Consider the following 57,671-nt stretch of genomic DNA (forward strand, 5'->3'; position numbering starts at 1 on the left):
TAAATTCGGTGAATAATTCAGGATAAATATAGATTTGAGAAATTCACTGGGTAACCCTATTATAGATTCTCGTTATAATATTGATATAAAAGTAGTTAAGAAGTAAAATTTTTAGATGTAATTTATATGATGGAGAGATTTATGGTGCAAATAAATTTACTAATAGTTAAAACTATAGTTAGTAATCTAAATTCAGACTTTAAAATAAGTTCTATATATATATCATATGATGAATTAATAGAAAGTCCCAATATTAATGACATCCATTTAAAAAGATACAATGGTATAACTTTTGAAGATTATAGCAACGGAACTGATAAATTCTACACTATACAAAATTCAACAACTACATCATGTGAAATAGCATTTAATTTAAGAAAAGAACTTAATATTTCCGATACTATTTCTATAATGTTAAATAAAAACCTTAAGAATAATCTTAGTGAGATCATAACGGATTATGGTACAATAACAACTTGTTTATTAACTGCATTTAATAATAGTGGGTGTAACAACAATATTATCCATTATCAAATTCCAAGCACTCCTGGAAATTATAGGATTCAATTATTAGAATTAAATGAAACTGATATTAGTAGCAATAATATTACATCCAATATAATTAAAGTAGTAAATCCAATACAGGAAGCTGAAGTTCCCGAACAACCTTATGTTGAAAATAGTTTATCACATCCATTAAGTTTTCAAATATTAAATGTAGTAGATTGTGACAATAATTTAATCACAGCAAATTTCATTACAGTTTTAAGAGTTAAAGTAATACAATAATTCTTTTATTTTTAAAAGCTATGAGGTGGTAAAGTGAGTGAATATAATGCTATTTATGTTAGAAAAGTTATTTATCTATCTAATAGTATTGTTATATATTTTAATACGCCTATGATGAGATTCCAAAAACACAGCTATCTCTTACCATCCAATTATTCCATTGTTGATAATTCAACTAGCGGTACTCAACAAAATATTTATATTTTAAACGAAAAAAGTACAAGGGTTGAAGAAATAAGTCAAGGCTTTGCAGTGAAATTTACTATATATAATAATAACGATGTGTTTATTAAAGGTAAAATTTTATGTGTTGGATTTATATTCTTAACCATAATTAGATATATAATATCTCAAGAAGGAAATATAAATAACTTTTGTTCTAAGATTACCTTAGGTGATTCATCAAAACCATTAGATATATCAAATGGTCATATTATATTAGATGAAGATAAACTAATTTATTCATATAATGGCAATAATGAATTTTCTCGCAAAATATATAATGAAGATTTTTATGTTCAAATAGGTGAGAATAAAATAATTCCTAAAAAAGTAATATTTAATTGTTTAGAAAATAATGAAGTATTTTTTTTCTTTAATCATGGCGAAATTCCTACTTCTAGGGAACTGTATTTCTATACTGTGAATAACCCCAAAACAAGAGATGCATTTAACCTCCCTATCTTAGGAAATAAAAGGTTACGTTTTGGAGAAAATGATACTATAATCTTACAACCCGGTGAACTAATTCCCTATACTAGTAAAGACATAAATAAAAACTTTATTATAAATGTTTCCAATGAAAATCCAAATCGCTTTTATGGATATAATGATAAGACTATAACTATAAATGGATGGGTAATAGTTAAAGGTGAAACCTTAAATCCGGGAGTACAGGTATCATTTACAAACATTAATATAAATGGGGATATGACTACTGAATTATGTAATGGAACTATGATATTATCAAATGTTCAAATAGATTCTCTTCTAGCAAATAAAATTTAAACTATATAATGATACTATGTAATTTAAATAAAGTTTAAAAATAAACCTATAGTATATGTAATAATATGAACATATACTATAGGTTATTTTATAAGATAATCTAAGATAATGTAACTTACTACTTAGAAATCCTTGCTACTCCCATTTCTCTTGCTATTCTCATAACTTCCTCTGCTACTTTGCCTGATACTCTCTTGTCTAAGGCATTTGGGATTATGTTTTCTTCATTTAATTCTTCTTCTGGAATTAGGTTTGCTAAAGCTCTTGCTGCAGCTAACTTCATTTCATCGTTTATTTCTGTTGCTCTAACTGTAAGAGCTCCCTTAAATATACCAGGGAATACTAGAACATTATTAATTTGATTAGCAAAATCTGAACGGCCTGTTGCTATTACTCTAGCCCCTCCTAATTTAGCTTCATCTGGCATTATTTCTGGAGTTGGATTAGCCATGGCAAAAATAATTGCATCTGAATTCATAGTCTTTACATCCTCTGCATTTATCATGTTAGGCCCAGATACTCCTATGAACACATCAGCTCCTACTAAAACTTCTTTTAATGAACCTGATTCTTTATTTTTATTAGTAACTTTTGCTATTTCCTCATGGGATTCAAATAAGCAGTTGCCTCCATCATAAATAGCACCCTTCTTATCACACATGATTATATTTTCTGCTCCCGCCTTTAAAAGCAATTTACAGATAGCAATTCCAGCAGAACCAGCACCGTTTATTATTATTTTAACATCTTTAATATTCTTCTTAGTTAACTTTAATGCATTATATAAACCTGATAATACAACTACTGCAGTTCCATGTTGGTCATCATGGAATACAGGAATATTTAATTCTCTTTTTAAAGTTTCTTCTATATAAAAACATTCAGGAGCCTTTATATCTTCAAGATTTATTCCTCCGAATACAGGACATATTAATTTTACAGTTTTTATTACTTCTTCTGGGTCTTCACTGTCAATACATATTGGAAAAGCATCTACTCCAGCAAATTCCTTAAATAATAATGCCTTTCCTTCCATTACTGGAATTGAGGCTTCTGCCCCTATATTTCCAAGTCCTAATACTGCTGTTCCATTTGAAACTATAGCTACAGTATTAGATTTTATTGTATAATCATAAACCTTATCTCTATCCTTAGATATTTCAATGCAAGGCTCTGCAACTCCAGGAGTATAAGCTATAGATAAGTCTTCTCTTGTATTAACAGGAATTTTACTTATAACCTCTAGTTTTCCCTTCTTCTCCTTGTGCATTTTTAAAGATTGTTCACCATATGACATAATTAAATCCTCCTAATTAAAATAATCTATTTTTTTGAAGATGCCTTATTTAAGTAATCACAATAAGGTGCTATAGGACACTGATGACACTTTGGCTTTCTAGCATCACATATTTTTCTTCCATGCCAAATAATATAATGATGTGCATCACTCCACATGTTCTTTGGTATGTACTTCATAAGTTTTTCTTCAACAATTTCTACATTATCTCCAGGTGCAAAACCTGTTCTATTAGAAATTCTAAACACATGGGTATCTACAGCTATAGCAGGCACTCCAAAAGCATTAGATAAAACCACATTAGCCGTTTTCCTACCTACTCCTGGAAGGGCTATAAGTTCTTCCATAGTTCTTGGAACTTGACCATTATGTTTTTCTACAATGGATTTACATGCCCCTAATATATTTTTACTTTTATTTTTATAGAATCCACAACTATGAATCTTTTTACCTAATTCTTCTTCACTTAAAGTTAGTATAGCCTGTGGAGTATTATACTCCTTATATAATTCCTTTGTAACTATGTTAACCCTCTCATCTGTACATTGAGCAGAAAGTATAGTTGATACTAAAAGTTCAAAGGGTGTTCTAAAATCTAACCCGCAGGCAGCTCCTCTATAGGTCTCTTCTAATATTTCTAAAATTTTCTTTCGTTTTTCTTTATTCATAAAATCACCTCAATAAATTTCAATGATTGTAGTATTCCTAGTTAGTTCACTTCTATTATATCAGATTTTTATTATTTTACTTAATTAAATAAGGGTTTAATTAATATGATTTTGTTTAAAAAGAATAATATTATTTTATAAACAAATACTATATAAAACTTAATACAATAAGGAGGATTATTAAATGGATAATGCAATGTTTTGTTATCAGTGTGAACAAACTGTAGGAGGAAAGGGATGTACTAAGTTAGGTGTTTGTGGTAAAACCCCTGAAATATCAAATTTACAAGACTTATTAATTTATCAGTTAAAAGGAATCAGTTGTTATGCTAAAGATTTACTTGATAATGAGCAAGTTATAGATAAATCAGTGGTTAGTTTTGTAGAAAATGCTCTGTTTACAACTTTAACTAATGTTAACTTTGATGCAGCAAGTCACCTAAACATGCTTAAAGAATCACAAAAGATTAAAGAAAGCCTAAGAAGTAAGGCATCTACCGATAAGACGTACCCTGATCAAGCAACCTATAATTTAAGTAAAACCAAAGAAGAAATGCTTAAGGATGCCGTTAAAGCTGGCATTATGTATGATGGAGATTTAGATGCTGATATACGTTCTTTAAGACAAACTATTGTTTATGGTCTAAAAGGTGTAAGTGCCTATGGACACCAAGCTAGGTTTCTAGGTTACTATGATGACCAAGTTGATAACTTCTATTTTTTAGGATTAGAATGTACAACTAATGATAACTTATCTGTGGAAGAGTTAATTAGAATGACTATGAGAACTGGTGATATAAGTGTAGCTGTTATGAAAAAACTTGATGAAGCTAATACTGAAAGTTATAAAAATCCAACTCCTCATCTAGTTAATGTTAAAGTAGAAAAAGGACCTTTTATAATTGTTTCTGGTCACGATTTAAAAGATTTAGAGATGCTATTAAAACAAACTGAAGGTATGGGAATAAATATATATACCCATGGTGAAATGCTTCCTGCTCATGGTTATCCTGAACTAAAAAAATACCCTCATCTAGTAGGAAACTATGGTAGTGCATGGCAAAACCAACAAACAGAATTTGATAACATCCCTGGCTGTATACTCATGACTACTAACTGTCTTATGAGACCTAGAGAAACCTATAAGGATAGAATATTTACAACTAACGTAGTTGGATGGGATGGAGTTAGACATGTCACTCTTAAAGAAGATGGAACAAAGGACTTCTCTGAAATCATAAATAAAGCTTTAGAATTAGGTGGATTTACTGCTTCTGAAGACAGAAAAGAAATTCTTGTAGGTTTCGGTCATAAGGCTACCTTAAGTAATGCTGGTAAAATTGTTGATGCAGTTAAAAAGGGTGAAGTGCGCCACTTCTTCTTAATAGGTGGTTGTGACGGTGCAAGACCTGGAAGAAACTACTATACAGATTTTGCAAAAATGGTTCCTGAGGATTGTATTATCCTTACTTTAGCTTGTGGAAAATATAGATTTAACAAACTTGAATTTGGTGAAGTAGCTGGACTACCAAGACTTCTTGATGTAGGTCAATGTAATGATGCTTATTCTGCAGTAAGAATTGCTACTGCTTTAGCGGATGCCTTTGAGACTGATGTGAATGGCTTACCATTATCCATTGTACTATCTTGGTATGAGCAAAAGGCTGTAGCTGATTTACTAGCTTTATTGTCCTTAGGAGTTAAAAATATATTCCTAGGACCTTCACTTCCTGCATTTATAAGTCCAAATGTACTTCAATACTTAGTAGATACCTTCCAATTAACTCCTATAAGTACACCAGAAGAGGACTTAAAAACTTGTCTTAAACAAAGAGTTAACTAATATATTAAATGGTAGCCCATAGGACTACCATTTATTTTTATATTTTTATATAGTTCACAAAAACTTACCCTTGTGCAATCAGCTTGTCTTTTTCAAGAATGTGACTTACTAACCACTGATTTACGAATTCTAATAAATCAAGAATATATTTATGTTGATTCTCATCAATTTTATTTAAATCTATTTCCTCTAATTTCTTTATAAAGTTATCGTGATCTATTTTTTGAGTAAACATTTTTTTATAATTTATACTCTCCATATAGGCTTCTTCATCTCTAAAGTGAAGAGCAGCATACCCTTTTAATTCTTCAATTAAATTTACTATTCTATCATATTTATCAATAATGAACTCATTATTTAATAACTCATAAATTTTATCAGCTATTTCAAAAAGCATTTTATGTTCATTATCAACAATCTCTATTCCTGTTTTAAATTCTTCCTTCATTTCGTACATTTAAATTACCCTCCAAGTTCTCTCAATAGCACTAGTAAAATGCGTTCAACATGAATTTATTGAACTATTTCACTCTAGGACTACATAATACCATATAAGCCAATATTATTCTATAACTTAAAGTAATAAAATGGTGTATAATCTCATAACTTAAACTTTTATTACTTATTATTTATTTTCATTATTATCTTATCTTGAGCCTGAAGTATTTCATCCAATTGAACACTTCCTAACTTTCTTCTAGCCTCTACAAAATCAATATCTGGAAATATATCTTGAATATAATAAATAACCCTTGGTGAAGCCCCTAATATAGCCTTACATAGAGTATCCATATCTAATTTACACAGAACTGTTTTCACTCTTTCCCTATCTATACTAATAATATCTTCAAAACTAAATAGTTTCGTAGATATTTTGTTAAATAAATATATGTCATTTTCTTGTATTGTCATCATTAATCTAGATTTTTCAACATCTTCAAGATTCTTTAGTAATTCTATTATCTGTTCTTCTACACTTAAGATTTCTTTGTATGTTTTTTCTAGATAGTAGGATATTTCCTTCCAAAGTTCTTCTGTTACTTGTCCATTTCTAATAATTTCTTCATAATATTTGGTCCTTAGCTCCTCTGACAGCAATGACACAAAAAAAGTTAAATTCATAAAAATTCCCCCATAAACCCAATTCATATAAATAAATATATAAGTATATACTCGTACCATTTTCCTAAAAATTAAATAATAACCTGTATTTGTTTCAAATAATTAACAATTATCACTGAACTACTTTGTGTATGCAGACAAAAACCTACAAGAGGAATTAAATTTAGTTCTCTTTTAAATATTAAATAAAAATATGGCATGGTAGTCACATGATGACCTCCATTCCTTTACAAATTTAAGTACCTTCATTATCATAACTCTTTTAAATTCAGCAAGGTGAAGTAGATTAGTTCTTATTAAATGAGGTATAATATATTTAAAAAATATAGGAGGCAATATGTTTTGGCACATTACGGGAATCTTCAAAAAATAAGGGATGGTAAAAGAAAATATGGTATAACACCTCATATTCCTGGAGGTTTTATAACTCCAGAAAACCTTGAAAAAATAGCTAAGGTAGCTAAGAAGTATAATGGAGTTATAAAAATAACATCTGGACAAAGAATCTTAATAACTAATTTAGAGGAAAATGATCTACCTCAAATATGGGAGGAACTACATATGGAGCCCGCTGTTAAAACTCAAAATTCCGTTAAAAATGTAGAGATGTGTCCAGCAGGATATTGTAAAAGATCAAAATTTAATACAATTGGTATAGGTATGAAATTATCTAAAAAATATCAATGGATGGATATGCCTTGTAGAACTAAAATAGGTGTAGCGGGATGCAGAAATGCTTGTGGAAGTGTTTATAGTAAAGATGTGGGTGTTATAGCAGATATTAATGGTGAACTCATGGTAACAGCAGGTGGTTCAGCTGGATATAACCCTAGGATTGCAGATATTATAGCTAATGATTTATCAGAAGAGGACACTTTAAAATTAGTAGATGCTATATTTGATTTTTATAAAGAAAATGCTCATGATGGAGAAAAATTAAGTTTTTTTATTGAAAGAATTTCAATAGAAAACTTTAAAAAAGAAGTTCTAAGTAGGTTTTAGAAATTTTTTATGATTTTAGTAAATGATGAAGAAAAGATTAACCATGTATTATAAATAAGCTAATTAAAGGCAAATAACAGGAGTTTTTATTAACTCCTGTTATCTTTTCCCTTTATTATTTACTCACTTCTTCTAGTTTACCCATAAATAGTATGGTTCCACTTTCTTCATCTTCTATAATAAATACAAAAGGTCTATCAGCTATAAACTCTTTAGGGTCATCAATTATTGGCATTGCAGTTTCCCTAACTTCAACTATAGTAGCTGCAGCTGCTTCACTTCCCTTTTCATTTACTTCTATCTTTCCTTGATGTAAAACGCTACTAACACAAATCTCTTCCCTTATTCCACTAAGATTAGCTCTATCACTAAAAATATCCTTCATTCCTAGGGCCACTAGAGGTCCTTTTAATTCTTTAGTTCCATATTCCATTTCAAACTTCGGAAAGCTTACATTAACAGCTTCCTGCTCTTTTCCAATGGATTTTTTTATAGAATTCCACTTATTCATATCTAAATTATTTATAAAATTATCTATATTTAAACCTTCCTTTGGTAGTACTGTATACATAGATACTTTTCCACTATCATAAGGCATTTTTATAGCTTTAAAATCATCCTTTTCTCCATAAAAGGTTTTATCATTAGCCGCAACCTTCCTCATAAAATCTATCTCTGATTTTTCTCCCTTTGAATTTGTAAACTCACCTATAATATTATTATTTGTATCAAAGGGTTCTTGCCATTGTCCCTTGAAATATATAGCATTAATTAAATACATAATAACATCACCATCAATAGGACCTTTTAGCATATCTTTAATCATGTTATTAGTAGATTTTTCAATCCAATTATTAATTTTATCCACAGATGAGGATTTAGAGAAGTCCAAGTTATCCACTTTTGCACCAAAGATATCCTTATTAATGTTTATAAATTCTTTATTTATATTCTGACCTTCTCTTATCCATATAGAGTTACTTAGATTTAGCTTTACATTTTCATCTATATTCTCCAAGTAACTATGAAGAATTTTATAACTATTATTTATCTTATCATCAGACATCCCTTCATAGCCTAGTACCTTATTCATCTCTGCCTTTGTATTCTCTTTAGCTCCATTATAGGTCATAGTAAGTGCCATGGAAATGCTCAAAGGAGATATAAACACATTCTTATTATTTTCATCCTTTGAGATTTCTTTGAATATATTAAATGCAAATTTATTATTGCCATCAACCACTTCTTTATCCACCTCTTTATCTGGAATTTCTTCTCTATTTTTACCAGAAAATTTCTCACATCCAATTAAAGAAGTAGCTATTATAGCTATAAGCATTAAAGAAATTATCTTTTTTATTTTCATAACCTCACCTCTAAATTTAGTTTCACTTTATATACGCTGTTAAAGTGTTATAGTGCTATTTTTTATATTATTATAAATCTAATATTTTATAAATAAATAAATAATATAAACCTCTTACAGATTACTCCTTTAAGTATCTATAAGAGGTTTTTATATAATATTTTAAATTTATAAACTAACAGTAGTTTCTTTTTCAATAGATATATTTACTTTATTTGCTGCTTTAAACATTATAAGTCCAAAAATAAACATTACCACAATTCCTGCTACCCCAGCCTTAGAGCTTCCTGTTATATGGGTTGCTATACTCATAAGCATAGTTCCCATGAAAGCAGCCCCTTTGCCAAATATATCATATAGTCCAAAGTATTCACTGGATTTCTCCTTAGGAATAATTTTTGAGAAATAAGATCTTGATAGTGCTTGAATTGCCCCTTGAAATACTGCAACACATACTGCAAGAATCCAGAATTCCCATGCTTTATCTAGCTGTAATGCAAATATGGTTATTGCTATATACCCCATAATTGAAGCTGCTATTAACTTATCACTTTTAAATTTTTTAGATAATCTTCCAAATAAAATAGCACAAGGAAAGGCAACTATTTGAGTTAAAAGTAATGCTAATAGTAAATTACTATCTGTAATTCCAACATCTTTTCCATAGGATGTGGACATGCTTATAATTGTATGAACTCCATCTATATAGAAGAAAAATGCAAGGAGGAATAAGAAAATCTTCTTGTTTTTTCTAATGTTTAAAAGAACCTTACCTAGCCTCTTAAAACTTTCTGCCACTGGCTTATTTCCTTTTTCAACATAATACTTTTGTTTATAGTTCTTTAGTAGGGGCATTGTTATTAGTAACCACCATAGAGCAGTTAATAAAAAGGCTGTCCCCGTTGCCATTGCAGTTGTAAGTCTAATTTTATCTGCAAAAAGTACAAGGAGTAAACTTACTGTAAAAGGAATACAACTTCCGATATACCCCCAAGCATATCCATGAGATGATATCTCATCCATTCTATCATCAGTAGTTATGTCATTGAGCATGGCATCATAAAAAATAAGACTTCCTGAAAACCCAACCTTTCCTATGACAAATATAGCTAGAAATATAATCCATGGTACCGGAAGAGCTAAAGCTGCACAGCCTAACACTCCAAACATCATGAATAATGAAAATAGTGGTTTTTTATAACCTTTAGTATCTGCTACGGTTCCAAGAATAGGTCCAAGTATCGCTACAATAATTGTAGATAAGGATACAGCATAACCCCAGTAAGCTGTTGAATCTGATGGTGAAATTCCTGATAAACTTGCAACATTTTTAAAGTAAATAGGAATTATAGTAGACACCAACATGGTGAAAGCTGAGTTTCCTACATCATATAGAATCCACTGCTTTTCTAACTTAGTAAATTTACTCATTTTACCCCTCCTATAGAAAATTTCTATTGAAGAATTCCCCTAGGTTGTCATTACTTTTTATAGCACTATAGTACTCTTCAACTCTATGTACTGCCTCATCTATAGCCTCTTCATAAAGGTTTAAAAGCTTTTTATTTATTTCTATACACTTTATATTTGGTTCTACATTAATTATCATACGGCTAAAGCCTTCTCCACCTTTAATTAAGCCTAATAAGCCTTTTATAATCTTTCTTTTCAAATTGTTTTCACATAATAGTAGTTTATTATAAAACCTTACAGACTTAAGGCATTTATATATTTCTTTTCCACTAACATTATCATAAATGCTAGCAATATGTGCTGCTATAATCTTATTAGGAATAATATGAGCTCCTGCACTATGCCTTTGTGGACTTAAATTATTTCTCCTCATTAATGCTCCATCTAACTCTGCTTCTATTTCAGCATGAGACATATTACTTTCCTTCATAGCTTCTGCAATAAAAGGATGACAACTACTATCAAGGACAAAGTGGCATACAAATCCTAAAATATAAGAGAGACAAATCTCATCCTTACTTTCTTTAATATACTTTTTCGACCTTTCTAAAAATCCATAGGCCTTTTCATCATGTAATCTATGTCCATACTTAATTATTTCATTCTTAAATAAGGGCTTATAATAAAAAAGTATATCTGGACCATTAAGCCCTATATAATATGCTTCTTTATTTTGGGTTATAATATCTTTTATCCCATGGGGCAGTTTTTCTAAGACAGTATGTCCAAAACTATAGTGAGTATAACTTGCGGGCATATAAATCCACCTTTCAAATTTCATAAATATTCTGACTTCTATTATAATTATATATTTTTTATGTTTTAAGTGAGTTATATTAAGGTAAAATTCTTGTAAATCCTTATACTATTAATATTCCTAATTTAATTATAAAAGCACCAGCTAATTAAAGCTAGTGCTTTTATAATTTATTCCACTATGAACTGCCAATTACCCTCTTGATGAACTAAAATATTATTTACCTCCATATATATTTTTCTTAAAAATCTTTCTGTAATACTTAAATCTTCATTATCTAGGTATACCTCACCTTGCTGATTTTCCATATCACCCATGGCACCACCAGTTCTAAAATTTTCTCTTACCATAAATATTGTTCTGCTTTCATCATAATTATTACTAAAGTCAAAGTGTATAGTATACTCTCCACCTTTATTTGTGATAGAAGCAGCTTTAATACTATCTTGAAGCCCTTTAAGTTTAAAGTCTTCATTTATTTCAGAAGTTTCACCCTTCTTAGGAATTTTTATAGCTAATTTACCTCCTTCGTTTAAAACATAATTTATATCTATATCCTTTATTTTTATATCTAATTTGCCTTTGTAAGGATCTAGTATTTTAAAAGCTCTCCCAGTTCCATCATTAGCATTTTCTATAGATAGTAAAGTACCTTCTTCATCTCTAACTTCAACTTTTCCAATGGTATCTAAACTAATGGTGTAATCTTCACGCTGTTTATAATCTATATTACTCCATATTTTAAAGTATCTTTCTCCTTCTTCATAATAACTAGTTGCCCCTAAAAGAACTTCTTTATCTATGGCATTTCCACCAATTTCATCATAACTATTTTTAAAATCTACCTTTTTTAAATTAAACTCACCTATATCTTTATCCTTATAGTGCAACTTAAAATCTGTTATTAAACCCTCACCCTGCTGAAAAGTAAATCCTGCATATCCTCCACTTGCAAAGCTAGTTAATCCTACATTATACATATTTCCATCACTAGTCTTTAATTTTAAGTTGTTTATTATTTCTCTTTGATCCCCTATGCCTTCAGCTTCTGCATCCTGGTTAAACCACATTTCAACATATATATTCTCACCATCATTTGTAATACTTTTTACTAATGCAGAACTATCATCAATATTAATTCTTACTGGTTCTTCTAGCATATATAGCTCTTTATCAGCTTGCTGTTTTATAATACCTTGGGAAGGAGTAAATATTAGTTTTTCAGCTATCTGTGCAATGACTTCCTTGCCTAAAGGGGACATGCCTATTAATAGGGCTAATATAGCTACCACCGCAGCCACTTTATACTTCTTCCTAGATCTTTGCATTTTCCCGTTTTTCTCTTGATTTAGCTGTATTTTTTCTTCCTTACTTTTTTCTTTATTTACTTCTGTTAAATCAATACTATCATTGCTTTCATAATTATCTATATTTACTAATTTCTCTTTCAAGGATTTCTTTAATCTCTGTTTTTCAACTTCATCCATAGGAATTTCTTCAAACTCACTTATATCAAAATCAATCTCATTAAATTTATCATATATATCCTTATTCTCCATAACTATACCCCCTCCCTAGCTTCCTTATAATACTCTCTTCTTATCTTTTCTCTGCCTCTACTAATTCTAGTATTTATATTACTTACAGAAAGCTTTAATGCTTCACTAATGCTTTTACTCTTCTCTCCAAGTAAAAATTTCATTATAAATATAGTTTTATCTGGTTCCTCCATACTTTCTATAATACTTACTAACCTGCTATTTTCTATATCATCAAGATAATGATCTTCTGCACTTTTACCATCAGTAATGGCTTCATCCATAAGCTGGTTATTTTCTTTTTTACCATACTTTCTGAAGTAATCAATTGCTTTAAATTTTGTGATAGCCCCTATCCAACTTTTAAACTTAGAACTATCCCCAGTAAACTTATACCCATTAACCCAAATTGCCATAAATACATCTGACATACATTCCTCAATTAAACCTTTATCCTCTACAGAACATAAGGTTTTAGATATAATTCCTTTTATTAAGGGCCCATATATATCAATGATATAATCAAGAGCTTTAGGATTTTTTCTTTTTAATTCTGCAATAAAATTGTCTTTATCCACCCTCATTAAATCTCCTCCAAATTTCCTTCTTCACCCTATATATCGAAAGCAATATAGCTTTTCTTACAAAATTATAAAATTAAATATAAAAAGTGTCTTAAAATATACTATACTTTAGTTTTTACTAAAATATAATTCAATATTTTAAGACACTCTTAAATTAAACATTATTTAATTATTTATTTCTCTAATTATTTACTTATCTAATCTAATCTACAGAATCTGTTTCCTCTAGTGGTTTAAAGAAACTTTTATCCCTTTTACAAACAGGACATCTCCAGTCTTCTTTTAATTCTGCAAAAGGTACCTCTTCTTGGCTTTCATCATACAAGTAGCCACATACACTACATTTATAAATTTTCATATCAATTCCTCCTCAATATAAAATTATATTAATAAACTCCTTATGTTAGCTAAATTACCAACTCAGGATTATTAATCTCTTACCCTTTGATGTAGCTTTAGTCATCCTATTTAAATTGTAAATCTCCTGAAAGTCCCATGAATAAAACAACTATTTAACTAGTTATATATATTCCTAGTTGTAAAGTTTTATATTTTTATATTTAGATGGTTATATACTTACCTTTTCAAATTTCTATGGCTCTACCTGTATAAAAGTATTTCCTCCAGAGGACTCCAACTTATTAAGTGTACCATTATTATTAATTGACGTCATAGGGTAATATTTATATTTAAATCCATAGGTGTCTTGAACCTCAACTAACACATCAAGCATATCTCCATTTTTTAATTTATATTTTCCTTTAAGAGTTCCAGTATAATTACCAACTTCACTTGAAGGTTCATTACTTTTTTCTAATTTAATTTCATCTATAACTTCCTCATTTATTCTTATCTTACATGAAGCTTCTTCTACAGAATTTCCTTTTATAGAACTTGGATAAATGACACTTTCAATCCATCCATCAATTATAACTTCATCACCCTTTGTTTCATATTTTCCTCTAAAACCTTGAGGCATAATTTGAAGTTGATACTCCATTTGATCTATAAATTCATCTTCCCATGTTTCTTTTTTCACTTCTTCTCCATAGTCTAACGTAAATCCAAATTTAACAGTACTTCTTATGGGAACTGCTATCTTTGCACTATAGTTTAAAGCTTTATCTAATTTACCTTCAACACTCTTACTATCTCCATCGCTACAGTCATAGTTAAAATAAAACTTTAATCCTTCTTTATATACCTTAGGAGTTCCTTTAAGATTAATATTAACAGTTTTGTTTTCTGCATCTAGACCTTCTACTGAGTAACTAAAGTCACTTAAAATACTCCCTTGCTTTTTTAGGGTTTCTTCTACGGTGTTGCTAGTGCTACTTAAGGATGTCCTAATATCATTATACTGATTATAAATATCACTTCGTAAGCTATCTAGGTCTTGTCTAAGAGAATTAACCTTTAACAAACCCCACAGATTAAGCAATGTCAAAACTATAAATCCTATAATAACTCTTCTTTTTACTTTTTTATTTTTCTCTAATAACTTATTATCTTCCACTTCAATCCCCTTTCATAACTATATTCTTATCCATCTATCTTCTAATGCTTTATTAACCATATCTCCATCACATAAATATTCTCTTAATATATCTCTTATGTATCTATCATCATATTTATGATTAGAATTATTCTTTAAATCTTTATATCCAGAACCTCTATGAAGATAATCAGAGCTACTTACCCTATAAACTTTATCTTCCTTAAGCGGTTGTCCATTTATAATAACTTCTAACACTTCTCTTTCCCTATATTTAATCATTACATTTCTAGAAAAATGAAGTCTTCCTACATATTTCCCTCTAAAACCTGGTCCCCTACCATCAGCTAAAACTATGTCCCCATCTAAACTTTCCTTAATAGCTTCTAATATATATTTTCCTTCAATTTCAAAGTATGTAGGATTTAATGGAGATGGCTCTATTTGTAATAGCTTAAGATTAGTTACTGCACCTTTTTTTATTCCTCCATTTAATACTCCACTATTTATGAAAGCAAAATCACAATTATAAACTTTAGATAGTCCATCTGCTAATAAGTTAGTAATAGGATTTTCTTCTATTACATCATGCCATAAATTTTCTTTAACTTCATATAGTGGTATAGAAAGATTATTTAAAGCTATCTCTTTATTCTTCTTTAATACTTTAATTATACCTTTATCCATATCTAAGCCTTCTATATTTATATTTTCGCCTTTTACTAAACTTACTTTATTATCTTTTATAGATAGTTTTAATACTCCCAAGTGTTCTCCAAACTGTCCTGAGGTATGGATTATGGTATTCTTTATGATCTTAGGTTCATCCATAAGAATATGAAAATGTCCTCCTATTATTACATCTACCTCTGAAATTTTTGTTGCAATCTCTTCATCCTTATCCATACCTAAATGGGATAGAACTATACATATATCATATTTACCCTTATTATTATTTATCTCCTTATTTATTCCCTGAAGATAATCTAAAATATCTAATCCACAGCTTGTACTAAACTCATTTAAATTTGGAGAAGCACCTATAATTAATATTCTTAATCCAGCTTTATTAATTATTATACTTTTGTTTAGCCCTTCTATTTCCTCACCATTGAGTTTTCTTATATGACAACTCAAAAAAGGTATCCTTCCATCAGAGGTTAATCCTTCTAAAGTATGAATTCCATCAAAGGTCTCATTATTTCCAATGGAAATAGCATCATATTCAGCTTCCTGAAGTAAATCTATTGCAACCTTCCCCTTAGTTCCATTAACTTCTACTCTTTTAAAATCTGCTAGATCCCCTGCATCTAATACAATTGTATCATCATTTTTTAACTCATTAATTTTTGTAGTTATTCTTGCTAAATTTTCAAAATTGCTATGTATATCGTTAGTATGTAATATTTGTAATTCCATAATACATCTCCTTTGTATATGTTAATAAATCATTATAAAGTTTAAATAAAAATATTTTTAGCTAAGTCAACAAACATTATATATATCCATATATATAAATATTTTACAACATCTTATGGAATATTCATATGAAAATTTAGTTGAAATTGAAATTTATTTTCACAAATTTCACACATATAACATAACATACTATTAGGTAGAAATTAATTCAAGGAGAAAACAAATGAGCAATTATAATGATTACTCACATAGAAAAATGGAATACGCTTGTGCTTTTGTATTACCTCAAGCATATGAAAATTTATTTTTAGTTAAGGATGCTCTATCAAAGGGCACAATATTTAAGGATTTATATAAACCTTACAACGAGAAGAAAAACTCAAGATGGGAATAGAGGGGTGAGATATTATGTATGATCAAGAATTATTAAATAATATAAGAAAACTTCAATTTTATTGCATAGATTTAAATCTATATCTAGATAACTTCCCTGATAACGAGGAAGCTACTAAGGATCTACAAGCCGTATCTCATAAGCTCGGAATATTAGTACGTCAATATGAAGAAAAATATGGCCCACTTACTAATTTCGGCTCAGCCTCTGTTGAAAGTCCAATGTGTTGGACTTCATTACCATGGCCTTGGGAAAATTATTAACACAGGAGGATTATAATATGTGGTATTATACAAAAATGTTAGAATATCCAATAAATCTTAAATCTAAAGATCTTAGAATGGCAAAATTTCTAGTAGCTCAATATGGTGGCCCAGATGGAGAATTAAGTGCAGCACTTAGATATTTGAATCAACGTTACACTATGCCTACTGGAAAATCTAAAGCACTACTTACTGATATAGGTACTGAAGAGATGGCTCACGTTGAAATGATAGCTACTATGATTTATCAACTTATGAGCAATGCTACCCTAGAAGAGCTTGAAGAAGTAGGCCTTGGTGGTCACTATACTAATCATGGAAGAGCTTTATTCTACACAGACCCTGAAGGAGTACCTTGGACAGCAGCTTATATCCAAGCTAAAGATGATGTAGTTGCAGATCTTCATGAAGATTTAGCTGCAGAAGAAAAAGCAAGGGCAACCTATGAGTGGTTAATAAATCAAAGTGATGATTATCAAATTAAAGAAATTTTGAAATTCTTAAGGGAAAGAGAAGTTGTTCACTTCCAAAGATTTGGTGAGGCTCTAGATGACGTGCAAGACTGTTTTAAAAGAAAACCATTACTAGATCCATTGAATAGATAAATTAAAAATTTATATTCTAAGTGAATATACTTATATAAATAAGGGGCTTTGCAAAATAAACTAATTTTATATATTTTGCTAAGATCCCTTATTTTAATTTTACTAGATAACCTTGTTATAATTACCATAAAACTTTATATAATATATTATTTGTCAATATTTTTAAATTCCACTCTTAAAAGTCTGGTCTTACTTACGAATCCACTACTTTCTAAAGTTTTTTTAGAATTTGTATTATAGTACCAACATCCGCAAATTGGAATTTCTCCTTGCTTATAGCAAAGTTTCTTTAGCTCTGCTATAATAGTCCTTCCAATACCCTTTTGTCTATATTCTTCTCTAGTAAACATACCTATACTAGTATATCCTTTTAGTACTTCTCCTTTTTCTTGTATACCAAAACCTAACACGTTAGTACCCTCTTCAAAAATGTATAATTCTCCATCTTTAACCTGTTTGTATACGTCTTCAAAGAAGTCACCGCTGAATTCCTTTATCACATCAATATCTTTATCCTCTGCTTTTCTTAGCTTACCATTTTTATAATACCTTATTTTCTCTGGGTTACCTTTATGATCCTGGAAAAAATAAGCTTGATTTTTTACTTCTTTATTTTCTATATCACATATACAACTTAAATATAACTCGTCTCCTGTAAATACATAGGCTGATTTTGGTTTAAACTTTTTTAATATAGCATTAAAATACTTTTGAGCGTATTTTATATATTTACACTTGATATAAAACAGTGTTAATAATTCATCATCATATATAGCAAAATATCCTATATACTTTGAATTCATAACTATTCTATAAAACTTAGATTTAATTATATGGTCCTCTAAATATGAATCAAAGGGTGAAGACAGGGTTTTTATATAATCTTTTAAAAACTTACTTATATCATCACAATTAGTTAATTCGAAGCTTATACTTGTTTTCATATATTTCCTATAATCTCCAATAAATTAAACCCCTGTGCCCTTATTAAAATACCTTCTTTCATGCTACAACTTATCTGTCGCATAAATAATCTTTCTTTAATAATTTTACTCATTTTTATCTAGTAAGTACCTGTTAATGGTACCACTAAATTCCCCCCTTTTTTACTTTATTTACCCCAGTTATTTTCTTTACTTAGTAGCTTGTCTTTTTTATTGCAATAAAAGTTCCCCCCCTAGTAATTTTTGGGGCTTCTAATTTACTATTTAATTTTAAACTTAGTTACCCCTATTATTAGCAGTACACATTTCACAGTCTATAGCTAAAACTATAGCTAAGCATAATATTTCATCAACCTGATCAGATATATTTAGTACATAGCTATCTCCCCAAGTAAACCATTCCTTGCTCACCGTCATAACAGCATATTCACCTTGATATAATGTATAATCATGGGCCCAAAAATCACCTGTTAACCTTAAGTCAGTTCCATCTAGATAATAATTTTGATTAATAAAAGTAAATTTTTTTATCAAATCTCCAATTACCATGCCATTTATGATAATTTCAAACTTAGGCATAAAGGTAAAGAGTTTCTGCCTTATATAGCCCACTTCCCTATGACTTTTATCATAAATATGAAGTTTATGACCCATGGAAAACATTTCACCTTCAACGAAATATTTATCTTCCTCTTTTTCATCTTTAACTATAAATCTATCAGTAAATGAAAATACTTTTTGCTTAATATATAATTTCATAGCTTCCTCCGTCATATATACTCATTATTAATATTATCTCATAAATTTTAGAACATTAATACAAATTTATGTAATTATATATCCAATTATTTTAATATGTTATTACTAATAAAATTATTTAGATTATATTTATAGATAAATGTTCAATAATATTTAATAATTTCTATAATATTTTAAAAATAATTCGATTAATAAGAAAATATTTTATTTTAAATGTAAAAAGAATGTTTCCCATGATATAATAATATCGTAATTTAATATAGGAGGGAAATTTATGTCTGAAAAAAAGGATAAACAAATTCTTTGGTACACCTTAGCTTTTATGGCATTCTCAACAGTATGGGGTTTTGGTAATGTTATTAACGGCTTCTCTGAGTACAATGGACTTAAAGCAATTGTATCTTGGGTATTAATTTTTACTATTTATTTTGTACCTTATGCACTTATGGTAGGTGAATTAGGCTCTGCATTTAAAAACTCTGGTGGTGGAGTTAGTTCTTGGATTCATGAAACCATAGGACCAAGAATTGCATACTATGCTGGATGGACATACTGGGTAGTTCATATGCCTTATATTTCACAAAAACCATCTGGTTTTATGATTTCAGCTAGCTGGGCAATTTTCCAAGATAAACGAATCAGTAGTATGAATACAACTCTATTACAATTATCTTGCTTAGTAGTATTTTTAATTGCATTATATATTGCATCAAAGGGATTAAATCCATTAAAAAAGATAGCTACCTTTGCAGGAACATCTATGTTCGTAATGTCTATTCTATTTATCATCTTAATGTTAGCAGCTCCAGCAATTACAGATGCTAATCTAAATGCTATAGATTGGTCATTTAAAACTTTTATGCCTACATTTGATGTTAAATTCTTTACCAGCTTATCAATCTTAGTCTTTGCTGTTGGTGGATGTGAGAAAATATCACCTTATGTTAACCAAGTTAAAGACCCTGAAACTGGTTTTTCAAAAGGTATGATTGCATTAGCAATTATGGTTGCAGTATGTGCAATTTTAGGAACTATATCATTAGGTATGATGTTTGATTCAAATAATGTTCCTAAAGACTTAATGACTAATGGTGCATATTATGCTTTCCAGAAGTTAGGCCAATACTATCACATAGGAAATACTTTCGTAATTATTTATGCTATTACAAATCTAATTGGACAATTTGCAGTACTTATAATATCAATCGATGCACCTTTACGTATGTTACTTAATAGTGCTGACAGAGAATTCATACCTGAAAAAATGTTTGTACAAAACAAATATGGTGCTTATACAAACGGACATAAACTTATATTAGTTATTGTTTCAATTTTAATAATTCTACCTGCTTTTGGTATAGGAAGTGTAGATGAATTAGTAAAATGGTTAGTAAAACTAAATGCTATATGTATGCCTCTACGTTATTTATGGGTATTTGTTGCATATATAGCTTTAAAGAAGGCAGGAGAAAAATTCAATCCTGAATACAAATTTGTGAAAAATAAAACACTAGGTATTATTATCGGAGCATGGTGTTTTGCATTTACCGCTTTCGCATGTATTGGTGGTATATACTCTACAGATCCATTCCAATTAGTACTTAATATTGTTACGCCATTCTTCTTAATAGGTTTAGGATTAATTCTTCCATATATTGCGAAGAAAACTAATCATTAATTTTATGGTTAAATAGTACAAGCATATAAAAATAGGACTGAATAAAGATATTTTATCTTCATTCAGTCCTTTATTTTTATCTCTATTTTATGCCTTTAGCTTTTAATTTTTCAAGCATATCTGCTGTCATCTTAGCTAAGTCATATTCAGCTTTAAAGCCCCACTCTTCTTTAGCAGCAGATGGGTCTATTGAATCTGGCCAAGTGTTTGCAATTCCTTGTCTTACTGGGTCTACATCATAAGACATTTCAAATTCTGGAATATGCTTTCTAATTTCTGCAGCTATTTGCTCTGGTTCAAAGCTCATTGCAGTTATATTAAATGCATTTCTGTGCTTTAATTTACTTGGATCAGCTTCCATTAAAGTGATTATTGCATTTATAGCATCTGGCATATACATCATATCCATGTAAGTTCCTTTACCTATGAAAGAAGTATACTTACCAGCTTTTAATGCTTCATAATAAATATCAACTGCATAATCTGTAGTTCCACCGCCTGGTAATGCTACATAAGAAATAAGCCCTGGGAATCTTACACCTCTTGTATCTACACCATACTTAGAGTGGTAGTAATCACATAATAACTCTCCAGAAACCTTAGTTACACCATACATAGTGTTTGGTCTTTGAATAGTATCTTGTGGAGTATTTACCTTAGGTGTAGATGGTCCAAATGCACCTATTGAACTTGGAGTAAAGAATTTACAATTTAATTCTCTAGCAACTTCTAAAGCGTTTACAAGACCACCCATGTTAATAGTCCATGCAAGTTGTGGTTTTGCTTCTGCAACTGCTGATAAAAGTGCTGCAAGGTGAATAATAGTATCTACTTCATGTTTTTTAGCTATTGATAAGAATTCGTCATAGTTTGTTACGTCTAAAGTTTCAAAAATTCCACCTTCAACGATTGGATTTCCTTCTGGTTTTCTTACATCCGTAGCTACTACATTATCTACTCCGTAAACTTCTCTTAATTTCGTTACTAATTCCGTACCAATTTGACCTAAGCATCCGCTAACTAATATTCTTTTCATATTGATTCTCCCTATCTAATGTTATTTAAATTTTATTTAAATGTTTTTTAGTTAAAATCTATAACCTTTAGAGGAGGGTATTCCTCCTCTACTTTTAATACAAATATTATTTTATTAAGCCCATTTCTCTTCCAACTTTTGCATATTTAGCAATAGCTTCATCTAACATTTCTTTTGTGTGAGCAGCTGATGGCATGTTTCTTACTCTAGCTGTTCCAAGTGGTACTGTTGGGAATACTATTGATTTAGCATATACACCCTCTTCATATAATCTTCTACTGAATTCTTGAGCCTCAGCAGCCTCTCCAATTATGCATGGAGTTATAGGTGTTTCACTATGTCCAATATCAAATCCTAATTCTTTTAAGCCCTTTTTAAGGTAATTTCCATTTTCCCATAATCTATCATGAAGTTCCGTACTTTCAGTTAATATATTTACAGCCTCTATACAAGCTCCTGCTGCTGCTGGAGTTAATGATGTAGAGAATAGGAATGGTCTACCTCTAACTTTTAACCAGTCGATAAGGTCTTTAGATCCTGCTACATATCCTCCAACTACACCGATAGCTTTAGAAAGTGTTCCTATTTGGAAATCTATTTTGTCTGATAATCCAAAGTGGTGAACTGTTCCAGCACCTTTTCCTAGTACCCCAGAACCGTGAGCATCATCAACGTAAGTGATTAAATCAAACTCTTCTGCAATCTCAACAATTTCAGGAAGTTTTGCAACATCTCCATCCATTGAGAATACACCATCAGTGATTACCATTATTTTTTCATATAATCCTGATTCTTTTGCTTCTTTAGCCTTTGCTCTTAAATCATCCATATCAGAGTGTTCAACTCTTATGATTTTAGCTCCTGATAATCTACATCCATCTATAATTGAAGCATGATTTAATGCATCTGAAAGTATTGCATCTTTTTTGTTCATTACAGCAGATATTGCTGCCATATTACAGTTAAATCCTGATTGGAAAGCTATTGCAGCTTCAGTGTGCTTAAATGCTGCTAACTTCTTCTCTAATTCTATATGTATGTCTAATGTTCCATTTATTGTTCTAACAGCACCAGCACCTACACCGTACTTTTCTGTAGCTTTGATTGAAGCATCAATCATTCTCTTGTTAGTGGCAAGTCCTAGATAGTTGTTTGAAGATAGATTTATTAGCTTCTTTCCTTCTATTTCTATCACAGGTCCATTTTGTCCTGTAATAACATTAATTTCATTATAAAGCCCTTTACTTTTAAGGTCCTCTAAATTAGTTTTAAGGAAATTGTTTAAAGATTTGCTTCCCATTTGATTACCTCCATTTAAATTATATTAAATAAAATTTACTATACATGCTAATATATTAATAACACATATAAGTATATTTATACTCCATAATAATATTTTTTAACACTTACCTTTATAAATCAGCTACTTATACTTTCCCTTTACATAATTAGAATATCATCTACTATAAGTTTTTCAATGAATCCTTATTTATATACACCTCTATATTTTTCTGGTAAAAGAGCAGCTATAGATTTCATAACTTCCAACATAGCTCTTTCATTATATTCATTCTTATCTTCTTCTTTAAGTTTTTCAGGTAAATATATAGGTTCTCCAAACCTTACAGTAACTTGAGCTGTTTGGAAGTTTTCTTCTCCCATATCACCATCATTTATAGGTAAAAATTCTTCTGTGCCTGCTAAACCAATTGGAATTATCTTAGCCTTAGATAACTTAGCCATTAGAAGAAATCCCTTCTTACCTTCTATCATTGAACCACTTCTACTTCTTGTTCCCTCTGGAAATATCATAATATTTTCTCCAGCTCTAAGTTTCTTTACAATTTTACTAATGGCATCCTTATCTGCAGAATTAGGTTTAATTGCTATGGTCTTTATAAACTTAAATCCATTCTTAGTAAAATCGTTATTGGAAAGCTTTACTCCCGCAATGAATGTGGGGTCAAAGTCTTTTAATAGTTCGTTAAGTATTAGCCCATCAGCATTACTTAAGTGGTTACATATAAATATTATTGGGCCCTTTATACCTTTAATTTTTTCGTAGCCTTCAACTTTCATATTAGCATACTTTTTTATTGATGTCTTTACATAACTTCTTGCTAGTTTTCCAGAAAGACTCTCCGGTAATTTATTTAAAATTTTTGTTAATATATCTCTTTTCATAGAAATCTCCTTTATACCTAAGACTTACCTCCATACTACTTCTTGAATAATCTGTTATAATACTCCTTTATGTATGGTGAGTTAATACTCTCTTCTATATTATCTCTATCTTCATTATACCTCAAATAATAATTGATAAGCCCATTTCTTATTAATAAATTCTTTCCACGCCATCCACAAGAATGCATGATATACTTTTCTTTAAAGTTTTTATTATCAAGATTTATAAGCTCTAATAAATCAACCTTTTCCATATACTCCTTAGGTAGAAATTCTTTAATAGGTGAAACTTCCACATTTAAATTATGTGGACATACTTTTTGACAATTGTCACACCCAAAAATCTTGCCTTTAACCATATTTAATTCTTCATTATTTAAGTGCTTTTTTTGAGTTAAATAAGAAACACATTGTGAAGAATTAAACTTTTTAACATCTTCTATTATAACATTTGTTGGGCATTTTTCCACACATAAATTGCACCCTTTACAGCCATATTTTTTTGATTTATCCCCTTGTAGCTTAAGATTTGTTATTATTTCTCCTAAAAATACATAGGAGCCATACTTTTCCGTAATAAGAGTATTATTCTTCCCTATAAATCCAACTCCACTTATAGCTGCGATATATCTCTCTGGTAATGGGTTACTATCTACAAACCATTTAGCCTCTCCTCCTAAGGATTCTATATAATCACATATTTCCTTTAAATATTTTTCTACTACCCTGTGATAATCTAGTCCCCTTGTATATAGAGAAAATTTATCTCCTTCTCCTTTATCATGATGATAATAAGGAAAAGCTATTGATATAATAGTTTCTCCATTTTCCATTAAAAGCTTTGGATTAATCTTTTTTTCTATCTCTTCCTCTTCAAACTCATTAAAAAGATTATTTTCTTTTCTATCTATGAAAAATTCCTCTAGTTCATTAAATCTTCTACACTCTGTAAACCCAATAGTATCTAAAGAAAGTTTCTTTGCATAGTTTATTATTTTCTGTTTTTTATCTATATATTCTTCCATTGATTTATATATTTCCTACTTTCTCTTTTACATATATCCTATTCATACATTAGTTTCACCTTTCGATGATGTAGAGGTTACTTTTTTCTCTTTTACATATATCCTATCCATATCCTGAGCTCATTATTAGTTTACCCTTGCTCTATTGTACTCCACACAAATACTCTGCTACGTACTTAGCTGCTAATTTTCCTTGATTCATAACCTTCTCCACATTAGTATACCCATCAACCACTGCACCACAAGCAAATATTCCTTTCATTGAGGTCTCCATTTTATCCGAAATAAATATACCACCCTTTTCTTTCTCTATATCTATTCCCATTTTTTCTGCTATTGCAGTATCTGGTTTTAAGTTCATACATAGCACTAAAGTATCACAATCCACATATTTACTAGTTCCTTCAATAACATTATATTCTTCATCTAGATGTACGATATCTACACCAGTAACTCTATGGGTACCATATATCTTTACTACTCTATGGTTAAAGAGTACAGGAATATTAAAGTCTTCAACATATTCCTTAGCTTTATTACTTACAGCTCTAATAGCTCCACTGGTTTCTATCATACTTATTACATTGGCTCCCTCTAAAACTAAAGTTCTCGCTGCAAGTATTCCTATATCATCTGAGCCTAATACAATGCATCTTTTTCCTGGTAATACACCTTTTCTATTAATATACTTTAGCGTTGAGCAAGCTGTGGTAATTCCGGCCAACCCATAACCCAATATGTTTTTATAACCAAAGGGTCTCTCCCTTGAGCCCATGGCAAGAATGATAGACTTAGCTTTTATAGTCTTTATTCCTTCCTTACTATTTACCATAACAACTTCTTTATTGTTTTTTATTTCCAAAACTGTAGTATCACACTTAATAATTATGCCTAAATTTAAGGCATCCTTTACTAATCCTGATATTAATTCAGGGGCAGCTAAATTTTCTTTTATACTCTTATAATAAAAACCTGCCTGAACACATGAAAGCATAGCTCCACCAGGTTCTATATCCCTATCTATTACAATAACCCTATTTACCCCTCTAGATTTGGCCTCTACCGCAGCCATAACTCCACTTACTCCTGCACCTATAACTATTAGGTCAAAAGCTTCCATGAAATCCCCTCCTATTCCCAAAGCGCTATAAAATCTACCTAGATTATTATACTATTATTCTTAGTATTTATCATTATTTTCTAAGTTTCTTCCATCTATTCAACCAAAATACCATAATAAAACTAAATACAATTACAATTGCTACCAGCACATTTCCCTGAGTTCTATTTCCACTTTCCATAGCAAAATATATTGCTATGGGTATAGTTTGAGTTTTTCCTGGTATATTACCGGCAACCATAAGGCTAGCTCCAAATTCACCTAAAGCTCTAGTGAATGCTAAAATAACTCCACTGATAATACTGTCAAAAGCCATAGGTAATACTATATGAAAAAATATATAGCTATCACTGGCACCAAATATTCTAGCTGCCTCTATACATGTAATATCTACGTTTAAAAAACCAGCCTTAGCACTTTCATACATTAATGGCAATGCCACAATTGCAGCTCCAATGGCAGCACCTTGCCACGTAAATACTAAAGTACCTCCAAATACAGCTTCAGTAAGCTTTCCTAAAGGACCATTTTTACCCATGACTATTAACATTCCATACCCTACTACTGTAGGCGGAAGACACATAGGCAATAGTATTATTGTTTCTAATACTGACTTCCCCTTAAAACTATATCTACAAAATATCCATGCTAATGCTATACCAAAAATAATAACTATCCCTGTGGCAACAAAAGCTACTTTAAGCGAAATTATCACTGGTGTTAATATGGACTCCATCATATATTTATCATCCTCATCTTATATTGTTTAGAATATATACTATAGGAATTCTATTTTGTATAACATGTATAATTTATAAGCTTCATCAGGCAATTGTTTCCTATGAAGCTTATAAATTATCCTTATTTAATGATTAATTAACCTTAAAACCATATCTTTCCAGTATTTTCTTACTTTCACTAGTAGCTAAGAAATCAAAAAAACTTTTAGCCTCATCTTTAACTTCAGAAGTTTTTATTACCCCTCCTGGGTATATGATCTTTTTATGACTTGATGTATCAAAAGTAGTGACCACAACAGAATTTTTTATATTAACTGTATCAGATTTATAAACAATACCACAAGCTGCTTCACCACTTTCTACATAACTAACAACTTGTTTAACATCCTTGGCAAAAACAATGTTATTCTCTATGACATCCCACTTATTATAGTGAATTAAAGCTTCCTCAGCATATTGTCCTGCGGGTACAGAGCCTATTTCGCCTAAAGCTATATGTCCATCTATGTTATCTAAATCATCTAGCTCTTTTATTTTATCTTTATACTCATTATTAACAATTAAAACAAGTTCATTTTCTACTATGTCTTTCTTACTTCCACTTTCTATAAGTTTCTTATCCTCTAGAGCTTTAAATTGCTTTTCTCCTGCAGACATAAATATATCTACCGGTGCCCCTTCCTCAATTTGTTTTTGAAGTGCTCCTGATGCCCCAAAGTTAAAAGTTAAAGTTATATTATGTTTTTCTTCATAGACCTTTTTAATTTCCTCCATGGATTCTTTAAGACTTGCCGCTGCTGAGATTATTATTTCTTTTTTTTCTCCCCTATTATTAGTTTCTTCCTTATTAGCTTGTCCATTTGAACATCCAACAATGGTCATAGCTAAAATTGTAATTACTATTATACTTCTTAACTTTTTCAAACCACTCCCACCTTTTTCCATAATTATGTATTAATTATACATCTTATTGTGTAGCTTTAAAATACATTTTAACCATTTTATTACTATTGTTAAAAGTTCTTTTATACTCATATAGAATAGTCTGATTTTTTAAGATTGAGTTTAAAGTCATATATTATACATAAAAAGAACATTCATAAACCGTTTTCTCAGCCTTGAATGTTCTTTTCTTATTTAAAACTTATATATTTTATACTATTAATTTAATTTGAATCTAATCTGAATTGTAAAGACTTCATCCTCTAAACTAGCAGAAACCTCATGTCCCATACTTTCTGTAAGTTTCTTTACAATAGTTAATCCAAGACCTGTATTTTGTCCTGTCCTCATTCTGTCTGCAGTAAAAAATCTATCAAAAACATGTTCTAAATCTTCCTGTGTAAAGTTTTCTACCCTATTACTAAAAGTAGAAATAATTACTCCATCTACTTGCCTTTGGCATATAGACATAGTTTTATTACCATGCTTTAAAGCGTTTTGAAATATGTTGGTAAAAATTCTAATTACAGCATTTTCATCAGCAATTATAGCTGGTAATTTTTCTTGTAGATCAACTTCTACTTCAAAGTCTTTATCAACAAAATCATTATAAAAAGCTGCTACAATTTCACGCAATAAACTTTCAACATTAACCTTTTTAAATTCTAGGTCATATTCATTAGCTTCTAATCTAGATAAATCATAAAAGCTAGTAATAAGATTTTGCAACACCTTAGAGCGTTTTTCTATAATATCTAAGTACTCCTGTTTTTCTTCTTCACTAGTAGACTCATCCCTAATTAGCTGTACATAGCCTAGAATAGATGTAAGAGGAGTTCTTAAATCATGAGATATATTAGCAATTTGCTTTCTTAATTCACTTTCACTCTTTTCATGGGCAATTCTATCATTTTGACTTTTTTCTAATATAAAATTAATTTCACCTATCATCTCTTCAATATTTTTATTAGGGGCTGCTAATTTTAATTGTTCATTGGTTTTTATATTCTTAAGCTTCTTCAATTCCTTATTTATATTGTTTATATTATAGCGATTTAGTAAAAAGAGCACTATAAATAATGCTGCTATACCACCAAATAAAATAGTTATATATATCATTTAATGCTCCTCCCAAGACTTACGCCCTAAATATATTTCTTCAAATAACGAAACCCTCTTAACCCCCATAAACAGAACAAATAGTTAACTATTTTATCTCTCTTCTTCTAAAGGAAATAATTCCTATAACAGTTATTAAAGTGATGTATACTATACCTAGCACATAAAATTTTGTAATATCATCAGAAAGAATCCTGTCTTGACCTACTATGAGTTTAATGTTGTAAGAAACTAAATATGATTGTATTTTTGCAAATATAGGTTTATAGTAACCTAGAAGCTTAATTATTCCTGGAAATATAGCTACTACCCCTAGATAAGCAAAGGCAAATATATTATTATTCTTAATATTAAAAGCAAGTAAATTTGCAATAGCAATTCCTGTTAACCAAAGTGGGAATACAGCAATGAGTTTGTTACCAAAATTACCAAGTGTTTCTGCCATAGATGCTCCACCTAAACCAAGACATATATAAGAACTTAATATTAACACAGTAGCAACTATAATTAAAGATACTGTGGCTACAATCACTTCTACAACAAATTTTCCTAAATATATTTTTGTTCTATTAATCCCAAAGGATACTGTATTTTTTAAAGTTTGATGCTTATGCTCATCTGAAAATACAATATCTACAATCATAATTACAGAATAATAAATTAGTGTAAAAAGACCTGTTGAAATCATTAGCATATCTGGCATTGTTATTCTGTTAACTGCTGCTTGGTCTTTCATAAACCATAATGCTAATACATTAACTAGAATACATATCAATGAAGAAGTTCCAACTAAAACATAAGGATATTTACGATGAGTAGTTCTATATAATTCACTTTTTATATAATTAAGCATTGATAACACCTCCAACTAATGAAACAAAGTATTCTTCTAAATTGGTTCCCTTTATATTCATAGAATTTAACTCTACCCCATTTTTAACAATTGTACTGCTTACCTTAGAAGGTGTATCTTTAAATTTATAAATTCGAATTATGTTATTAGGTAATACCTCATATTCATGACAATTTAGTTTATCCTCTAACAGTACTGCTGCCTTCTCAGCATTATCTACTGATATCTCTAAACATTCCTTACACTTCTCCTTAAGTTCTTCTGCAGAAATCTGTTCTACCATCTTCCCTCTCTCAATAAAGCCATACTCCGTTGCTATACTAGCTAATTCACTTAGTATATGACTAGAAATTATTATGGTAATATTCTTCTCTTCATTTAGTTTTAAAAGAAGATTACGAATTTCAACAATCCCCATTGGATCAAGTCCATTTATTGGTTCATCTAAAACTAAAAAGTCCGGATTATTCATCATTGCAAGAGCTAACCCTAATCTCTGTTTCATACCTAAAGAAAAACTCTTAAATTTTTTCTTTTTAGTATCTTCAAGTCCTACATCTTTAAGTAATTGTTTTATGCATTCTGAACCAGCTATTCCTCTTTGAACTCTATAATACTCAAGATTTTCCTCCGCCGTTAAATATGGAAAAAAACTTGGAGTTTCAATCATTGCTCCTATTCTTTTTCTTGAAATCTCTAAACCTTTTTCCGTAGTTTCTGAGAATAATTGTATCTCACCACTAGTTATCATAGTTTGGCCTGCAATCATCCTTAATAAAGTAGTTTTACCAGCACCATTTTTTCCTACCAATCCATATATTGAGCCTTTTTTTATATTTATATTAGTATCCTTTACTGCCTCAAATTTTCCGTAGGATTTACTTAAATTTCTCGTAATCAATATACTTTCTTCCATAAATCTCACCCTTCCCTTTTCTCATTGTCTTTATTATAAAATTCAAAACTCAATAAACACTTAAGAAAAGTTAAAGAAATCATAAAGTTTATTCAGCCATAGTAAACCCTATACCCCAAATAGTTTTTATATACTCTGTATCCTTATCTAATTTTGATATCTTAGATCTAATATTGCTAATATGAACATTTACAGTATTATCTTCTCCATAGAACTCTTCATTCCATATATTCTTATACAAGTTTTCTCTAGTAAATACTTTTTTAGGATGAGTTAGTAAAAGCTCTAGTATAGAAAACTCTCTTACCGTTAGTGTAAGGTCATTTCCATTCACTGTGACCTTCATAGCTTCCTTATCCAGCTGTAAATTCTTATAAGCTAAGACCTGCCCCTTATCCTCTGAACTACTAAATCTTTTATATCTTCTTAGTTGGGCTTCTACTCTTGCAGTAACTTCACTTATCTCAAAGGGTTTAGTAATATAGTCATCTGCCCCTAATTTCAGCAGCTTTACCTTATCTGAAATCTCAGTTTTTGCAGAGATAATAATAATTGGCATAGTTTTTGATTTTCTGATTTCTCCTATCAACTCTTCTCCAGTTAATCCTGGTAACATTAAATCTAAAAGAATCAAATCATAATTATACATGTTAATGCACATTCTAGCTTCACTACCTGAATATGCACTGCTCACTTCATAATCTTGCTTTTTAAGAATTTTGCATAGTAATCCATTTATATCTACATCATCTTCTACTACTAAAATAGATATTCTTTCTTCCATATATAACACCCCTCTTTATTAGTATCGTAATGGAACTTACATATATATTCTCTATATACTTTATATCACATAATTAACTATAGATAAACAGAGTAAAAAAGAACCTATCCTGTTTCAGATAGATTCTTTCTATTTATTCACATTCATATACAAGAATGCTTTCGTTACCCTGAATTTTAAATATCTTTTCAATATCTTCAGTTATCATATTGTTTATATCTCTGTCTGTAATAAATTTAACCCCAATTCCACAGTTAGAGCTAAGTCTTCTTGGAACTGGCATAGTTTCATTAGTAATTTCAATACTATCTAAATATCTGTGATATTTTATAGCACCTGAATGGGTGAAAAAAACTCCAATATACTGCATTCTATTTAACTGCCTTTATTAGAAAATCTTCTTCTACTTCTGTAACTACAGCATTTAAACCTGCATTTTTAATAAACCTTGAAACATTTTCCTTAGCCACATTATTATCAACTAATATTTCAAATCCATCTTTGTTTGCACTTAATGCTTTTTTAGCCATTAAAACTGGTTGAGGACAACTCATTCCCCTTGCATCTACCTTAACCAATAGAAACACCACCTTTGCTATCAGCTTTACTCTTACTTATGTTAAATGATTTATTCATACAGAAATAAGAAATCCCTAATAATATTGCTATTCCTATAAATATTGCAATCTTTCCATTGCCAGTAGGACCTTCTCCTGAAGATGCTAATTTGAAGTTATGAGCAAAAGCTGCTCCAACAATCATTCCCATTACTGTGATTGCAGAATCTGCATTTCCTTCCCCAGCAAGTATTAATTGTCTTAATGGGCATCCTCCTAAAAGTACTGAACCCCAACCTGCAACTAACATACCCATAAAGTTCCATAGTGCATCATTATGAGCTATAGGTTGTTCAACAAAGCCTAGTTTGAAATCTCCTAGAACTAAGTTTCCTATTAATGTTACTACAAATATTGATACAAATCCCCACATTAAATAACTATCTTTAAACATGATTAAATCCCTAATTCCACCTACCATGCAAAGTCTTGTTCTTTGTGCTACAATTCCTATAATAAGTCCTGCTGCTAAAGCGAACCATATAGGTGCATGCATAGAACCTGGACCCTTTGCACTAAAGAATATAAATGCTGGAGCAGATATTAATAATATTAATAGCATTATTGCTATCACTGGCATTGCATACCCTTCAGCTGTAGTTAAATTATAATTTCTCTTTAAAGTAAAGCCTCTGTTTAAAAATTGAATTCCAACAAATATCCCTGCTGCAAATCCAAGTAAGCCCACTATAGCATTTAAGTCTCCACCAGCAATTCTAAGTACCATTCTAAGTGGACATCCTAAGAATACTAGAGCACCAATCATAACTATAGCACCAAGAATAAATCTTAAGAATGGTGAAGAACCACCCTTTACTTTGAATTCCTTTGTAAATAGTGCAATTATAAATGCCCCCAAAACTATACCAATTACTTCTGGTCTTATATACTGTACAACTTCAGCTCTATGTAGTCCTACAGCACCTGCTATGTCTCTTAAGAAACATGCTATACAAGCACCCATGTTTTTAGGATTCCCTAAATACACCAAAGCTACAGATAATAGACCAATGATTCCACCAGCAAAAATTATACCTCTTTTTTCTTTCACCGTTTATCCCCCCATATATTTGATAAATATAATAAATTTTGATAATACTTCATCCAAAGTAAATTTTAACATATATTTATATTTTTATTAAATTTTTATTACGAATAGATGAACGACCATCTATTGGTTTTTTTAATGCTTATGTAACCCTAGTATATAAAATCTTTATATTTAATTCTCTATGATATAATAATCTAGGAAAAAATGTTTATTTTAAAACTTTAATTAGATATAAGATATAGATTTTAGGAGGTAATTATGAGAAAAGTATATTTAGATAATGGTGCTACATCCTTTCCTAAGCCTAATTCTGTAGCTGAAGCTATGACAAATTATATTGTTAATGTAGGTGGAAATGTAAATAGGGGTAGTTATGATAGCTCCTTTAATGCAGAAAACATAGTCTATGAAACTAGAGAACTACTCTGTGAACTATTTAATTTTTCAAAACCTGAAAATGTAATTTTTACTAGCAATATAACTCATAGTCTTAATGTTATTTTAAAAGGATTTTTAAAGGCTGGTGACCATGTGATTACTTCTTCTATGGAACATAATGCAGTACTTCGCCCTTTAAACGCCTTACAAAGTAAAGGTATAGAGCACTCTGTAGTACCTTGTAATTCCCTAGGACAGTTAAATCCATCTGATTTACATAAATATCTTAAGCCTAATACTAAAGCTGTAGTAATGACTCATAGCTCTAATGTATGTGGAACTATTATGCCCTTTGAAGAAATAGGACAGTTCTGCAAGGCAAACAATATTTGCTTCATTGCAGACACAGCACAAACAGCTGGATCAATTCCAATAGATATGAAGAAAATGAATATAGACGTTTTATGTTTTACTGGTCATAAGGGACTTCTTGGACCTCAAGGTATAGGTGGGTTTTTGATAAAAGATGAATTAGCTAAAATAACTACTCCTCTTATAGAAGGTGGTACTGGTAGCTTCTCTGAATATGAAATTCAACCTGATTACATGCCTGATAAATTTGAAGGTGGTACTCCAAATATACCTGGAATATTTGGCTTAAATGCAGCCTTAAAATATCTAAAGGAAAAAGGACTTAGTAGTATAAAAGACCATGAAATGAAATTAACTAAACTATTTTTAGATAACATTAAGGATATAAAAGAAATTAAAATTCTGGGACTACCCTCTGCTGAAAATAGGACTTCTGTAGTATCCATTGATTTTCCTAAGGGTGATAATGGTCAAATATCCCATATGCTATCCAAAAACCACGGCATATCTGTGAGATGTGGGCTTCATTGTGCACCATCAGCTCATAAGACCTTAGGCACTTTTCCTAACGGAACAGTAAGATTCGCCTTTGGCTCCTTTAACACTGAAACTGATGTATCATATGCTGTTAATGCTATTAAAGAAGTAATTGCTTCATCAGATAATAACACTCTATGTTTTTAACAAACCAGATAAGTTATACAAAAGTATAAAACAAGTTATCATGTATATCCATAGTGCAATAATAATATATATTATTATGGTTAACCTAAATTTAACTTAACTCATCTTTAAATTTACAAGTGTTAGACATATAATTTATTTATTTAGTATATGTAATAAAACATAGATATTTGAGGTGCCTATATGGATTTTGTAAATGATTTTTTAAATACAATAATAACTACTATACAAGGATTTGGATATCCTGGTGTATTCCTAGCAGTATTTTTAGAATATTCCTGTTTCCCATTGCCTAGTGAAGTACTGTTACCTTTTATAGGTCTTTTAGCTTCTTATGGTAACTTTAGCTTTATTGGAGTTATTCTTCTTAGTACTGGGGCAGGATTAATTGGTTCAACTCTTTGCTATACCATTGGATACTTTGGAGGTTCTCCTATAATAAATTGGCTTTGTAGTAAATCATCTGGTGCAAAAAAGAGTTTCAATAAGTTAGATTTATTCATTGATAAGTATGGAAAACCTGCTGTGTTTCTAAGTAGATTATTCCCTTTAACTAGAACTTATATATCTCTAGCTGTAGGAGCTGTAAAAATGAGTTATTCTCAATTTATATTATACTCCCTTGGAGGTATAACTATTTGGAACATAATTCTTATATCTTTAGGATATTTTTTAGGTGAAAATACTGACCTAATTCAAAAGATTTTAAAAGATTATTCTATTGTAGCTATAGCTATTCTAGTAATTTGTTTTGGATTCTTAGCTTATAAATTTATGAAAAAAAGAAAGAATTCCTTGGAGTAATTTTAAAGAGGCTATGTGAAAATAATTATTCTCATAGCCTCTTTTTAGATTAATTAATAATTTTTAATACTTAATTCCATCCCAATACATGGTTTCTTGAACAACAGTTTTATCAGAAAGCTTAACTCCCTCCATTGCCCACTTTTTAAATTCTGGGAAGCCTGTTCTATCTACAATATATCCTATATGTTCCTTACCACCTGGTGCATCCTTATCTATATACTCCTTAACATAGCTGTAGGTGTTACAGATTATTTTTATTATACTCTCTTCGTCTACCCAAGCTATAAAATCCTTAGCTAAACGTGGATTTTTCTTTCCTGTTCTACCTAAAAGTACAAGCTTATAATATTTTTCTCTGCTTCTAGTCCATGCATCAGTTGGACATGCTATTACACACTCTCCACACCCTATACACTTCTTATGATCACGCTGGATTTTGTAGTTATTCATGGTTAATGCTCCAGTGGACTTCTTTGTACATGCTCTTACACAAGCTCCACAGGATACACATTTATTCATATCATATTGAGGTTCCGTCATCCCTATTATTCCAAAATCATTTAGTCTAACTTTTCCACAGTCATTAGAACATCCTGTTAAAGCTACTTTGAAGTGTAAATCATTGGGGAAGATGGCCTTTTCTATCTTCTTTGCAAATTCCGTTGTATTGTAATTAGCATATGGACAGATATTGTTTCCTACACAGGCAGATATATTTCTAGTTCCAGCTGCAGAGTAACCCTTTCCTTCATCTCTTTGATTAATTTCTAATCCTTCAATGATTGGTTGCAATAATTCATTTACTTTATCCATATCTTCAAAGCTAATACCTGGTACTTCAAAGCCTTGCCTCATAGTAATGTTTACAGTTCCATCACCGTATTTTTCTGCAATCTCTTGAATCATGGCTAAATATTTAGCATCCATCTTTCCCCCTGGAACACGAATTCTTGATGCTGTATATCCCCTTCTTTTTGTAACCCTAAATGCATTCTTTTTTAGGTTTTTAGTATTTATATCCATGTAATTCACCTCCAATTAATCTATTAACTCTTTGCCCTTTGTATAGTTAAACACAGGTCCATCTAGGCATATATACGTATCATCTATCTTACAATGTCCACATTTTCCAATACCACAGCACATTTTTATCTCTTGAGAAATCCAAATATTTTTTTCTGGAATTCCTCTTTTTAAGAATTCTGCCACAGTAAATTTCATCATAATTGGTGGTCCTACTACAACTACTTGTACATCATTAATATCATCTATCTTCATATCTGGAATGTACTTAGTCACCATTCCAACATTTCCTCCGTAGCTCTCCTCTGCCTTATCTACAGTAAGAATTAATTCCATGGTGTTATCCCATCTCTTAATATCTTCTTTAAATAAAACATCTTCAGGAGATTTAAATCCACAAATTAGAGAAAACTTTTTAGCATCCTGTGGATTATTACCAAAATAGTCCACAATTCCTCTTACTGGAGAAAGTCCTGTACCTCCAGCTACTACAATAACTTCATGCCCTTTATAATTATCTATATCGAAACCATTTCCATAGGGTCCTCTTAAAAATAATTTATCACCTACATAGTTACTAAATATTTCATCAGTAACCTTTCCTACCTTACGTATTGTTAAATCAACAGTTCCTTCTCCAATACCACTTACTGATATAGGTGCTTCTCCATATTTAGGTATTGATACTTCAAAGAACTGTCCTGGTTTCACATCACCAATATAGCTCATTCTAAAGGTATACTCAATTTCTGTATGCTTTATTACTTCCTTTATTTCTGAAATAAAAGGTATATATTCATTCTTATTCATCTATTTCACCTCATCACATGCTGATTGCAATTTATTAATACAGTTACTAAATGAAATGTATTCTGGGCATATATCATCACATCTACCACAGCCTACACACATATGGTAACCCCATTTTTTCTTGTAATCATATACTTTGTGTAGCACCTTAAAACGCATTCTTTGACCCTTATTTTGTCTGAAGCTATGTCCTCCAGCCATATCAGTAAATCCATCAACTTGACAGGAAGACCATACTCTTCTACGTTCTCCTACATTTTTATTATCTTGATAGAAAATATCTTGCATAGTGAAGCAAGTACATGTAGGACAGACAAAATTACAACGACCACAAGCAATGCATCTTTGATTATATTCCTCCCACATGGTGGATTTCATAACATCTAGACTAAGTTCTTCTGGAATGTTAACGGTAACATTATTTTCAGAAATAAATTTAGGTTCTACCTCTAAAGTCTCAGCCTCTTTTTTCTCTAATAAAATGTCAAAAGTTTCACATTTACTATCAAAGTAAACTTCATGATTTTCTAACCTAATGTATCCATCATAATTATTTGATTTATTAGTTCCCATATCTACACAGAAACAATTTTCAAAGGTTCTTTCACACCCCATCAATATGAATTTTGTATTCTCTCTAAGTCTTTTGTAATAGTAATCTTCAAAGCCATTTCTTAAGTATATATCATCCATTCTTTTTACAGCATGTAAGTCGCAACTTCTTAAAAACACTATTGACCCTTTAGATTTAGGGGCTGCTTCCCTTACTTCATCTTCAGTGAAATAAAGTAGAGTTTCAGATTGTGGTAATAACACTTCCTTAAAGGAAAAATGAGATTTTTCATCAAATACTATATCTTCAACCTTTGATATTTGCCCATATCTAACTCTGTCTGTATCGGAAAAGTTTGCACCACCTTTAATTAGTATAGGAGCATATATTATATACTCTGATGAAAGCTCTTTTAAAATTTCATTGAATTTTTCTAAATATAATTTGTAACCCATAATTCACCTCTAATTTACTTTTTTTCTTGATATAATGTAGTATGGAAGAGCTACGAAGAAAATACCTCCAACCATATTACCAAGTGTTACAACTAAAATATTATATATATATCCACCTATGGTGACATAAGCATCAAAAGGTGATAATAAACCTATTGTTAATACTGTCATATTAGCGATACTGTGCTCAAATCCTACTGTAATAAAAATAAATAAGCACCAAAATATCATAATTAATTTTGCTACTTCTTCTTTGCATTTAAATCCACACCAAACTGCTAAACACACTAATATATTGCAAAATACTCCACGGAAAAATAATGGTATAAGTGGTATTGTCATTTTTATTTCTGATGCCTTTGCAATGTATTCACCGACACTACCTGTAGCCAAACCTGATAATTTAAACATTACTCCTGCTATAATTGAACCTAGTAGATTTCCTAAAAAACATACTAACCATAGCTTCATAGTACCCTTCCATGGTACATCCTTATTTAAGGATGCTGATGCTAGTACAAAGTTATTTCCTGTAAATAATTCTCCCCCTGCCATTATAACTAGACTCAATGCTCCACCAAAAGCTAATCCCATAACAATTTTTACAGCACCTGAACCTGCTGATGTCAGTTGACCTCCTATGGTAAAGATAAGAATAGAACCTAATCCTATAAATAATCCTGCCAACATAGAAGAAATAAAATATCCTATAGGGTTTTCATTTAACAATTGCATCTTTGTTTTACCAGCTGCACATACTTTGTTAAAATCTCCACAAACCATAATAAATCCCTTCCCTCTTTTATAATTATAGCTTCATTATAGGCTTATAAAATTTAAAGCACCGTGATAAAAATCACGGTGCTTTAAAATATTCTAAAAGTTTTTCTTTATTTTTTATTATAAATTTTTTATTATTGTATTCAATTAACCCCAATTCACTAAGTTCTTTACATGCCCTTGATATGGTCTCCCTTTGTGCTCCAAATAAGTCTGCTAGATAGGTTATACTAATCTCCATGTCTATTAATATACCATTGTCATTAGCTACTCCATAATCCCTACCTAGTTTCCAAAGCTTTGATGCAACTCTCTTTCCCATATTTAAAACTCCAGTAGTATTTTTAAATTGTCTATACATTCTTCTTACTTTTAAAGATAAAGATGACAGTACCATTTTTGTAAACTCAAAGTCTGATTCCATGACTTGTAAAAGCTCCACGGTGTTACAATACATTATTTGAGAGTCCTCTATGGTCTCACAATTTATAGATGCAGTAGAACTTTGTAATATAACTTCATTTATAAGCTCACCTGGCCCCAATATAAATATAACCTTTTTTTGACCCTTTTCATTGAACTTATATAATGATACCTTTCCCTTTAATACTATGTAGATATTATCTACAATATCCTTATCTCTAAATAATACCTTTCCCTTTTCATACCTAGTAACTCTAGTAATATTAGATAACTTTCTTAAAGTATTTTCATCTATGTTATTAAACCCTGGGAGCTCTTTTAAATCTTCTAAATTAACGTATCTCATTTTCTAAATTACCCCAATCATTTTTTTAATTAATTTCCTTCTATTTACTTCAGAAGGATTTTCCCTATTTTTTGTCCTTTTAAGTTCTATACTTTAATTTATATTTTTAACAGCCTCTATTATATAGTATATATCTTTAACCATATAAACTACAAAATTCTATATTAAATTAAGAAAGTTATCTAAAAAAATAAAAAGTATACCCAGCTTCTAAAGACACTTAGGTATACTCACCAAAATAATAAGAAATGTAATATATCCTACTATTATAACTATTCTTTTATATGACAAATGGAATTCTTCAAAGCCATAATAAATATTTCCTCTATAGCCTCTACTATTAATTCCATCCTTAATTTCTTTCCAACGTTTTAAAGTATTAATAAAAAGTAAAGCAGCAAGACTTCCTGAATCCTTAACCTTATTCTTAAAACCACCAAAGGCGCCTCTACATAACATACTCTTCCGTAATGTTTGAAATTCATCATCTATAAGTATTAAAAATCTCTCCATAGATTTTCCTATATCACAAATATCTCTAAGCCAACTTATCTTAGAGAATATATAAAATACATGATCTGTAGGTGTAGTTAAAGTTAAAAAACTAACGGATATCCCCCCAGACACCGCCTTTAATATAAGTATTAAAGTACTATACCATCCATAATCAAATACAAAGGTTATAGAAGAAACTAAAGCAAATAAAAAAGTTGCCTCTACAAAGTGCTTTACTATATGCATAGGATTCTTATAAACAATGTGAAGTACAAGAAAAAATATTATATTTATAACCAAAGGATAGCACCTAGTAGTAAAACTAAGTGCTATTATTGGTAATATACATAAAATTATTTTCTCTATAGGATGAATATTTGCTAATTTACTTAGCTTTGAATATGAAAGTACTGTCCTTAACATTCTTTCACTTTTCCACCTACATTAGTCTTAGCTCCCTTATTCTTTGAAGCTCCTTTTTTAACACCAATGTAATATCCTATGAATCCAGCCCCAATTGCTGCTTGTAAACAGAAAAGGAAGCTTTCAATTTCTCCTGATGGTGGTTCCCACATAGGCGCTGCCCAAGGCTCATAATCTCCATTTAATTCTTGGATTTTAACCTCAATTTCTCCATCGGCACCATTAAATTCACCATTTCTACCTAAGAATAAAGATCCTACCACAATTGCTATACATAATAAAATTAATCCTATATTTTTTTTCATATTATCTTACACCTCCAACTTCTAATAACTCCTCAGAGGCATGTTTTTCTATAAAGTCAAATATCATAACAGTTATTATTCCTTCTACTATAGCAAGTGGAACTTGAGTTATAGCAAATATTGATACAAACTTTATAAATGCCGCTGCAAATCCACCTGTAGTAGCTGGGAATGCAAGTCCAAGTTGAATGGATGTAACTAGGTATGTTGCTAAGTCCCCTAAAGTTGCTCCAAGGAATATTGCTAATTTTTTATTTTTATTTTTAAATACTTTATAAATTGCAAAGGCTACTATCGGTCCTGCAATACCCATTGATAAAACGTTAGCTCCTAAAGTTGTTAATCCTCCATGCGCTAGGAAAAGTGCTTGGAATAAAAGAACTACTATAGAAACCACAGACATAGCAAATGGTCCAAATATCATTGCTCCAAGACCTGTACCTGTTGGATGTGATGAACTTCCTGTAACAGAAGGTAATTTCATTGCTGATAATACAAAAGCAAAAGCCCCAATCAATGCTAATAGCATTTTTAAATCCTTGCTACTCATTGTTTTTTTTCTTATATCTCTAATTCCTAATGCTACAAATGGAATGCATGCTACAAAATAAAAAGCACACCAAGCCATTGGTAAAAACCCTTCTGCAATATGCATACCATAAGCTAATTTAGGCACTGTAAAGAATAGTGCTAATGCCCATATAAATACAAATGATTTTTTAGTAATACTTGATTTATTCATAATTTTTCCCCCTTATATTTAGTAAAAATGATTTAATTTAAATATAATACCGCTAGCAATGCTTATATTTAAATTTATATATACTTAACTGTAGCTAAATAATGTGATTATAAAGAATATACTTAACGTGCACTTTAAATATATTAGTATACAATCTATAACATAACTTTTTGTTTTGTATAATAAAAGTTACTCCCACCGTCACCCGAGTCTTTTATTACACTTTGAAATGTTACTAATAGTTTTTTTAGGCATCTAAAAATAAATAATAAGTCAAAGATGGGAAGTATATTTTGAGTTAGACAAGGAAACAGGTTCCGCAGATAGTAACACTATCTAAGGGTTCTGTTGACGCAGTATAACACAAAATAGACGAGCATTCTGACTTATTTATTTTTTGAAGATGCCTTATTGCTACAGATATAGTGACTTAATTTTTCTTCATCATTAAAGACAATGCCGTAATCCATGGTCTTTCTTTCTACTACAAAAACTTTAATTCCCATGTCTATGGCAGCCTTTATTTTTTCATAAGTTCCACCTTGTGGACCACTGTCCTTTGTTATTAAAGCCTTGCCATCATATTCTTTTATAAAGGCTTTATTTAGTTCATAGCCTATAGGTCCTTTTATGAATATCAAATCCTCTACTCTAACACCTAACGCAAATACTTCCTCCATAACTTTTAAAGAAGGTAGCACTCTATGAACTATTCTATTCTTAAGTTTTAACTCTAGTATCTTATCTATATTTCTACTTCCTGTAGTATTTAAAATACATCCATCTATATCTTTTAGGGCTTCTCCTAATTCTTCATAGGTTGGCACCTCTATTATCAAATCATTTTTAGGTAACGTATCTAAAGTACTTTGTCTTTCATACCTTACATACTCAATTCCCATATCCTTTGCTATCTTCATAGCTGTTCCACTTATTTGAACTGCATAGGGATGAGATGCATCTACAATTACCCTTACACCACTTTTCATAAATAATGTTTTTAACTCTTCATAAACTAAAGGTTTATCATTTAATATTTTATATTTATAATCCACTAAAAGCTCTCCACCATAGGTTGTAGCTGTGGATACTAAAATGTTATCTGTATATTTATTTAGATGGGAAAGAATTACCTTTCCCTCTGATGTACCTACTATTAAAGCTATCATTGTAATTCTCCCCCTTAATGTCTACTTGTTTTCTAATTTATATCCTCTTGGAGTTATAAATAATCCATCTTTTATATAACTCTTAGTGTTTCCTATAATAACCATAGTCATCATATCTACTATAGAATCATCAAAGGTTCCTATAGTGCAAACTGTAGCTTCTTGACCTTCTCTTAAAGCATGCTTAACAATAGCAACTGGTGTATCTTCATTTCTATATTCCTTTATTATATCTATGGCTTCTCTTAAGTAATGAGGTCTTCCCTTACTCTTTGGATTATAAAGAGATATTATAAAATCCCCTTCAGCTGCAAGCTTAACTCTCTTCTTTATATCTTCATATGGAGTCATTAAATCACTTAAGCTTATGTTGCAGTTATCATGCATAAGTGGAGCTCCAACTATTGATCCTGCTGAAGATGATGCTGTAACTCCTGGGATTACCTCTACTTCTTCATCCTTTTTCATTTCAAGAATTAACCCAGCCATACCATAGATTCCCGCATCTCCTGTACTTACTACAGCTACCGTTCCTTCACTAGTTAATCTTAAAGCTTCCTGGCATCTTGCCTCTTCACCCATCATTCCTGTAGAATAAACTTTCTTACCATCTAAAAGTGGCTTTATCATTTCTATATACTTTGTGTATCCTACTACTATATCGCTTTCTTCTATAGCCTTTACAGCTTTAATTGTCATGTAATCAAGTCCTCCTGGACCGATTCCTACTACATATAATTTTCCCATTATTTTTCCTCCATTATCAGTAGACTAACTTTCCAATACAAAGGGTTATACCTTCAAAACTAATTTTATCTGTAAGTAACTCTCCCCCTGCTAATTCAACACAAGGCTCACATACCGCTCTCACACCTATAGATTTCTTAACAAAATCACTGCCCTTGTATTTATGTTCTATGCTTTCTATTTCTTTTAAAGAATGAATTTCCATGGGACAGTTTAAAAATTCACTTAAAGCAATTAATGCTCCTTCATTCTTTTTAACTTCCACTGTAGAAATAGTTTTTATGGCTCTTAAATCTATATTATATTTCTTTAAAGTATCCACAACAAAGTTTTTAACTTTGTCCTTATCCACATCTTTTCTACATCCCATACCTAATATGATGTTTCGCCTTATGAGCTTAAGGTGAATCAAGCCTTCAACAGGTGGCAAGTTATCCACATCTATTTTATTAGATACTGTAACCATACCCTTCATATCTCCTTCAGGAATTACATATCCCTTTGGCATTTTTATTTGGCCTTCATCATCTAAAAAACCAACCTTAGCTTTATCAACTAATTTAGCAGCTATATCTTTAGCTATTTTCATATCATCTATAATCAGGTTATTATTCTTAGCAATCATGTCTGGAGCATCTATTCCCATGGTATCTGTGGCTGTAGTTATAACTGGTGTAGCCTTAAGAATTTCTGACACTTTTAAAGCAAGTTCATTAGCTCCTCCAAGATGTCCTCCTGCAAGACTTATGGCGAATCTGCTTTCACAGTCTACTACTACCACTGCTGGGTCCTTATCCTTTCCCTTTAGAAAAGGTGCTATTCCTCTTACTGCAATGCCTGTAGATGAGATAAAAATTATTCCATCTACAGTATTCATAAGCTCTTCACATACAGATTTTAGTTTGAAGTTTTTGTTATTATAACTAGAGTAAAGCTTAAGCTCTAAAGTTTCACTTAGTTTTTTTGCAATATTATCTCCTTGTCTTGTTACAGACACCGCTGCTAACTTCATAACTCTCCTACTTTCTAGAATTGTACATTCTAAGAATTATTTTTGTCCTTCTCTAAACATATGAGTAAAGGATTTATCATATAGAAGACTCTTATCATAATCACAATTTATAAAGTCTCCTACTAATATTTGAGCACATTTAGTGATTCCTGCTTCTTTAACCTTTTCTGCTATATCATCTAAAGTTCCAATTATAGCTCTTTCATCTTCCCAAGTAGCTCTTTCAACTACAGCTATATTAACATTCCTTCCATAACCTTTTCTTAGCTTTGCAACTACCTTATCTATCATGCTAATAGAAAGGAATATAGCCATGGATGCACCAATTGATGCAAGTTTTTCTAAGCTTTCAGTTTCTGGTACTGGAGTTCTTCCCTCAACTCTAGTTAATATTACAGTTTGAGTTACTGATGGAAGTGTAAATTCCTTTTTTATTACAGATGCTGCTGCTGTAAATGAGCTAACTCCTGGAATTACCTTATACTGAATATTTAATTTATCAAGTTCATCCATTTGTTCTTTGATAGCTCCATATATAGCTGGATCACCTGTATGAAGTCTTACTACCATTTTGTTTTCTTTTTCAGCCTTATTCATAACTTCTATAACTTGTTCTAAAGTCATAGATGCTGAATTATGTATTTCACATCCAGCCTTACAATAATTCATATGCTCCTTGCTTACAAGAGAGCCTGCATATATAACTACATCTGCTTTTGTTAGTGTATCTCTTCCCTTTACTGTGATTAACTCTGCATCTCCTGGACCTGCTCCTATAAAATAAACCATTCTTCTTCCTCCTAATCTCTATTTGCTATTATAAGTGACATGTATTCTTTATTATCTAAAATATCTTCTCTCTTATGTAAAATCTCTTGCCCTTCTCTTCCAGCTTTTTTTATATATACATAGTTAAAGCCTTTTTCATCAAGAACGTCTAATACTTCTTCTTCTCTTTTATAGACCTTCATTATAACTACATACTTTTCATCCTTTATATCTGAAACTCTGCTAGCTGGGGTAATAAGTAATGGTTCATCACCTATAACTAATGGTTTTTGCGCAAGACTAGCACTAGCACAGAAGGAAGTTATTCCTGGAATTGTTTCAACTTCAAAGCCATGCTCTTCTATATATTTCAGTAAATATATATATGTACTATAAACAAAAGGATCTCCTAAAGTTAAGAAAGCTACATTCTTTCCTTCCTTAAGCTTCTCTTCTATAGCTTTAAAGGCTTCATAGATTTTTTCTTCTTGGTCTTCTCCACCCATTGGAAATTGCTTTATCATAACTTCTTTATCCTCTGATATAAAGTCCTCTGCAATGCCTAAAGCTATACTTTTTCCACCTTTCATAGCACTTGGTGAAACAATTACTTCACACATTTCTATAGTTTTAACCGCCTTTAAGGTTAATAGCTCTTTATCTCCTGGTCCTACTCCAACTCCATATAACTTTGCCATCTATTTCACTCCTCTATTTCTACTATAAAACAATATTTTTAATTCTTAACTATTTTCTATTGCTGTATTTCCTTATACTTCAAACCTACTATATGACAACATTTCTAATTCTTATAGGCCTCTACAATAAAAATTGGATTATATCCAAATAACATATAACTTTGGCCTCTTGTTTTACTTACGCAGGCTTGAGTACAGCTAATTTTCATGTTTAATTCTTTTAAAGTACTCATTGCTTTATATACATTATCAATGGTTATAAAATTTAAAACCATTACTCCATCATCTTCAAGAAGGTTATGGCACTTCTCAATTATTTTTTCAAGATTTCCACCACTACCTCCAATAAAAATACTATTAAACTTTTCCTTAATAGAGTCTAAAGCTTCTAAAGCTTCACCTTCTATAACCTCTAAATTATCACAATTAAATTTATCTTTATTTTTATGAATTACCTCTAAGGCTTCTTCATCTCTCTCTATTGCAACTACACTACCAGAAGTGCAAATCTTACTTCCTTGAATTGATATGGAACCAGTTCCAGCTCCTACATCTAGAAGTTTAGAATTTCCCTCTAAATTAAGTTTTGCTACACTTAAAACTCTAACTTCTTCCTTTGTCATAGGACAGTTTCCTCTTATAAACTCTTCATCTTTTATATATTTCATTTAAACTTCCTCCACTACAAAGACACTTAATGAAGAAAATTCCTTCTCCATTATCTCCTCTGGTGTACCTACTGTTATTTTCTCATCTTCATAGGATAAATTTTCTCCTACCCATATATTACAACTTATATTTTCTATAAATAGTTTGTTTGCTAAAACCTTAGGTGAATTTTTACTATCTGTTAAGAATATACACATGCTATTTTCTTTAACAACAGTTAAAAAATCTTCTTCTCTTCCATGGACACTGCCTAAAAATTTTCCATTCCAACTCTTCCCTATCTTGCTCATTAGATATTGAAAAGAGCTAAGTCCTGGTATTATCTCTATAGGCTCCTCTTTTATATTTCTCTTTATATAATCAGTAACTCCATAAAAACATGGGTCTCCCGATGCAATTATAGATATTTTCTTGCTCTTATTCTCTTCTACTATCTTCAAAATATCTGATAAAGACTTAACTGCTACTCTTTCAGTATTTATAAAATTTACACTTTCCAAAGCTCTAGAAAATCCTACTAACATATCACTATTTTCTAAAGTTTCAACAGCCTTAGGAAGTATATACTCCCTACTTCCTGGACCAAGTCCTACTACATAAATCATCTTTTCACCTCTATAATGTTGTAGCTAATATCTTAGGATTAGTTGCACCCCAATACATAACTACATCACATTTAAGTTCACCATAGCTATAAAGCTCCATTCTTTTCTTCACTTTATCTACAATAGTTTTATATATCTCACTATATTCACCCTTTAAAGCTTTTATAGCACCCTCTGTAGTCTTTTCATTATATATACTTCTAACTAAGTCATGTGGAGCTCCTGCTAATGCTAATTCTAATGCTATTACTTCTAGTCTTACATCACATACTCTACTGTGAGTGTTAAAGCTACCAGCAGATATCTTACATATTTTACCTATATGACCTATTATAATTATCTCTTTAACTCCACAGCTAACACAACATTCTATAGCAAATCCAACAAAGTTTGATATTATAGCCACTTGATCTATAGAATATCCCATAGACTCTGCAACCTTTTCTCCCATGTTTCCAAAGGCTAATATAAGAACCTTATTTTTTAAAGCCTTTTGAGTTATCTCAATTTTTATTGATTCTTTAATTGATTCTTCAGACATAGGATAAACAATTCCTGTAGTTCCTAATATGGATATTCCTCCTACTATATTAAGCCTAGGATTAAAGGTTTTCTTTGCTACTTCTTCTCCCCTTGGTACAAATATAGTAATAGTAACTCCTTCATCCTCTGGAAGCACACTACTTACCTCTTGCTCTATCATAAGTCTAGGTACTGGATTAATAGCAGCTTCACCCTTTTCAATATAAAGGCCTTCACCATTAACTACTCCTACACCTTTTCCACCTTTTAAAATATATCTTTCTTCACCCTTTTCAGCTCTTGCCCATATAGGTAATCCATGGGTAGCATCTATGTCATCTCCACCATCTTTTATAATGGAACATTCCACATAGTCATCACCAAAAATAACTTCATCTATTACTAAGTTTAAAATTATTCCCTTTGGTGTATTAATCTCTATCTCTTTAATTTTTTTACCAGTAAAAAGCATATAAGTAGCTGCCTTAGCAGCAGCTGCTGCACAGGAACCTGTAGTATAACCACATCTTAACTTTTTACCATTACTGTTAACATATAAATCTAGCATTCTAATACCTTCTTTATTATCTCTCTACTAACATATACATAAGAGCATTGACTATAGCTGCTGCTACTGCACTTCCGCCCTTTCTTCCTCTAACTGTCATCATATCTATATCTTTTAATTTTTCTATTTCTTCTTTTGATTCAGCTGCTCCTACGAATCCTATTGGAGCTCCTATAATAAATTTACAATTAGACTTTCCCGATTCAATAAACTCTTTAAGTTTGAATAAAGCCGTTGGAGCATTTCCAAATACAAAGAACTCTACTCCATCTCCTACTGCCTTTTCTACTGCAGCCATAGAACGAGTTATGCCTCTTTCCTTTGCAATCTCTGCAACTTCTGGTTCTGATACATAACATACAACCTTGCAATTTAACTTTTCTAAGGCTCTTTTATTTATTCCTGAAAGTGCCATATTAGTATCTGTATATATAGTTGTTCCCTTTTTTAGAATCTCTAGGGCTGTATCTATAGCATCATCTGTCATATAAACTAAATCCTTATATTCAAAATCTGCTGTAGTATGAATAACTCTCTTAATTATAGAAAGCTCTCTATCATGGAAATTATGAGGTCCCATTTCCTCTCCTATAATTTCAAAACTTCTCTTTTCTATGTCCATTGGTATTTTTATATAATCCATTTCTCCTCCTACTTAAGGAAATAACTTTCCCTTATAAATCTCTATTTTAAAATTACATCTACTTAATTAAGCTATTAAAAAAATCAATATTAGAAAAGAAATGTATATGTCCATAAGCTGCTAAAACATTATTTTTTACATACCCACACTTCCACTTCTTTGTGGTTCCATCGTAGGCTTTCTTTTCTAATTCATATATTTCTTCTTCTTTTAAATCTACCAGTGATTTATGGAATTCATGACAATTAATCATCATATCCTTTGGCACTATAGAATTTTTCTCTGATATCTTTATAGTTGCGTATCCAAAATTATTAAGTTTTCCAGTCATATATGATGTTCCATTAAAGAAACCTACTGTTTCAACTCCATCTATGCTCTCTGTAAGATACATAAGTCCACCACATTCTGCATAGCATTTTACTCCACTGTTTAAGGCTTTTCTAATACTATTTAACATAGATTTATTATAAGATAACTCTTCCTTGAATACTTCTGGGTATCCTCCACCTATATATATAAAATCTACATCCTTTGGAACTTCTTTATCTTTTAGGGGACTAAAATACTGAACGGTTCCAACCTCTTCCAAAAGCTCTATATTCTCTTTATAATAAAAACTAAAGGCTTTATCATAGGCTACTGCAATGTTTATATCTTTGTTTTCAGCGTGGAAATCTTCACTGTTAGTAGATTGAATATCTGAAGCTTTAAATTCTTCTATAAGACTATCTACATCTACATACTCTTCCATAAGGCTACTGCATAACTCTATCTTCTTTGATAAATCTTCAACCTCGCTACTCTGCACAAGGCCTAAATGCCTACTTTTTAAAGCTAACCTCTCATCCTTAGGTATGTATCCGAAAACTCTAATCCCCCTGCAATTTACTTCAATAGCTTTTTTCAAAAGTTTATAGTAACTTTCACTAATATTATTAAGTATTATCCCTACTATGTTCACATCTTCATAATTTCGAAGTCCTTCTATTTCAGCACATAAAGTTGCTGATTGAGCTTTAGGAGATAATACTAATACCACAGGCAAATCTAAAGTTCTAGATACATGAGCTGTAGAAAAACTAGTATCTATACCTTTTCCATCATAAAGTCCCATAACTCCTTCAATGATTCCTAGATCACCCTCACCTCTTAGATAACTCTCCTTAACCCCTGATTCTCCCATTAGAAATAAATCTAAGTTTCTTGTAGCTACTCCTGTTATTTCTCTATGAAAGGCTGGATCTATATAGTCAGGTCCAACTTTATATCCTTGAACCTTATATCCTCTATCTATAAGAGTTTTCATAAGTGCTAATGTAACAGTGGTTTTTCCACCACCACTACTATTTGAAGAAACTATTATACTTTTCATAATTTACTCCTTTACGGTGTTTTCTTCGTATCTCCCAAATGAAGATATTTATTATCTATTACATCTTGTACATGATTCACATATATATGTCTAAACTTCTCAATCTCACCCAAACCATGAAGATATATGTCTACTTTAATTCCAGCTTCTTCTAAAATAGTCTTCCATGAATCTTCTTCATCAGAAGCCATATCATTAGTTGCATGGTCTCCAGCTACTAGCATAAGTGGTGCTAACTTAACGTGATCAATACCTTCTCTTTTAAGAATTTCTACTATCATATCTACGGTAGGATATCCTTCTACTGTTCCAACGTATACATTATTATAATTTAAGTAAGTAAATACGCTTTGAAGTGCTACAAAGGCTGAGTTAGCTGGATGATTACTTCCATGTCCCATAAATACCATGGTCTTATCTTTTGGTATAATTTCTTTTATAGCATCTATAAACACCTCATAATCATTAGGTGTTTCTTCCCCTCCTTGAAAGTGAAGGGCTGGTCTACCTACTTTTATTGATTTAAATTTATTACTCCCTCTAAACTTATCAACTACTAATCTAACATATTGGAACTCTTCCCCTGGTATTATATGGAGTGGTTGAACTATAACTTCTTCATAGCCTTCTTTGTATAGTTGCTCTAAAGCTTCCTCCGGGGTAGGTACAATTATTCCATCTCTATTTTTTATTTTTTTAATTATCATATGGGCTGTAAAAGCTCTCATAACATGATACTCTTTAAATCTTTCTCTTATTTCATCCTCAATTTTCTCTATAGTTAATTTTAATGTATCCTTATAAGTAGTTCCAAAACTTACTACTAATATAGCCTTTTTCATTTTAGTTCCTCCAAATTTAATAAATTAGTGCAAAATAAAACCTCTACCTAAAAGGTAGAGGTTAAAATTCAATTTAACTCATAACAGAATTATAATTTGTAATAAATATACAAACTAAACTATTAACTCCCTTCCCTCCGAAGTGTCATATCTATGCTTTAGGCAGGTCTCCTGACTCACGTATCATCCTCCATCTCACCTTCCCAGAAATACACTCCAGTGGTTTTTCTATGAGATTTCGTCTTCGTACACAGTAGCGGGGGCTGTAGTGGACTTTAACCACTTTCCCTATTAAACATAATGTACCTAAAACTATACTTTATTCAATTTAAATCAACATATTATTTACCATTTCTCTTTAATCCAATTTAATTATACCCTATGATTTAATTTAATTCAATATGAATATACTAGTATTTATAAAATAGTATAATATATTCATGCTAAAATAATGATATACTATTTAAATAGTATTATACAACAGTAATAATTATTCTAATTTTTAATATATTTTATATGAGGTAAAGATATGTTTTTTGTTTATATATTAAGATGTAATGACAATACTTTATATACAGGATGGACAACTGATTTAAACAAAAGGCTTAAATGCCATAATAGTGGTAAAGGAGCTAAGTACACCAGATGCAGATTACCTGTAGAAATTGTTCACTATGAAAATTTGCCTGACAAATCTTCAGCTTTAAAAAGAGAATGTGAAATAAAAAAACTTTCCAGATCAGAAAAGCTTATTCTTATAGAAAACACCATAAATAGCACGGAGGGAAATCAATGAAAAATATAAAGTCTTCTTTTGCTTTGCTTTTTAAATGGATATTTAGATCAATTTTATTAATACTACTTGTTTATTATTCATTTTTAAAAACTGATAATAATTCAAATTACATCAGCAATATTCTATTAATTCTTATCACATCCTTTATACCAGATATAATTTTAAATATATTTAAGGTTAAATTATCTAGTTTACCTGACTTTTTATTGCAATTCTTTATATTCTTAGCTCTACTCTTAGGTAGGATGTATAATATGTACTCAATACTACCTTGGTGGGACATATTTCTTCATTTTACTTCTGGGGCTCTTTTAGGGTTTTTATCTTTAATAATTTTAAAACCTCTTATAGGTGAAAATAATATCAAAACCCTTCCACCATTATTCATAGGGATGTATATATTACTCTTTACTATTTCTGGCGCTACACTGTGGGAGTTCTGGGAATTTGCAGGAGATCAACTATTAGGGTTTGATTCTCAACTTAATAGTCTTACGGATACTATGACAGATATGATAAGTGGTTCTTTAAGTGGTGTTATATTATCTATAATGGGATTTTTACACATTAAAAATGGTTCATATAAGTTTTTAGATAGATTTATTAATGCCATTAAAAAATCTCATAAATAAACCTAAAGACTTTCATTATACAGTTAAAAGACCAAGGTCTTAAAAACCTTGGTCTTAATTATTTAAGTTCTATGCGATTTCTGAATTACATTCAGCTTCATTTTCTTTCATTAATCTTCTTATAAGTTCTAGTAACTCATTTGTTGAATTTGATTTATCAAAAGTCATACAACTTTCTTTAATCTCTCTTAATTTGTTTTTGTCCTTAATTAAAGCCTCTATAGCTTCAGTGCAATTATCACCTCTGCCTATAGATATAGACATGCCATGATCTAATAGAAACTTTGCATTTGCTTCTTCTTGTCCAGGTATTGCATCAAAAGTAATTAAAGGAAGATTTGCTGCTAACGCTTCTGATACTGTAAGCCCTCCTGGTTTAGTAATTAAGACGTCTGCTAAGTTCATATATCTATGAACTTCATTGGTAAACTTAATAAGCTTTGTCTGTTTTTTACTAAACTTAATCTGTTCCTTAATTTTATTATATAGTCTTTTATTATTACCCGTTAGAATTATAATTTGAAAATCCATAGGAATATTATTTATATTCTTATATATTTTTTCTATATTATATACTCCGAAGCTCCCAGCCATGACTAACACGGTCATTTTATTTTCACTTAATCCCAGCTCATCTAACAGTATTTTTTTATCATCTTCATCTTGATGAAAAAAACCATCATATACAGGTATTCCATAAGGATGAACTTTTTCTGGAGGAACTCCTCTATCTATCATACCTTCTACCATGTCTTCACATGCTACACAATATTCATCTACATTAGGTTTTATCCATGTTTTATGTGGTGCATAATCAGTCATTATACATATTGATGGCACCTTTATACTTTTATTTCCCTTTAATATAGAAATCATTTCTGTAGGAAAGGGATGAGTAGTTATGATTACATCTGGAGCAAATCCTTCTATTAAGGGTATTAATTTTTTCGAAAACAAATAAATTAACTTTGTTACTAAACATGTTAAAACCCCAGACTTGTCCGTTAAACTATATATATTTTTATATAAGGAATTTAAATACTTTGCCAGTACTATATATCCCTTAGTTACTATTTTATTTATAAATGGATTAACATACTCTAAGGTATCCACTACTTTTACTTTAGCACCTAACTCATTTTCTAAAATATATGATTCTAAAGCCTTTGATGCTTTTAAATGTCCTCCACCAGTAGATGCAGATAAAATAAGAATATTCATATTTACAATCCTCTCTCTATTTACTTCACATGGTCTTATGTAGTAAATTTAACTATTCTATTTTACCACACCTATTATGCTTTAGTCCAATTAATTAAATCTAACATAATCCATTTAAAATTATAAACATTTCATATACTTTTATTATCAAATATAAATTTGATAATATATTCATCGTGATACTGTCTTAGAATAAAATATATTCACTATAAATAATTAATATTACTTATACTTCTCTATAGATAGCTCTAACACTACGGATAAAATATTCTTTTCTATTGTATTTAAAACTTCTATCAATGTATCTACACAGGTTTCTACTTTTTCAGAAGTAGTACCGTAGTTTTCTCTATCTTTTAATTCTACTACTATTGTTTGGCATAACTTAAGTACATTTTGTGCATATTCGTTTATCTTTTTGTCATTAATATACCCATTTACAAATTTATAATTATTTATAATCTCTTCAAATTCTATTATAAATTCATCTCTATAATAGCTTTCTACATTTATCCAATTAGGTATTGTGTTATTTTTAATTTTATCTCCAAAGACTTTAATTTTTTTATTTAGTTCAAATAGCTCCTTATAACTTTTTATTTTATCGTTATTAATATCTATAGCACGTTCTTTCTTAGATTTTTTTCTCTCTTCCATAATTAGTTTTCTCATTATTAATAGAGATATACCTCCACCAAATGCTGCAGATATTAATGGCACTATTATTCCTAACATCCAAGTTGCCTTGTCCATAAATAAATCACCTCAAATATAATATTCGTTCCAAATATTACATTTCTGAATGAAATTAGTCTTCATATCTTTTTCTATGTTTAATCATTATTTCATTTAATATATCACTAGTACTTTGTGGTGTATATGTTATAGCATTAGCCCCAGCAATTATAGTTTCACGTATGCTCTCATCTGTAGGACCTCCTGTTGCTATAATAGGTACATCTGGGTACTTACTTCTTATATGTCTAACAATATTAGCAGTTTCTTTAGCTCCTGATACATTAAGTATAGTTGCTCCTGATGCTATTCTTCCATCTATATCATCTTTTTCTGAAACAACGGTAACTAGTATTGGTAAATCTATAGTTTCTCTCATCCCTGCAATAACATCATTGCCTATAGATGAATTAACTACAACCCCCATAGCCCCCTTAAATTCAGCATCCAATGCTAGATTTATTACCCTTTTACCTGTAGTAATAGATCCACCTACCCCACAAAATACTGGGATATCTGATGCTAGTAATAGTGCTTCAGTTATTCTAGGTTGAGGCGTAAATGGATATACTGCAATAACAGCATCTGCATTAGTATTTCTTATAACTGCTACATCAGTTGAAAACACTAAAGATTTAATTCTTTTCCCAAATATAACAATTCCAGTAGCGTCCCTAATAACCTTAGGTAACTCAATCATATGACTTCTTAGTAAACCTTTAAATTCTGGCACACGTTTTTCCATAAAATTTCTCCCTTCACTACATAAAGCTATGTTCTTTCTAAAAACATAGCTTAAATCACGCCTCACATAAATAACTTTAACTTACATATATAAACTTAAAATGTGATTAATAACTTATTTGATTTTCTTAACTTACAGATTATATCACAGGTTTATTACTTCCTCAATAAATTTATTTAATTATTTTTATGGAATTATACGGTATATTTTTACCCCATTTATCTATATAAAAATAAGATAAAATTAAACAATAAAAAACCTAGTGATTAATAAAATCACTAGGTTTCTATGGCAGGGGCACGAGGACTTGAACCCGGAACCAACGGTTTTGGAGACCGCTACTCTACCAATTGAGCTATACCCCTTCGTTACTCGTTTATTATATTATATAATAAACATAAATGCAAGAGGTTTTATATAAATTATTCAACATATTCTTAAGCCAATACTAGTATAAATAAGTGGAAGTATTCTCACATATTGAAATATTTAGCATCTTATTATTCATTACCTTTTTATAGGAACATAAAAATTCATTTAACTCATTATCAGTTAACTCTATTTTACCAAAACTTTTTAATATAACATTCTCATCTTGAAGCATTATCTCTAAATCATTCTTATCATTCTTAATGCTATATGAAGTTACACTTTTTACTTTAAGTTTTCCTTTATACTTTTCTTGAAATCCAACCATTTTTCTTGCATCTTCGTACTCAATACCTAATCCACTCAGAGGATTTTCTATACCCATAGACTTCATTTGGCTTTCTACATCTTCAGTAGAAATTCCATACCTCTCCATAACCTTATTCTGGATATTCATAAATTTCTCTTGAGATATATTATTTTCCTTCATATACTTAAATATTTCTCTGCTCATTTCTGCCATAGATAGCTTTCCTTGAGCCATTGAATAATACATAGAATATATGTAATCCTCAAATTTATCTACATCTTTATCTGTAGCCTTATTTTTCAATTCATTAAAATCTATTACATCACTAATTTTAACCAGCTCCTTGAATACAATATTTCTTCTATCACATTATTTATTTTATCCCATTAATTTTTATTTTAGTATTTTATTATTTATTAAATCTAATTTATAATCACTTTTATTCCCCATAATCATAGAATATGGGAAATAAGTTTAAGAAATATGTTTGTAAATCAGTATATTATAAAAGTATTCAAATTACTACTATATTAATTATGTATTTAAAATATATTAATCTTTTCTTAATATATAGTTATGTACTGTTGAGTATGTAGTTCACCTACATACTCAACGATATGCTACTGTATCTTGAATCCAGCTTCTTTCACCTTCTCAAGAATTTCATCCATATTGTCTGTGCTTAATCTTATTACTATCTCTTTAACTTCTGTTATGCTCTTAGGATCAACAACTACAAAGCTTATAATTTGCCCTTTGTTTTCAGTAATTATTTTTGATAGTTTAGATATTTGTCCAGGTATGTCATAAGCAATTACAGCTAATCGTTTACCTTTATTTAATCCAAACAATTCTGTAAATTGATGAAAAATACCGTGATGTGTTACTATTCCTTGCATTTCTCCATTTTTATTTATTACTGGTACAAAGGAAACACTTTTAGTTTCTAAGAAATGTGCAGCCTCTTCAATTTCATTAAAAGGAGTTATTGATGGTACATCAGTTCTCATTACATTTTCAACTAGAAAATCTGATAGTAAACACTGTCTCTCTATAGATTTTTCATAGTAGTATGTGTATATTTGCTCTTTTGAAATTACTCCACAGAATTTATCTCCTTCTACTACTGGTATGGATAAAAACTTATTTTCTTCCATTACCTTAAGAGCTTCTCCTATGGTTACCTTTGGTGTTACAGTTATTAACTTTTCTCTAGATAACATCAAATTATTTACAAACATAATTTATCCTCCTCTAC

Annotated in this window: 64 protein-coding genes, 1 tRNA gene and 1 riboswitch; of the genes, 12 read left to right on the forward strand and 53 right to left on the reverse strand. The window is 30.4% G+C overall.

Going from position 1 to position 57,671, the window contains the following annotated elements:
* Positions 1–141 precede the first annotated feature (141 nt).
* Positions 142–789: a hypothetical protein gene (locus B3J31_RS13035; RefSeq protein WP_346874078.1), complete on the forward strand. Its 648-nt coding sequence runs from the start codon at positions 142–144 to the stop codon at positions 787–789.
* 33 nt (positions 790–822) lie between these two features.
* Positions 823–1,797 (forward strand): hypothetical protein, encoded by a 975-nt coding sequence (locus tag B3J31_RS13040; protein WP_346874079.1) that lies wholly within the window; start codon positions 823–825, stop codon positions 1,795–1,797.
* Between the two features lie 118 nt (positions 1,798–1,915).
* On the opposite strand, the gene B3J31_RS13045 is transcribed toward B3J31_RS13040, so the two are convergent.
* Together B3J31_RS13045 and nth are read right to left on the reverse strand one after the other, a co-directional pair.
* Positions 1,916–3,094 (reverse strand): NAD(P)-dependent malic enzyme, encoded by a 1,179-nt coding sequence (locus tag B3J31_RS13045; protein WP_346874080.1) that lies wholly within the window; start codon positions 3,092–3,094, stop codon positions 1,916–1,918.
* Positions 3,095–3,120: 26 nt separating this feature from the next.
* On the reverse strand, positions 3,121–3,762 hold the full coding sequence (gene nth / locus B3J31_RS13050; protein WP_035129586.1) for an endonuclease III: 642 nt from the start codon (positions 3,760–3,762) through the stop codon (positions 3,121–3,123).
* A gap of 184 nt (positions 3,763–3,946) precedes the next feature.
* Between nth and hcp the strand changes: the two genes are divergently transcribed.
* On the forward strand, positions 3,947–5,605 hold the full coding sequence (gene hcp / locus B3J31_RS13055) for a hydroxylamine reductase (protein ID WP_346874081.1): 1,659 nt from the start codon (positions 3,947–3,949) through the stop codon (positions 5,603–5,605).
* A gap of 64 nt (positions 5,606–5,669) precedes the next feature.
* Here the strand turns inward: hcp and B3J31_RS13060 are convergent, their stop codons facing one another.
* Positions 5,670–6,062: a bacteriohemerythrin gene (locus B3J31_RS13060; protein WP_035129589.1), complete on the reverse strand. Its 393-nt coding sequence runs from the start codon at positions 6,060–6,062 to the stop codon at positions 5,670–5,672.
* A gap of 161 nt (positions 6,063–6,223) precedes the next feature.
* Positions 6,224–6,727 carry a FliG C-terminal domain-containing protein gene (locus B3J31_RS13065; protein ID WP_346874082.1) on the reverse strand — a complete coding sequence of 168 codons (504 nt, stop codon included), beginning with the start codon at positions 6,725–6,727 and terminating at the stop codon, positions 6,224–6,226.
* A gap of 342 nt (positions 6,728–7,069) precedes the next feature.
* Between B3J31_RS13065 and B3J31_RS13070 the strand changes: the two genes are divergently transcribed.
* Entirely contained in the window at positions 7,070–7,729 is a 660-nt protein-coding gene (locus tag B3J31_RS13070) for an NAD(P)/FAD-dependent oxidoreductase (RefSeq protein ID WP_414632871.1), read from the forward strand.
* Positions 7,730–7,844: 115 nt separating this feature from the next.
* Here B3J31_RS13070 and B3J31_RS13075 read toward each other — a convergent pair whose 3' ends face one another.
* The 8 genes from B3J31_RS13075 to B3J31_RS13110 form a co-directional block, all read right to left on the reverse strand.
* Entirely contained in the window at positions 7,845–9,095 is a 1,251-nt protein-coding gene (locus B3J31_RS13075; protein WP_346874084.1) for a serpin family protein, read from the reverse strand.
* A 168-nt stretch (positions 9,096–9,263) separates the two neighbouring features.
* Positions 9,264–10,526 carry an MFS transporter gene (locus B3J31_RS13080; protein ID WP_346874085.1) on the reverse strand — a complete coding sequence of 421 codons (1,263 nt, stop codon included), beginning with the start codon at positions 10,524–10,526 and terminating at the stop codon, positions 9,264–9,266.
* Between the two features lie 10 nt (positions 10,527–10,536).
* Entirely contained in the window at positions 10,537–11,325 is a 789-nt protein-coding gene (locus B3J31_RS13085) for a zinc dependent phospholipase C family protein (protein ID WP_346874086.1), read from the reverse strand.
* Positions 11,326–11,495: 170 nt separating this feature from the next.
* A complete protein-coding gene (locus B3J31_RS13090) occupies positions 11,496–12,884 on the reverse strand; it encodes a hypothetical protein (protein WP_346874087.1) in 1,389 nt (462 codons plus the stop codon).
* A gap of 2 nt (positions 12,885–12,886) precedes the next feature.
* A complete protein-coding gene (locus B3J31_RS13095; protein ID WP_346874088.1) occupies positions 12,887–13,447 on the reverse strand; it encodes a sigma-70 family RNA polymerase sigma factor in 561 nt (186 codons plus the stop codon).
* Between the two features lie 202 nt (positions 13,448–13,649).
* Entirely contained in the window at positions 13,650–13,805 is a 156-nt protein-coding gene (locus B3J31_RS13100; protein WP_035129613.1) for a rubredoxin, read from the reverse strand.
* A 234-nt stretch (positions 13,806–14,039) separates the two neighbouring features.
* Positions 14,040–14,963 carry a hypothetical protein gene (locus B3J31_RS13105; RefSeq protein ID WP_346874089.1) on the reverse strand — a complete coding sequence of 308 codons (924 nt, stop codon included), beginning with the start codon at positions 14,961–14,963 and terminating at the stop codon, positions 14,040–14,042.
* An 18-nt stretch (positions 14,964–14,981) separates the two neighbouring features.
* Positions 14,982–16,361, reverse strand: coding sequence for a bifunctional metallophosphatase/5'-nucleotidase (locus B3J31_RS13110; RefSeq protein WP_346874090.1), 1,380 nt, complete (start codon positions 16,359–16,361; stop codon positions 14,982–14,984).
* Between the two features lie 223 nt (positions 16,362–16,584).
* Here B3J31_RS13110 and B3J31_RS13115 point away from each other — a divergent pair, with 223 nt between their 5' ends.
* The 3 genes from B3J31_RS13115 to B3J31_RS13125 are packed head-to-tail and all read left to right on the forward strand — an operon-like array spanning position 16,585 to position 17,623.
* Positions 16,585–16,755, forward strand: a complete 171-nt coding sequence (locus B3J31_RS13115) for a spore coat associated protein CotJA (protein ID WP_084178034.1) — start codon at positions 16,585–16,587, stop codon at positions 16,753–16,755.
* 14 nt (positions 16,756–16,769) lie between these two features.
* On the forward strand, positions 16,770–17,018 hold the full coding sequence (locus B3J31_RS13120; protein ID WP_035129619.1) for a spore coat protein CotJB: 249 nt from the start codon (positions 16,770–16,772) through the stop codon (positions 17,016–17,018).
* A gap of 17 nt (positions 17,019–17,035) precedes the next feature.
* On the forward strand, positions 17,036–17,623 hold the full coding sequence (locus tag B3J31_RS13125; RefSeq protein ID WP_035129621.1) for a manganese catalase family protein: 588 nt from the start codon (positions 17,036–17,038) through the stop codon (positions 17,621–17,623).
* A 146-nt stretch (positions 17,624–17,769) separates the two neighbouring features.
* Here B3J31_RS13125 and B3J31_RS13130 read toward each other — a convergent pair whose 3' ends face one another.
* Positions 17,770–18,567, reverse strand: coding sequence for a GNAT family N-acetyltransferase (locus B3J31_RS13130; RefSeq protein WP_346874091.1), 798 nt, complete (start codon positions 18,565–18,567; stop codon positions 17,770–17,772).
* 276 nt (positions 18,568–18,843) lie between these two features.
* Complete coding sequence (locus tag B3J31_RS13135; RefSeq protein WP_346868229.1) at positions 18,844–19,341, reverse strand: LURP-one-related/scramblase family protein; 498 nt, start codon at positions 19,339–19,341, stop codon at positions 18,844–18,846.
* Between the two features lie 259 nt (positions 19,342–19,600).
* Between B3J31_RS13135 and B3J31_RS13140 the strand changes: the two genes are divergently transcribed.
* Positions 19,601–21,004: an amino acid permease gene (locus B3J31_RS13140; protein WP_150844118.1), complete on the forward strand. Its 1,404-nt coding sequence runs from the start codon at positions 19,601–19,603 to the stop codon at positions 21,002–21,004.
* An 82-nt stretch (positions 21,005–21,086) separates the two neighbouring features.
* Here the strand turns inward: B3J31_RS13140 and B3J31_RS13145 are convergent, their stop codons facing one another.
* From B3J31_RS13145 to yedE, 14 genes are all read right to left on the reverse strand, one after another.
* Positions 21,087–22,040 (reverse strand): L-threonine 3-dehydrogenase, encoded by a 954-nt coding sequence (locus B3J31_RS13145; RefSeq protein WP_035129640.1) that lies wholly within the window; start codon positions 22,038–22,040, stop codon positions 21,087–21,089.
* A gap of 106 nt (positions 22,041–22,146) precedes the next feature.
* Complete coding sequence (locus tag B3J31_RS13150; protein ID WP_346868230.1) at positions 22,147–23,340, reverse strand: glycine C-acetyltransferase; 1,194 nt, start codon at positions 23,338–23,340, stop codon at positions 22,147–22,149.
* Positions 23,341–23,525: 185 nt separating this feature from the next.
* Positions 23,526–24,224, reverse strand: a complete 699-nt coding sequence (locus B3J31_RS13155) for a lysophospholipid acyltransferase family protein (protein ID WP_035129646.1) — start codon at positions 24,222–24,224, stop codon at positions 23,526–23,528.
* Positions 24,225–24,259: 35 nt separating this feature from the next.
* Positions 24,260–25,249, reverse strand: a complete 990-nt coding sequence (queG, locus tag B3J31_RS13160; protein ID WP_346868231.1) for a tRNA epoxyqueuosine(34) reductase QueG — start codon at positions 25,247–25,249, stop codon at positions 24,260–24,262.
* A 142-nt stretch (positions 25,250–25,391) separates the two neighbouring features.
* Positions 25,392–26,369 (reverse strand): NAD(P)/FAD-dependent oxidoreductase, encoded by a 978-nt coding sequence (locus B3J31_RS13165; RefSeq protein ID WP_346874092.1) that lies wholly within the window; start codon positions 26,367–26,369, stop codon positions 25,392–25,394.
* 73 nt (positions 26,370–26,442) lie between these two features.
* The gene (gene modB / locus B3J31_RS13170) at positions 26,443–27,108 is read right to left on the reverse strand and encodes a molybdate ABC transporter permease subunit (protein ID WP_346874093.1); all 666 of its coding nucleotides are present in this window, start codon (positions 27,106–27,108) and stop codon (positions 26,443–26,445) included.
* Between the two features lie 133 nt (positions 27,109–27,241).
* The gene (gene modA, locus B3J31_RS13175; RefSeq protein ID WP_346874094.1) at positions 27,242–28,033 is read right to left on the reverse strand and encodes a molybdate ABC transporter substrate-binding protein; all 792 of its coding nucleotides are present in this window, start codon (positions 28,031–28,033) and stop codon (positions 27,242–27,244) included.
* A gap of 237 nt (positions 28,034–28,270) precedes the next feature.
* The gene (locus tag B3J31_RS13180) at positions 28,271–29,170 is read right to left on the reverse strand and encodes a HAMP domain-containing sensor histidine kinase (protein ID WP_346868235.1); all 900 of its coding nucleotides are present in this window, start codon (positions 29,168–29,170) and stop codon (positions 28,271–28,273) included.
* An 88-nt stretch (positions 29,171–29,258) separates the two neighbouring features.
* Positions 29,259–30,023 (reverse strand): ABC transporter permease, encoded by a 765-nt coding sequence (locus B3J31_RS13185; RefSeq protein ID WP_346874095.1) that lies wholly within the window; start codon positions 30,021–30,023, stop codon positions 29,259–29,261.
* Positions 30,016–30,939 carry an ABC transporter ATP-binding protein gene (locus B3J31_RS13190; RefSeq protein WP_346874096.1) on the reverse strand — a complete coding sequence of 308 codons (924 nt, stop codon included), beginning with the start codon at positions 30,937–30,939 and terminating at the stop codon, positions 30,016–30,018. Before B3J31_RS13190 ends, B3J31_RS13185 begins: the two co-directional genes overlap by 8 nt.
* An 88-nt stretch (positions 30,940–31,027) precedes the next feature.
* Entirely contained in the window at positions 31,028–31,723 is a 696-nt protein-coding gene (locus B3J31_RS13195) for a response regulator (RefSeq protein ID WP_150844109.1), read from the reverse strand.
* A gap of 133 nt (positions 31,724–31,856) precedes the next feature.
* The gene (locus tag B3J31_RS13200; protein WP_150844108.1) at positions 31,857–32,093 is read right to left on the reverse strand and encodes a putative Se/S carrier-like protein; all 237 of its coding nucleotides are present in this window, start codon (positions 32,091–32,093) and stop codon (positions 31,857–31,859) included.
* Between the two features lies 1 nt (position 32,094).
* The gene (locus tag B3J31_RS13205; RefSeq protein WP_341349071.1) at positions 32,095–32,310 is read right to left on the reverse strand and encodes a sulfurtransferase TusA family protein; all 216 of its coding nucleotides are present in this window, start codon (positions 32,308–32,310) and stop codon (positions 32,095–32,097) included.
* Positions 32,294–33,391, reverse strand: a complete 1,098-nt coding sequence (yedE, locus tag B3J31_RS13210; RefSeq protein ID WP_150844107.1) for a YedE family putative selenium transporter — start codon at positions 33,389–33,391, stop codon at positions 32,294–32,296. The genes B3J31_RS13205 and yedE overlap by 17 nt, the downstream gene beginning before the upstream one ends.
* Before the next feature lie 258 nt (positions 33,392–33,649).
* Here yedE and B3J31_RS13215 point away from each other — a divergent pair, with 258 nt between their 5' ends.
* Both B3J31_RS13215 and B3J31_RS13220 read left to right on the forward strand, forming a co-directional pair.
* Positions 33,650–34,825, forward strand: a complete 1,176-nt coding sequence (locus B3J31_RS13215; protein WP_346874097.1) for an aminotransferase class V-fold PLP-dependent enzyme — start codon at positions 33,650–33,652, stop codon at positions 34,823–34,825.
* Between the two features lie 183 nt (positions 34,826–35,008).
* Positions 35,009–35,629: a DedA family protein gene (locus tag B3J31_RS13220; RefSeq protein WP_346868240.1), complete on the forward strand. Its 621-nt coding sequence runs from the start codon at positions 35,009–35,011 to the stop codon at positions 35,627–35,629.
* A 63-nt stretch (positions 35,630–35,692) separates the two neighbouring features.
* Here B3J31_RS13220 and asrC read toward each other — a convergent pair whose 3' ends face one another.
* The 19 genes from asrC to B3J31_RS13315 form a co-directional block, all read right to left on the reverse strand.
* On the reverse strand, positions 35,693–36,655 hold the full coding sequence (asrC, locus tag B3J31_RS13225; RefSeq protein ID WP_346868241.1) for a sulfite reductase subunit C: 963 nt from the start codon (positions 36,653–36,655) through the stop codon (positions 35,693–35,695).
* Between the two features lie 15 nt (positions 36,656–36,670).
* Positions 36,671–37,465, reverse strand: a complete 795-nt coding sequence (gene asrB, locus B3J31_RS13230; protein ID WP_346874098.1) for an anaerobic sulfite reductase subunit AsrB — start codon at positions 37,463–37,465, stop codon at positions 36,671–36,673.
* The gene (asrA, locus tag B3J31_RS13235; RefSeq protein WP_346874099.1) at positions 37,466–38,473 is read right to left on the reverse strand and encodes an anaerobic sulfite reductase subunit AsrA; all 1,008 of its coding nucleotides are present in this window, start codon (positions 38,471–38,473) and stop codon (positions 37,466–37,468) included. It abuts the gene before it with no gap.
* A 9-nt stretch (positions 38,474–38,482) separates the two neighbouring features.
* Positions 38,483–39,256 (reverse strand): formate/nitrite transporter family protein, encoded by a 774-nt coding sequence (locus tag B3J31_RS13240; protein ID WP_150844101.1) that lies wholly within the window; start codon positions 39,254–39,256, stop codon positions 38,483–38,485.
* A 73-nt stretch (positions 39,257–39,329) separates the two neighbouring features.
* On the reverse strand, positions 39,330–40,022 hold the full coding sequence (locus tag B3J31_RS13245) for a cyclic nucleotide-binding domain-containing protein (RefSeq protein ID WP_150844100.1): 693 nt from the start codon (positions 40,020–40,022) through the stop codon (positions 39,330–39,332).
* 210 nt (positions 40,023–40,232) lie between these two features.
* A complete protein-coding gene (locus B3J31_RS13250; protein WP_346874100.1) occupies positions 40,233–40,940 on the reverse strand; it encodes a CbiQ family ECF transporter T component in 708 nt (235 codons plus the stop codon).
* Entirely contained in the window at positions 40,934–41,245 is a 312-nt protein-coding gene (locus B3J31_RS13255) for an energy-coupling factor ABC transporter substrate-binding protein (RefSeq protein WP_051823852.1), read from the reverse strand. Before B3J31_RS13255 ends, B3J31_RS13250 begins: the two co-directional genes overlap by 7 nt.
* Position 41,246: 1 nt before the next feature.
* A complete protein-coding gene (locus B3J31_RS13260) occupies positions 41,247–41,987 on the reverse strand; it encodes an energy-coupling factor ABC transporter permease (RefSeq protein ID WP_346869738.1) in 741 nt (246 codons plus the stop codon).
* 386 nt (positions 41,988–42,373) lie between these two features.
* The gene (locus B3J31_RS13265; RefSeq protein ID WP_346874101.1) at positions 42,374–43,156 is read right to left on the reverse strand and encodes a cobalt-precorrin-6A reductase; all 783 of its coding nucleotides are present in this window, start codon (positions 43,154–43,156) and stop codon (positions 42,374–42,376) included.
* Between the two features lie 21 nt (positions 43,157–43,177).
* Positions 43,178–43,903, reverse strand: coding sequence for a precorrin-3B C(17)-methyltransferase (gene cobJ / locus B3J31_RS13270; RefSeq protein ID WP_035129681.1), 726 nt, complete (start codon positions 43,901–43,903; stop codon positions 43,178–43,180).
* 16 nt (positions 43,904–43,919) lie between these two features.
* Positions 43,920–44,915: a cobalt-precorrin 5A hydrolase gene (gene cbiG / locus B3J31_RS13275; protein WP_346868248.1), complete on the reverse strand. Its 996-nt coding sequence runs from the start codon at positions 44,913–44,915 to the stop codon at positions 43,920–43,922.
* Between the two features lie 36 nt (positions 44,916–44,951).
* Positions 44,952–45,704: a precorrin-4 C(11)-methyltransferase gene (gene cobM, locus B3J31_RS13280; RefSeq protein WP_150844096.1), complete on the reverse strand. Its 753-nt coding sequence runs from the start codon at positions 45,702–45,704 to the stop codon at positions 44,952–44,954.
* An 11-nt stretch (positions 45,705–45,715) separates the two neighbouring features.
* Positions 45,716–46,381, reverse strand: a complete 666-nt coding sequence (locus B3J31_RS13285) for a cobalt-factor II C(20)-methyltransferase (protein ID WP_150844095.1) — start codon at positions 46,379–46,381, stop codon at positions 45,716–45,718.
* Positions 46,382–46,485: 104 nt separating this feature from the next.
* Entirely contained in the window at positions 46,486–47,049 is a 564-nt protein-coding gene (gene cbiT / locus B3J31_RS13290) for a precorrin-6Y C5,15-methyltransferase (decarboxylating) subunit CbiT (RefSeq protein ID WP_346874102.1), read from the reverse strand.
* Positions 47,050–47,655, reverse strand: a complete 606-nt coding sequence (gene cbiE / locus B3J31_RS13295; RefSeq protein ID WP_150844093.1) for a precorrin-6y C5,15-methyltransferase (decarboxylating) subunit CbiE — start codon at positions 47,653–47,655, stop codon at positions 47,050–47,052. It lies immediately after the preceding gene.
* A 10-nt stretch (positions 47,656–47,665) separates the two neighbouring features.
* Positions 47,666–48,745 carry a cobalt-precorrin-5B (C(1))-methyltransferase CbiD gene (gene cbiD, locus B3J31_RS13300; RefSeq protein WP_346868250.1) on the reverse strand — a complete coding sequence of 360 codons (1,080 nt, stop codon included), beginning with the start codon at positions 48,743–48,745 and terminating at the stop codon, positions 47,666–47,668.
* A gap of 16 nt (positions 48,746–48,761) precedes the next feature.
* Positions 48,762–49,388, reverse strand: coding sequence for a precorrin-8X methylmutase (locus tag B3J31_RS13305; protein ID WP_346874103.1), 627 nt, complete (start codon positions 49,386–49,388; stop codon positions 48,762–48,764).
* Positions 49,389–49,446: 58 nt separating this feature from the next.
* Positions 49,447–50,763: a cobyrinate a,c-diamide synthase gene (locus B3J31_RS13310; protein ID WP_346874104.1), complete on the reverse strand. Its 1,317-nt coding sequence runs from the start codon at positions 50,761–50,763 to the stop codon at positions 49,447–49,449.
* An 11-nt stretch (positions 50,764–50,774) separates the two neighbouring features.
* Positions 50,775–51,605 (reverse strand): sirohydrochlorin cobaltochelatase, encoded by an 831-nt coding sequence (locus tag B3J31_RS13315; protein WP_035129695.1) that lies wholly within the window; start codon positions 51,603–51,605, stop codon positions 50,775–50,777.
* Between the two features lie 144 nt (positions 51,606–51,749).
* Positions 51,750–51,930: riboswitch (cobalamin riboswitch) on the reverse strand.
* A 204-nt stretch (positions 51,931–52,134) separates the two neighbouring features.
* Here B3J31_RS13315 and B3J31_RS13320 point away from each other — a divergent pair.
* Positions 52,135–52,401, forward strand: coding sequence for a GIY-YIG nuclease family protein (locus tag B3J31_RS13320; protein WP_346874105.1), 267 nt, complete (start codon positions 52,135–52,137; stop codon positions 52,399–52,401).
* The gene (locus B3J31_RS13325) at positions 52,398–53,033 is read left to right on the forward strand and encodes a hypothetical protein (RefSeq protein WP_346874106.1); all 636 of its coding nucleotides are present in this window, start codon (positions 52,398–52,400) and stop codon (positions 53,031–53,033) included. Before B3J31_RS13320 ends, B3J31_RS13325 begins: the two co-directional genes overlap by 4 nt.
* A 69-nt stretch (positions 53,034–53,102) precedes the next feature.
* Here B3J31_RS13325 and B3J31_RS13330 read toward each other — a convergent pair whose 3' ends face one another.
* From B3J31_RS13330 to B3J31_RS13355, 6 genes are all read right to left on the reverse strand, one after another.
* Positions 53,103–54,254 carry an MGDG synthase family glycosyltransferase gene (locus tag B3J31_RS13330; RefSeq protein ID WP_346867141.1) on the reverse strand — a complete coding sequence of 384 codons (1,152 nt, stop codon included), beginning with the start codon at positions 54,252–54,254 and terminating at the stop codon, positions 53,103–53,105.
* Positions 54,255–54,476: 222 nt separating this feature from the next.
* Positions 54,477–55,007, reverse strand: a complete 531-nt coding sequence (locus B3J31_RS13335; protein ID WP_150844086.1) for a hypothetical protein — start codon at positions 55,005–55,007, stop codon at positions 54,477–54,479.
* Between the two features lie 55 nt (positions 55,008–55,062).
* Positions 55,063–55,734, reverse strand: a complete 672-nt coding sequence (locus B3J31_RS13340) for a hydrolase (RefSeq protein WP_150844085.1) — start codon at positions 55,732–55,734, stop codon at positions 55,063–55,065.
* A 289-nt stretch (positions 55,735–56,023) separates the two neighbouring features.
* Positions 56,024–56,099 (reverse strand) — tRNA-Trp (locus tag B3J31_RS13345).
* 83 nt (positions 56,100–56,182) lie between these two features.
* Positions 56,183–56,743 (reverse strand): DUF3867 family protein, encoded by a 561-nt coding sequence (locus tag B3J31_RS13350; protein WP_150844084.1) that lies wholly within the window; start codon positions 56,741–56,743, stop codon positions 56,183–56,185.
* A gap of 290 nt (positions 56,744–57,033) precedes the next feature.
* Positions 57,034–57,654: a CBS domain-containing protein gene (locus B3J31_RS13355; RefSeq protein WP_035129736.1), complete on the reverse strand. Its 621-nt coding sequence runs from the start codon at positions 57,652–57,654 to the stop codon at positions 57,034–57,036.
* Positions 57,655–57,671: the final 17 nt, after the last annotated feature.

The organism is Clostridium sp. UBA5988, assembly GCF_002435615.1.
Lineage (GTDB): Bacteria > Bacillota > Clostridia > Clostridiales > Clostridiaceae > Clostridium_J > Clostridium_J sulfidigenes.

What these genes read in the sequence shown, in the direction of transcription:
- B3J31_RS13035 (WP_346874078.1), top strand. Translation starts at nt 142, where the DNA reads ATGGTGCAAATAAATTTACTAATAGTTAAAACTATAGTTAGTAATCTA.
- B3J31_RS13045 (WP_346874080.1), bottom strand. Translation starts at nt 3,094, where the DNA reads ATGTCATATGGTGAACAATCTTTAAAAATGCACAAGGAGAAGAAGGGA.
- nth (WP_035129586.1), bottom strand. Translation starts at nt 3,762, where the DNA reads ATGAATAAAGAAAAACGAAAGAAAATTTTAGAAATATTAGAAGAGACC.
- hcp (WP_346874081.1), top strand. Translation starts at nt 3,947, where the DNA reads ATGGATAATGCAATGTTTTGTTATCAGTGTGAACAAACTGTAGGAGGA.
- B3J31_RS13060 (WP_035129589.1), bottom strand. Translation starts at nt 6,062, where the DNA reads ATGTACGAAATGAAGGAAGAATTTAAAACAGGAATAGAGATTGTTGAT.
- B3J31_RS13065 (WP_346874082.1), bottom strand. Translation starts at nt 6,727, where the DNA reads ATGAATTTAACTTTTTTTGTGTCATTGCTGTCAGAGGAGCTAAGGACC.
- B3J31_RS13075 (WP_346874084.1), bottom strand. Translation starts at nt 9,095, where the DNA reads ATGAAAATAAAAAAGATAATTTCTTTAATGCTTATAGCTATAATAGCT.
- B3J31_RS13080 (WP_346874085.1), bottom strand. Translation starts at nt 10,526, where the DNA reads ATGAGTAAATTTACTAAGTTAGAAAAGCAGTGGATTCTATATGATGTA.
- B3J31_RS13085 (WP_346874086.1), bottom strand. Translation starts at nt 11,325, where the DNA reads ATGCCCGCAAGTTATACTCACTATAGTTTTGGACATACTGTCTTAGAA.
- B3J31_RS13090 (WP_346874087.1), bottom strand. Translation starts at nt 12,884, where the DNA reads ATGGAGAATAAGGATATATATGATAAATTTAATGAGATTGATTTTGAT.
- B3J31_RS13095 (WP_346874088.1), bottom strand. Translation starts at nt 13,447, where the DNA reads ATGAGGGTGGATAAAGACAATTTTATTGCAGAATTAAAAAGAAAAAAT.
- B3J31_RS13100 (WP_035129613.1), bottom strand. Translation starts at nt 13,805, where the DNA reads ATGAAAATTTATAAATGTAGTGTATGTGGCTACTTGTATGATGAAAGC.
- B3J31_RS13110 (WP_346874090.1), bottom strand. Translation starts at nt 16,361, where the DNA reads ATGGAATTACAAATATTACATACTAACGATATACATAGCAATTTTGAA.
- B3J31_RS13115 (WP_084178034.1), top strand. Translation starts at nt 16,585, where the DNA reads ATGAGCAATTATAATGATTACTCACATAGAAAAATGGAATACGCTTGT.
- B3J31_RS13120 (WP_035129619.1), top strand. Translation starts at nt 16,770, where the DNA reads ATGTATGATCAAGAATTATTAAATAATATAAGAAAACTTCAATTTTAT.
- B3J31_RS13125 (WP_035129621.1), top strand. Translation starts at nt 17,036, where the DNA reads ATGTGGTATTATACAAAAATGTTAGAATATCCAATAAATCTTAAATCT.
- B3J31_RS13130 (WP_346874091.1), bottom strand. Translation starts at nt 18,567, where the DNA reads ATGAAAACAAGTATAAGCTTCGAATTAACTAATTGTGATGATATAAGT.
- B3J31_RS13135 (WP_346868229.1), bottom strand. Translation starts at nt 19,341, where the DNA reads ATGACGGAGGAAGCTATGAAATTATATATTAAGCAAAAAGTATTTTCA.
- B3J31_RS13140 (WP_150844118.1), top strand. Translation starts at nt 19,601, where the DNA reads ATGTCTGAAAAAAAGGATAAACAAATTCTTTGGTACACCTTAGCTTTT.
- B3J31_RS13145 (WP_035129640.1), bottom strand. Translation starts at nt 22,040, where the DNA reads ATGAAAAGAATATTAGTTAGCGGATGCTTAGGTCAAATTGGTACGGAA.
- B3J31_RS13150 (WP_346868230.1), bottom strand. Translation starts at nt 23,340, where the DNA reads ATGGGAAGCAAATCTTTAAACAATTTCCTTAAAACTAATTTAGAGGAC.
- B3J31_RS13155 (WP_035129646.1), bottom strand. Translation starts at nt 24,224, where the DNA reads ATGAAAAGAGATATATTAACAAAAATTTTAAATAAATTACCGGAGAGT.
- queG (WP_346868231.1), bottom strand. Translation starts at nt 25,249, where the DNA reads ATGGAAGAATATATAGATAAAAAACAGAAAATAATAAACTATGCAAAG.
- B3J31_RS13165 (WP_346874092.1), bottom strand. Translation starts at nt 26,369, where the DNA reads ATGGAAGCTTTTGACCTAATAGTTATAGGTGCAGGAGTAAGTGGAGTT.
- modB (WP_346874093.1), bottom strand. Translation starts at nt 27,108, where the DNA reads ATGATGGAGTCCATATTAACACCAGTGATAATTTCGCTTAAAGTAGCT.
- B3J31_RS13180 (WP_346868235.1), bottom strand. Translation starts at nt 29,170, where the DNA reads ATGATATATATAACTATTTTATTTGGTGGTATAGCAGCATTATTTATA.
- B3J31_RS13185 (WP_346874095.1), bottom strand. Translation starts at nt 30,023, where the DNA reads ATGCTTAATTATATAAAAAGTGAATTATATAGAACTACTCATCGTAAA.
- B3J31_RS13190 (WP_346874096.1), bottom strand. Translation starts at nt 30,939, where the DNA reads ATGGAAGAAAGTATATTGATTACGAGAAATTTAAGTAAATCCTACGGA.
- B3J31_RS13195 (WP_150844109.1), bottom strand. Translation starts at nt 31,723, where the DNA reads ATGGAAGAAAGAATATCTATTTTAGTAGTAGAAGATGATGTAGATATA.
- B3J31_RS13200 (WP_150844108.1), bottom strand. Translation starts at nt 32,093, where the DNA reads ATGCAGTATATTGGAGTTTTTTTCACCCATTCAGGTGCTATAAAATAT.
- B3J31_RS13215 (WP_346874097.1), top strand. Translation starts at nt 33,650, where the DNA reads ATGAGAAAAGTATATTTAGATAATGGTGCTACATCCTTTCCTAAGCCT.
- B3J31_RS13220 (WP_346868240.1), top strand. Translation starts at nt 35,009, where the DNA reads ATGGATTTTGTAAATGATTTTTTAAATACAATAATAACTACTATACAA.
- asrC (WP_346868241.1), bottom strand. Translation starts at nt 36,655, where the DNA reads ATGGATATAAATACTAAAAACCTAAAAAAGAATGCATTTAGGGTTACA.
- asrB (WP_346874098.1), bottom strand. Translation starts at nt 37,465, where the DNA reads ATGAATAAGAATGAATATATACCTTTTATTTCAGAAATAAAGGAAGTA.
- asrA (WP_346874099.1), bottom strand. Translation starts at nt 38,473, where the DNA reads ATGGGTTACAAATTATATTTAGAAAAATTCAATGAAATTTTAAAAGAG.
- B3J31_RS13240 (WP_150844101.1), bottom strand. Translation starts at nt 39,256, where the DNA reads ATGGTTTGTGGAGATTTTAACAAAGTATGTGCAGCTGGTAAAACAAAG.
- B3J31_RS13245 (WP_150844100.1), bottom strand. Translation starts at nt 40,022, where the DNA reads ATGAGATACGTTAATTTAGAAGATTTAAAAGAGCTCCCAGGGTTTAAT.
- B3J31_RS13250 (WP_346874100.1), bottom strand. Translation starts at nt 40,940, where the DNA reads ATGTTAAGGACAGTACTTTCATATTCAAAGCTAAGTAAATTAGCAAAT.
- B3J31_RS13255 (WP_051823852.1), bottom strand. Translation starts at nt 41,245, where the DNA reads ATGAAAAAAAATATAGGATTAATTTTATTATGTATAGCAATTGTGGTA.
- B3J31_RS13260 (WP_346869738.1), bottom strand. Translation starts at nt 41,987, where the DNA reads ATGAATAAATCAAGTATTACTAAAAAATCATTTGTATTTATATGGGCA.
- B3J31_RS13265 (WP_346874101.1), bottom strand. Translation starts at nt 43,156, where the DNA reads ATGATAGCTTTAATAGTAGGTACATCAGAGGGAAAGGTAATTCTTTCC.
- cobJ (WP_035129681.1), bottom strand. Translation starts at nt 43,903, where the DNA reads ATGGGAAAATTATATGTAGTAGGAATCGGTCCAGGAGGACTTGATTAC.
- cbiG (WP_346868248.1), bottom strand. Translation starts at nt 44,915, where the DNA reads ATGAAGTTAGCAGCGGTGTCTGTAACAAGACAAGGAGATAATATTGCA.
- cobM (WP_150844096.1), bottom strand. Translation starts at nt 45,704, where the DNA reads ATGGTTTATTTTATAGGAGCAGGTCCAGGAGATGCAGAGTTAATCACA.
- B3J31_RS13285 (WP_150844095.1), bottom strand. Translation starts at nt 46,381, where the DNA reads ATGGCAAAGTTATATGGAGTTGGAGTAGGACCAGGAGATAAAGAGCTA.
- cbiT (WP_346874102.1), bottom strand. Translation starts at nt 47,049, where the DNA reads ATGAAATATATAAAAGATGAAGAGTTTATAAGAGGAAACTGTCCTATG.
- cbiE (WP_150844093.1), bottom strand. Translation starts at nt 47,655, where the DNA reads ATGATTTATGTAGTAGGACTTGGTCCAGGAAGTAGGGAGTATATACTT.
- cbiD (WP_346868250.1), bottom strand. Translation starts at nt 48,745, where the DNA reads ATGCTAGATTTATATGTTAACAGTAATGGTAAAAAGTTAAGATGTGGT.
- B3J31_RS13305 (WP_346874103.1), bottom strand. Translation starts at nt 49,388, where the DNA reads ATGGATTATATAAAAATACCAATGGACATAGAAAAGAGAAGTTTTGAA.
- B3J31_RS13310 (WP_346874104.1), bottom strand. Translation starts at nt 50,763, where the DNA reads ATGAAAAGTATAATAGTTTCTTCAAATAGTAGTGGTGGTGGAAAAACC.
- B3J31_RS13315 (WP_035129695.1), bottom strand. Translation starts at nt 51,605, where the DNA reads ATGAAAAAGGCTATATTAGTAGTAAGTTTTGGAACTACTTATAAGGAT.
- B3J31_RS13320 (WP_346874105.1), top strand. Translation starts at nt 52,135, where the DNA reads ATGTTTTTTGTTTATATATTAAGATGTAATGACAATACTTTATATACA.
- B3J31_RS13325 (WP_346874106.1), top strand. Translation starts at nt 52,398, where the DNA reads ATGAAAAATATAAAGTCTTCTTTTGCTTTGCTTTTTAAATGGATATTT.
- B3J31_RS13330 (WP_346867141.1), bottom strand. Translation starts at nt 54,254, where the DNA reads ATGAATATTCTTATTTTATCTGCATCTACTGGTGGAGGACATTTAAAA.
- B3J31_RS13335 (WP_150844086.1), bottom strand. Translation starts at nt 55,007, where the DNA reads ATGGACAAGGCAACTTGGATGTTAGGAATAATAGTGCCATTAATATCT.
- B3J31_RS13340 (WP_150844085.1), bottom strand. Translation starts at nt 55,734, where the DNA reads ATGGAAAAACGTGTGCCAGAATTTAAAGGTTTACTAAGAAGTCATATG.
- B3J31_RS13355 (WP_035129736.1), bottom strand. Translation starts at nt 57,654, where the DNA reads ATGTTTGTAAATAATTTGATGTTATCTAGAGAAAAGTTAATAACTGTA.